Source organism: Bradyrhizobium sp. NP1 (assembly GCF_030378205.1).
Lineage (GTDB): Bacteria > Pseudomonadota > Alphaproteobacteria > Rhizobiales > Xanthobacteraceae > Bradyrhizobium.
The window spans coordinates 1280001-1336257 of the sequence record NZ_CP127385.1; the positions used below are offsets into that span (position 1 = coordinate 1280001).

The 56257-nt window shown below is 64.8% G+C and carries 52 protein-coding genes, 1 tRNA gene and 1 pseudogene (1 of these 54 running past the window's edge); 30 read left to right on the top strand and 24 right to left on the bottom strand.

Annotated elements, in window-relative coordinates; all coding sequences use genetic code 11:
• Nucleotides 1-193 precede the first annotated feature (193 nt).
• From QOU61_RS06070 to QOU61_RS06100, 7 genes are all read right to left on the bottom strand, one after another.
• Complete coding sequence (locus QOU61_RS06070; RefSeq protein ID WP_289657212.1) at nucleotides 194-544, bottom strand: hypothetical protein; 351 nt, start codon at nucleotides 542-544, stop codon at nucleotides 194-196.
• Nucleotides 545-714: 170 nt separating this feature from the next.
• Complete coding sequence (locus QOU61_RS06075) at nucleotides 715-2025, bottom strand: NAD(P)H-dependent oxidoreductase (RefSeq protein ID WP_289657213.1); 1311 nt, start codon at nucleotides 2023-2025, stop codon at nucleotides 715-717.
• Nucleotides 2026-2159: 134 nt separating this feature from the next.
• Nucleotides 2160-2960, bottom strand: a complete 801-nt coding sequence (locus QOU61_RS06080; protein WP_289657214.1) for a phytanoyl-CoA dioxygenase family protein — start codon at nucleotides 2958-2960, stop codon at nucleotides 2160-2162.
• Nucleotides 2961-2996: 36 nt separating this feature from the next.
• Nucleotides 2997-3671 (bottom strand): GntR family transcriptional regulator, encoded by a 675-nt coding sequence (locus tag QOU61_RS06085; RefSeq protein WP_289657215.1) that lies wholly within the window; start codon nucleotides 3669-3671, stop codon nucleotides 2997-2999.
• A 131-nt stretch (nucleotides 3672-3802) separates the two neighbouring features.
• A complete protein-coding gene (locus tag QOU61_RS06090; protein ID WP_289657216.1) occupies nucleotides 3803-4054 on the bottom strand; it encodes a hypothetical protein in 252 nt (83 codons plus the stop codon).
• Between the two features lie 176 nt (nucleotides 4055-4230).
• A complete protein-coding gene (locus QOU61_RS06095) occupies nucleotides 4231-4431 on the bottom strand; it encodes a hypothetical protein (protein WP_289657217.1) in 201 nt (66 codons plus the stop codon).
• A 308-nt stretch (nucleotides 4432-4739) separates the two neighbouring features.
• Nucleotides 4740-5546: a transglutaminase-like domain-containing protein gene (locus QOU61_RS06100; protein ID WP_289657218.1), complete on the bottom strand. Its 807-nt coding sequence runs from the start codon at nucleotides 5544-5546 to the stop codon at nucleotides 4740-4742.
• Nucleotides 5547-6053: 507 nt separating this feature from the next.
• Here QOU61_RS06100 and QOU61_RS06105 point away from each other — a divergent pair.
• Nucleotides 6054-6236, top strand: a complete 183-nt coding sequence (locus QOU61_RS06105; RefSeq protein WP_289661315.1) for a hypothetical protein — start codon at nucleotides 6054-6056, stop codon at nucleotides 6234-6236.
• 68 nt (nucleotides 6237-6304) lie between these two features.
• Nucleotides 6305-6556, top strand: a complete 252-nt coding sequence (locus QOU61_RS06110; RefSeq protein ID WP_289657219.1) for a hypothetical protein — start codon at nucleotides 6305-6307, stop codon at nucleotides 6554-6556.
• 23 nt (nucleotides 6557-6579) lie between these two features.
• On the opposite strand, the gene QOU61_RS06115 is transcribed toward QOU61_RS06110, so the two are convergent.
• The 3 genes from QOU61_RS06115 to QOU61_RS06125 all read right to left on the bottom strand — a co-directional run bounded on the left by QOU61_RS06115 (nucleotide 6580) and on the right by QOU61_RS06125 (nucleotide 9019).
• Complete coding sequence (locus QOU61_RS06115; protein WP_289657220.1) at nucleotides 6580-7827, bottom strand: M20/M25/M40 family metallo-hydrolase; 1248 nt, start codon at nucleotides 7825-7827, stop codon at nucleotides 6580-6582.
• A 74-nt stretch (nucleotides 7828-7901) separates the two neighbouring features.
• Nucleotides 7902-8138, bottom strand: a complete 237-nt coding sequence (locus tag QOU61_RS06120; protein ID WP_289657221.1) for a hypothetical protein — start codon at nucleotides 8136-8138, stop codon at nucleotides 7902-7904.
• 65 nt (nucleotides 8139-8203) lie between these two features.
• Entirely contained in the window at nucleotides 8204-9019 is an 816-nt protein-coding gene (locus QOU61_RS06125) for an alpha/beta fold hydrolase (protein WP_289661317.1), read from the bottom strand.
• 159 nt (nucleotides 9020-9178) lie between these two features.
• Between QOU61_RS06125 and QOU61_RS06130 the strand changes: the two genes are divergently transcribed.
• Complete coding sequence (locus tag QOU61_RS06130) at nucleotides 9179-9721, top strand: methylated-DNA--[protein]-cysteine S-methyltransferase (RefSeq protein WP_289657222.1); 543 nt, start codon at nucleotides 9179-9181, stop codon at nucleotides 9719-9721.
• A gap of 135 nt (nucleotides 9722-9856) precedes the next feature.
• Here QOU61_RS06130 and QOU61_RS06135 read toward each other — a convergent pair whose 3' ends face one another.
• The 4 genes from QOU61_RS06135 to QOU61_RS06150 all read right to left on the bottom strand — a co-directional run bounded on the left by QOU61_RS06135 (nucleotide 9857) and on the right by QOU61_RS06150 (nucleotide 13392).
• On the bottom strand, nucleotides 9857-10726 hold the full coding sequence (locus QOU61_RS06135; protein ID WP_289657223.1) for an MBL fold metallo-hydrolase: 870 nt from the start codon (nucleotides 10724-10726) through the stop codon (nucleotides 9857-9859).
• 20 nt (nucleotides 10727-10746) lie between these two features.
• On the bottom strand, nucleotides 10747-11361 hold the full coding sequence (locus QOU61_RS06140) for a glutathione S-transferase family protein (protein ID WP_289661320.1): 615 nt from the start codon (nucleotides 11359-11361) through the stop codon (nucleotides 10747-10749).
• Between the two features lie 126 nt (nucleotides 11362-11487).
• Nucleotides 11488-12330 carry a fumarylacetoacetate hydrolase family protein gene (locus QOU61_RS06145; protein ID WP_289657224.1) on the bottom strand — a complete coding sequence of 281 codons (843 nt, stop codon included), beginning with the start codon at nucleotides 12328-12330 and terminating at the stop codon, nucleotides 11488-11490.
• Between the two features lie 210 nt (nucleotides 12331-12540).
• A complete protein-coding gene (locus QOU61_RS06150; protein WP_289657225.1) occupies nucleotides 12541-13392 on the bottom strand; it encodes an MBL fold metallo-hydrolase in 852 nt (283 codons plus the stop codon).
• A gap of 115 nt (nucleotides 13393-13507) precedes the next feature.
• Here QOU61_RS06150 and QOU61_RS06155 point away from each other — a divergent pair, with 115 nt between their 5' ends.
• Nucleotides 13508-13975: a DUF3775 domain-containing protein gene (locus tag QOU61_RS06155; RefSeq protein ID WP_289657226.1), complete on the top strand. Its 468-nt coding sequence runs from the start codon at nucleotides 13508-13510 to the stop codon at nucleotides 13973-13975.
• Nucleotides 13976-14038: 63 nt separating this feature from the next.
• Here QOU61_RS06155 and QOU61_RS06160 read toward each other — a convergent pair whose 3' ends face one another.
• Together QOU61_RS06160 and QOU61_RS06165 are read right to left on the bottom strand one after the other, a co-directional pair.
• Entirely contained in the window at nucleotides 14039-14821 is a 783-nt protein-coding gene (locus QOU61_RS06160) for an SDR family oxidoreductase (protein ID WP_289657227.1), read from the bottom strand.
• Nucleotides 14822-15099: 278 nt separating this feature from the next.
• Entirely contained in the window at nucleotides 15100-15615 is a 516-nt protein-coding gene (locus QOU61_RS06165) for a CvpA family protein (RefSeq protein ID WP_289657228.1), read from the bottom strand.
• Between the two features lie 118 nt (nucleotides 15616-15733).
• Between QOU61_RS06165 and QOU61_RS06170 the strand changes: the two are divergent.
• Together QOU61_RS06170 and QOU61_RS06175 are read left to right on the top strand one after the other, a co-directional pair.
• Nucleotides 15734-15853, top strand: a pseudogene (locus QOU61_RS06170) (2-deoxy-D-gluconate 3-dehydrogenase); the annotation flags it as partial.
• Between the two features lie 195 nt (nucleotides 15854-16048).
• Nucleotides 16049-16450 (top strand): VOC family protein, encoded by a 402-nt coding sequence (locus tag QOU61_RS06175; RefSeq protein ID WP_289657229.1) that lies wholly within the window; start codon nucleotides 16049-16051, stop codon nucleotides 16448-16450.
• A gap of 89 nt (nucleotides 16451-16539) precedes the next feature.
• On the opposite strand, the gene QOU61_RS06180 is transcribed toward QOU61_RS06175, so the two are convergent.
• The gene (locus tag QOU61_RS06180) at nucleotides 16540-18141 is read right to left on the bottom strand and encodes a GMC family oxidoreductase (RefSeq protein ID WP_289657230.1); all 1602 of its coding nucleotides are present in this window, start codon (nucleotides 18139-18141) and stop codon (nucleotides 16540-16542) included.
• Nucleotides 18142-18458: 317 nt separating this feature from the next.
• Between QOU61_RS06180 and QOU61_RS06185 the strand changes: the two genes are divergently transcribed.
• Nucleotides 18459-18535, top strand: a tRNA-Met gene (locus QOU61_RS06185).
• Nucleotides 18536-18644: 109 nt separating this feature from the next.
• On the opposite strand, the gene QOU61_RS06190 is transcribed toward QOU61_RS06185, so the two are convergent.
• Nucleotides 18645-19799 carry an OpgC domain-containing protein gene (locus tag QOU61_RS06190; RefSeq protein ID WP_289657231.1) on the bottom strand — a complete coding sequence of 385 codons (1155 nt, stop codon included), beginning with the start codon at nucleotides 19797-19799 and terminating at the stop codon, nucleotides 18645-18647.
• A gap of 285 nt (nucleotides 19800-20084) precedes the next feature.
• Between QOU61_RS06190 and QOU61_RS06195 the strand changes: the two genes are divergently transcribed.
• The 3 genes from QOU61_RS06195 to QOU61_RS06205 all read left to right on the top strand — a co-directional run bounded on the left by QOU61_RS06195 (nucleotide 20085) and on the right by QOU61_RS06205 (nucleotide 25157).
• Nucleotides 20085-21338: an efflux RND transporter periplasmic adaptor subunit gene (locus tag QOU61_RS06195; protein WP_502876890.1), complete on the top strand. Its 1254-nt coding sequence runs from the start codon at nucleotides 20085-20087 to the stop codon at nucleotides 21336-21338.
• Nucleotides 21335-24481: an efflux RND transporter permease subunit gene (locus tag QOU61_RS06200; protein WP_289657232.1), complete on the top strand. Its 3147-nt coding sequence runs from the start codon at nucleotides 21335-21337 to the stop codon at nucleotides 24479-24481. Before QOU61_RS06195 ends, QOU61_RS06200 begins: the two co-directional genes overlap by 4 nt.
• A 388-nt stretch (nucleotides 24482-24869) precedes the next feature.
• A complete protein-coding gene (locus tag QOU61_RS06205) occupies nucleotides 24870-25157 on the top strand; it encodes a hypothetical protein (RefSeq protein ID WP_289657233.1) in 288 nt (95 codons plus the stop codon).
• A gap of 498 nt (nucleotides 25158-25655) precedes the next feature.
• Here QOU61_RS06205 and QOU61_RS06210 read toward each other — a convergent pair whose 3' ends face one another.
• Nucleotides 25656-26072, bottom strand: a complete 417-nt coding sequence (locus QOU61_RS06210; protein ID WP_289657234.1) for a DUF2147 domain-containing protein — start codon at nucleotides 26070-26072, stop codon at nucleotides 25656-25658.
• Between the two features lie 538 nt (nucleotides 26073-26610).
• On the opposite strand from QOU61_RS06210, the gene QOU61_RS06215 reads away from it, so the two are divergent.
• From QOU61_RS06215 to QOU61_RS06225, 3 genes are all read left to right on the top strand, one after another.
• Entirely contained in the window at nucleotides 26611-27015 is a 405-nt protein-coding gene (locus tag QOU61_RS06215; protein ID WP_289657235.1) for a hypothetical protein, read from the top strand.
• A 25-nt stretch (nucleotides 27016-27040) separates the two neighbouring features.
• Complete coding sequence (locus QOU61_RS06220; protein WP_289657236.1) at nucleotides 27041-27292, top strand: hypothetical protein; 252 nt, start codon at nucleotides 27041-27043, stop codon at nucleotides 27290-27292.
• Nucleotides 27293-27353: 61 nt separating this feature from the next.
• Complete coding sequence (locus QOU61_RS06225) at nucleotides 27354-28469, top strand: OpgC domain-containing protein (protein WP_289657237.1); 1116 nt, start codon at nucleotides 27354-27356, stop codon at nucleotides 28467-28469.
• Between the two features lie 17 nt (nucleotides 28470-28486).
• On the opposite strand, the gene QOU61_RS06230 is transcribed toward QOU61_RS06225, so the two are convergent.
• Nucleotides 28487-29404: a LysR substrate-binding domain-containing protein gene (locus tag QOU61_RS06230; RefSeq protein ID WP_289657238.1), complete on the bottom strand. Its 918-nt coding sequence runs from the start codon at nucleotides 29402-29404 to the stop codon at nucleotides 28487-28489.
• A gap of 79 nt (nucleotides 29405-29483) precedes the next feature.
• Between QOU61_RS06230 and psrA the strand changes: the two genes are divergently transcribed.
• The 5 genes from psrA (at nucleotide 29484) to QOU61_RS06255 (ending at nucleotide 38297) form a co-directional block, all read left to right on the top strand.
• Entirely contained in the window at nucleotides 29484-30614 is a 1131-nt protein-coding gene (gene psrA / locus QOU61_RS06235) for an iron-containing alcohol dehydrogenase PsrA (protein WP_289657239.1), read from the top strand.
• A gap of 13 nt (nucleotides 30615-30627) precedes the next feature.
• Nucleotides 30628-31872, top strand: a complete 1245-nt coding sequence (gene phnA / locus QOU61_RS06240) for a phosphonoacetate hydrolase (RefSeq protein WP_289657240.1) — start codon at nucleotides 30628-30630, stop codon at nucleotides 31870-31872.
• Between the two features lie 25 nt (nucleotides 31873-31897).
• Nucleotides 31898-33346: a phosphonoacetaldehyde dehydrogenase gene (gene phnY / locus QOU61_RS06245; RefSeq protein ID WP_289657241.1), complete on the top strand. Its 1449-nt coding sequence runs from the start codon at nucleotides 31898-31900 to the stop codon at nucleotides 33344-33346.
• Between the two features lie 109 nt (nucleotides 33347-33455).
• A complete protein-coding gene (locus QOU61_RS06250) occupies nucleotides 33456-34772 on the top strand; it encodes an MFS transporter (protein ID WP_289657242.1) in 1317 nt (438 codons plus the stop codon).
• Between the two features lie 171 nt (nucleotides 34773-34943).
• Nucleotides 34944-38297, top strand: coding sequence for an AAA family ATPase (locus QOU61_RS06255; protein WP_289657243.1), 3354 nt, complete (start codon nucleotides 34944-34946; stop codon nucleotides 38295-38297).
• Nucleotides 38298-38560: 263 nt separating this feature from the next.
• On the opposite strand, the gene QOU61_RS06260 is transcribed toward QOU61_RS06255, so the two are convergent.
• Nucleotides 38561-40345, bottom strand: coding sequence for a patatin-like phospholipase family protein (locus tag QOU61_RS06260; RefSeq protein ID WP_289657244.1), 1785 nt, complete (start codon nucleotides 40343-40345; stop codon nucleotides 38561-38563).
• Nucleotides 40346-40720: 375 nt separating this feature from the next.
• Between QOU61_RS06260 and QOU61_RS06265 the strand changes: the two genes are divergently transcribed.
• From QOU61_RS06265 to QOU61_RS06280, 4 genes are all read left to right on the top strand, one after another.
• On the top strand, nucleotides 40721-41608 hold the full coding sequence (locus QOU61_RS06265; protein ID WP_289657246.1) for a LysR family transcriptional regulator: 888 nt from the start codon (nucleotides 40721-40723) through the stop codon (nucleotides 41606-41608).
• 132 nt (nucleotides 41609-41740) lie between these two features.
• Nucleotides 41741-42007, top strand: a complete 267-nt coding sequence (locus QOU61_RS06270; RefSeq protein ID WP_289657247.1) for a metal-sensing transcriptional repressor — start codon at nucleotides 41741-41743, stop codon at nucleotides 42005-42007.
• Nucleotides 42008-42112: 105 nt separating this feature from the next.
• Nucleotides 42113-42562, top strand: a complete 450-nt coding sequence (locus QOU61_RS06275) for a MarR family winged helix-turn-helix transcriptional regulator (protein WP_289657248.1) — start codon at nucleotides 42113-42115, stop codon at nucleotides 42560-42562.
• Nucleotides 42559-43332 carry an enoyl-CoA hydratase-related protein gene (locus tag QOU61_RS06280; protein WP_289657249.1) on the top strand — a complete coding sequence of 258 codons (774 nt, stop codon included), beginning with the start codon at nucleotides 42559-42561 and terminating at the stop codon, nucleotides 43330-43332. The genes QOU61_RS06275 and QOU61_RS06280 overlap by 4 nt, the downstream gene beginning before the upstream one ends.
• A gap of 22 nt (nucleotides 43333-43354) precedes the next feature.
• Here the strand turns inward: QOU61_RS06280 and QOU61_RS06285 are convergent, their stop codons facing one another.
• A complete protein-coding gene (locus QOU61_RS06285; RefSeq protein WP_289657250.1) occupies nucleotides 43355-44257 on the bottom strand; it encodes a LysR family transcriptional regulator in 903 nt (300 codons plus the stop codon).
• Between the two features lie 120 nt (nucleotides 44258-44377).
• On the opposite strand from QOU61_RS06285, the gene QOU61_RS06290 reads away from it, so the two are divergent.
• Entirely contained in the window at nucleotides 44378-45124 is a 747-nt protein-coding gene (locus tag QOU61_RS06290; protein WP_289657251.1) for an SDR family NAD(P)-dependent oxidoreductase, read from the top strand.
• Nucleotides 45125-45244: 120 nt separating this feature from the next.
• Here QOU61_RS06290 and QOU61_RS06295 read toward each other — a convergent pair whose 3' ends face one another.
• The gene (locus tag QOU61_RS06295) at nucleotides 45245-45436 is read right to left on the bottom strand and encodes a hypothetical protein (RefSeq protein ID WP_289657252.1); all 192 of its coding nucleotides are present in this window, start codon (nucleotides 45434-45436) and stop codon (nucleotides 45245-45247) included.
• Between the two features lie 405 nt (nucleotides 45437-45841).
• Between QOU61_RS06295 and QOU61_RS06300 the strand changes: the two genes are divergently transcribed.
• The 4 genes from QOU61_RS06300 (at nucleotide 45842) to htpG (ending at nucleotide 52301) form a co-directional block, all read left to right on the top strand.
• The gene (locus QOU61_RS06300; RefSeq protein ID WP_289657253.1) at nucleotides 45842-46660 is read left to right on the top strand and encodes an MBL fold metallo-hydrolase; all 819 of its coding nucleotides are present in this window, start codon (nucleotides 45842-45844) and stop codon (nucleotides 46658-46660) included.
• Nucleotides 46661-46759: 99 nt separating this feature from the next.
• Nucleotides 46760-49030, top strand: coding sequence for a fused MFS/spermidine synthase (locus QOU61_RS06305; RefSeq protein ID WP_289657254.1), 2271 nt, complete (start codon nucleotides 46760-46762; stop codon nucleotides 49028-49030).
• A gap of 60 nt (nucleotides 49031-49090) precedes the next feature.
• The gene (locus QOU61_RS06310; RefSeq protein WP_289657255.1) at nucleotides 49091-50296 is read left to right on the top strand and encodes an MFS transporter; all 1206 of its coding nucleotides are present in this window, start codon (nucleotides 49091-49093) and stop codon (nucleotides 50294-50296) included.
• Between the two features lie 136 nt (nucleotides 50297-50432).
• A complete protein-coding gene (htpG, locus tag QOU61_RS06315) occupies nucleotides 50433-52301 on the top strand; it encodes a molecular chaperone HtpG (RefSeq protein WP_289657256.1) in 1869 nt (622 codons plus the stop codon).
• A gap of 2 nt (nucleotides 52302-52303) precedes the next feature.
• Here htpG and QOU61_RS06320 read toward each other — a convergent pair whose 3' ends face one another.
• Nucleotides 52304-53287, bottom strand: coding sequence for a Bug family tripartite tricarboxylate transporter substrate binding protein (locus tag QOU61_RS06320; RefSeq protein WP_289657257.1), 984 nt, complete (start codon nucleotides 53285-53287; stop codon nucleotides 52304-52306).
• Between the two features lie 198 nt (nucleotides 53288-53485).
• Here QOU61_RS06320 and QOU61_RS06325 point away from each other — a divergent pair, with 198 nt between their 5' ends.
• The 3 genes from QOU61_RS06325 to QOU61_RS06335 all read left to right on the top strand — a co-directional run.
• Nucleotides 53486-55297 carry a long-chain-acyl-CoA synthetase gene (locus QOU61_RS06325; protein WP_289657258.1) on the top strand — a complete coding sequence of 604 codons (1812 nt, stop codon included), beginning with the start codon at nucleotides 53486-53488 and terminating at the stop codon, nucleotides 55295-55297.
• A gap of 155 nt (nucleotides 55298-55452) precedes the next feature.
• The gene (locus tag QOU61_RS06330) at nucleotides 55453-55698 is read left to right on the top strand and encodes an acyl carrier protein (protein ID WP_289657259.1); all 246 of its coding nucleotides are present in this window, start codon (nucleotides 55453-55455) and stop codon (nucleotides 55696-55698) included.
• A protein-coding gene (locus tag QOU61_RS06335) for a class I adenylate-forming enzyme family protein (RefSeq protein ID WP_289657260.1) crosses the window boundary here: on the top strand, nucleotides 55685-56257 show its beginning. It continues 813 nt past the right edge of the window; the window shows 573 of its 1386 coding nt (coding positions 1-573); it begins with the start codon at nucleotides 55685-55687; its stop codon lies off the right edge, out of view. The genes QOU61_RS06330 and QOU61_RS06335 overlap by 14 nt, the downstream gene beginning before the upstream one ends.

Here is a 56257-nt window from a genome sequence, read left to right on the forward strand (position 1 = left end):
GCAGAATGATCAGGTCACCAATGGCCGGAAGAGATCTTCCGTCTCGGACCTGCGCAGAGGATGACCAATCGGTCCATCGGAATCAAGGACGTTGCCTTTACGCAGTTGCGAGATCGCAATGGCTGTTAGCTGCTCGTTGCGGCGAACTGTCATATTGCCGCTGCACGAAGGCCGCTTGAAGCAGCTAGCTCCACTAGCGGCAGGCTGGGTAGCCGAAGCGCGAAATCATCTCGCGGCCCGAAATCGCATGGAACGCAAACGTATCCATGAAATGGTGGTCGAGAACATACTGGCGAAGTCGCGAATTATAGGCGCCAATCATGTGCTGCGTTGAGGCGGGGTTCATGCGGTTCGCGCGCATGTCGCCGCCGGCGTGAAACAGCAGCGTCGCGCTCGGCGTGACGCAGACGTTACGAATCGACAGAAATATCGTGCAGGCGGACTGGCAGTGGCTGTCGATGCGGAAGCGCTCGCCCGAAGCATTGTATTGCTGAACGACGGCGTCGAAGCGGCCCATCTCCCCGGGCCGCGCGCCCATGCCCATGCCCAGCATCGAGACGGAGCCATCGGCACGGGCAGGTCCGACGGCGCCAAGGGCGATGAAAAACGCAAGCGCGCTCAATACGCGCCTCGGGCTTTGCGATCTGTACATGGTGACCCCCCAGTGTAGTCAATTCTATTCGCGTGACGCGGCCTGCGGTCTCGAAAAATGCGTCATCGCATTGACCCGAACGACGTTTCCATCGCCTTGCGGGTCTTGATCGTCTCGTTGTCGGCGTCGAACGCGACGTCGCTCCAGCGCACCACCGCGCCGTGGGCGATGTCGTTCTTCAGCTTCACGCGATGCGCGAGCCCAATCGGCAGCGCGCCCGCTTGCAGGCTTGCTTGCGCCGGCATCAATTTGCCCCACACCGTGTAGCCGCCTTCGCCATCGAGTGTTTCGCCGGCGCGCAAGGCGCGCTTGGCGACAGCTGCGACATCGCCGCGAAAGCCGCGTGGCTGTCCGGTCGGCTCCTTGCGCAAGGCGGCGGACAGCACCGAGATATTCAATTCCAGCCCGATCAAATGATAGGGCTTGTACATCGCCGCATAACGGCCGCTGGCATCGGTCTTCAGGCCGTACTGCCTGAAGCAGTCTGCGGCGTAGTCGTTCGGCGCTTCTAGCACCACATAGACGCCCCAGCGCAGGTCGCGAAACACCGGCCGGCCATCGCGCTCCAGCGACGACACCACCTCGACGACGCCTGATTTTTCCAGCACGCCGCCTTTCTCCCGCGGCCGCATGATATGCGGCAGGTCGTCGACGCCGCAGGGCGGAAACAGCAAGCCGCCGCTCGGCACATCGAGGCCGGTGGCGTTGGCAATCGCCGCCATCTCGATCGCGGATTTGGTGCCGTCGAGGAAGGAGTTGAACATCTGCGGGTTCATGCCGGCCGATTGCGCTTCGCTCGCGGTCAGGCCGTAATGCTGCCATACGCCGTCGGGCGTCACGTCGTGATACAGCGGCAGATATTTGGTGCCCTTGCCGGCGGAGACCACGCGGAATCCCGTGGCGCGTGCCCAGTCCACCATCTCCGCCGTCAGCGCCGGCTGGTCGCCATAGGCGAGCGAATAGACCACGCCCGCTTTCCGCGCTTCCTCCGCCAGCAGCGGACCGGCCAGCACGTCGGCCTCGACATTCACCATCACGATATGTTTTCCGGCCGCGATCGCCGCGCGGGCGTGGCGGATGCCGACCGCGGGATTGCCGGTTGCTTCCACCACCACCTCGATATTGCCCGAGGTCGCCTTGGCGCCGTCGGCGGTGAAGGTCGTCGCGGCAATGCGCGCCTCGTCCCAGCCGACCGTCTTGCAGGCGTCTTTTGCGCGCTGCGGATCGAGGTCGACGATCACAGGCACTTCCAGGCCCGGCACATGCGGCACCTGCGAGAGGAACATCGAGCCGAATTTTCCCGCGCCGATCAGCGCGACGCGCAGCGGCTTGCCGGCGTCGTGGCGGGTTTTGAGGAGGTGGAAGAGGTTCATGAAGACTCTCCAAGCGAGGACGTCATTCCGGGGCGATGCGTCAGCATCGAACCCGGAGTCGCGAGATTCTCAGGTGCGCAATTGCGCACCATAGTTCGACGCTGCGCATCGCCCCGGAATGACTGTCAAGGATCTTACTCCGCCGCCTGGCGCTGGGCTCGCGCGAGCCGCACGAGCGCGTCGTCCTCGACCGTCTGGATCGGCGTGAAATCGCGATGGGCGATATAGTCCGGCCGCGTGGGGGTGCGAATGTAGTTCGAGACCGCATTGAGCGTCAGATACACGATCTTGCGCGGGTAGGGCGTGATGTTGCCGCTTGATCCGTGCACCAGGTTGCCGTGGAACATCAGCATGCCGCCAGCCTTGCCGGTCGGCGCGACGATGCCGCCCTGCTTCACCAGCCGCGTCACGGTTTCCTCGTCCAGCGTCCATAGCGGGTAGGACGTGGTCTCGAGGTCGTGCGAGGCTTTCAGATCACCGGCGGTCTGGCTCTTTGGCACCAGCATCAGCGGCCCGTTGATCGGCATCACCTCGTCGAGGAAGATCGCGATGTTCATCGCGCGCGGCTCGGGCATGCCGTCGTCGCGCTTCCAGGTGCCGTAATCCTGGTGCCACTGCCAGACGTCGCCGGTGAAGGCGGCCTTGGCGTTGATCTTGAACTGGTGCATGTAGAGCTTCTCGCCGAAGATCTGCTCGATCGGCTCGATCATGCGCGGATGCGCGCCGAGCAGGCCGAAAGCTTCGTTGTAGAGATGGGCGGCAAAGGCGGTGCGCGGTGCGCCGCTCTTCTCGCGCCAGACCTCGGGGCGGTTGGCGTCGTAGATGCGCTCGGCCTCGCGGGCGAGGAAATCCACTTCCTCCTGGCTGAACAATTCGGGCAGGAACAGCCAGCCCTCGCGGTGAAAGCTTTCGATCTGCTGCGGCGTGAGTTTCATGGCTTTCCTCCGTTGCTTGTTGTCGTGACGGCGCGTTCACGCCGCTCTGTCGATCGCCTTTAGTCGTTCCTCCGTCTTGCGGCCTGCGGTCTGCGCATGCGCGAGCGCGGCGCGCTCGGCGGCCTCGGCATGGCCGGCGAGGATATGCGAAGCGATCGTCTCGTGCTCGGCCCAGGCGCTCTCGCGATAGTCGAGCTCGGCCAGCACGGTCGCCATCGAGCGGCGCATATGCGGCCACTGCGGCGCGATGATCTCCTCGATTGCGGGATTGCCTGACAGCGCGTGGATCGCGCCGTGAAAATCGACGTCGAGCGCAATCAGTTTTGCCAGCGGCGTCTTCCTGTCGATCGCGCGCCCCGCGCGCAGCGCCGCTTCGAGCTTTGCACGTCCGGCGCCGTCCGCCTTGGCGCGCCCGGCCGCGAGTCTCGCGGCGAGCGCGTCGATCGCGCCGCGTACCTCGTAGAGCTGGCGGATGCGCTGCGGATCGAGCGCGGTGACCTCGAATCCGCGGCGGCCGCTCTCGGCGACCAGGCCTTGCCGGTGGAGCAGGTGCAGCGCGTGCGACACCGGCTGCCGCGACACGCCGAGCTTGTCGGCCAGCTCATGCTGGCGGATGCGGCCACCCGGCGGCAGGCTGCGGTCGATGATCGCCTCAAGGATGCGCGCGTAGACCTGGTCGATCAGGTTCGGGGACGGGTCGAGCGGGATCATGCAGGAGCACTCGGAATACGGAATTCCGTATTCTGACCCCTGCGCCGGGCGCGGTCAAGACGGCGGTGGGCTGATTGCTGCGGCGCAAACCAAGGCGCGGCACTGCCCAAGCGAGCGCCGGCGCGCCCATCTCAACAGCCGCGACAGATATTCTTCAGCTTGGCAGTGGTCCGCGCGTCTTCCTTGACGAACGGGTCTTCATACGCGGTTCGCGACGCGTTGTTGTTTTCGACGGCGGCGGGCTTGTCCACTTTCCGAGGAAACGCCGCATCGTAGCAAGCGAGGCGCCCGCTCGTGCTATCGACCTTGCTGCAGTCTGGTCCAGCGGCAAGAGTGCTTTGCGTGCATGCGCAGAGCGCCAGCACTGCGAGAACGATTTTCATCAAATTTCCTTTTGGGCGACATTCTTCGCCGCATGTTCGCGATCGAAACAGCCCGTACTGATCGAACGCAGAATTTCGTATTGACGTTGAGCGCGCGCACCTTCATGCCGCCGATTGCGTCAGCTGGTTTGGCTTGCCCAATCCTGGGAAGAAAGGAGGCCGCGTCCCGCTTTTGCTCAACTGCTTGGCACGGTGACCTGCTCTCCACTTATGGCGTGGTCCAACGCGTCGATCAGCGTCTGAAGCTCGATGAATTTGTGGCGTGCCCGTTCCGCCTTGTCGCGGTCAAAAGGAGCGGCCAGCACCTTCACATGTGTGTCTCTGTCCTCGATCATGCGCTGACGGGCTTTCTTGAGACCTTCAAGTCGTTCGCTCATTCAGACTCCTTCCGTTCCAAAAAGGGCGATCAAGGGCGGGTACGAAGCGGATCCCGTCTCGGCTCGAGCGAGGACGGGCTACCGCGGAATAATGACCGCGGCAGCGATCAGCAGCGAGACCGGGGGACACGCCAATTACGAAGATCGAATTTTGGGGCATCAGCCATGTGACCGCCTTTTTTTGGTTGAGGCGGGAGCGCAACGCTCTCAGTCACCGATAACAGCCGGGGAAGCGCGGTGATGCCAGTGATGTAACAGAATGCCTGGCAAATAGCGAGGCTAATCGCCTTCGTTCACGGCAGCGTCGTCTACACCAGCTCATCTGTCCAGACTTTAAAGCTGATAAGCGTATTCGGTCCAAAAGTCTGGGTGATTGGAACGTCTGCGGCATCGCGGCCCTGGGCGATCAGCACACGGCCAATCCGCGGAATGTTGTTGCGCGCATCGAACGTGTACCAACGGCCGCCGATATAGGCTTCAAACCAGCCGGCAAAATCCCCCGCGGCGTAGGGAGGCGGCATACCGATATCACCGAGATAGCCGGTGCAATATCTCGCCGGAATGTTCATGCAGCGGCAGAACGTGATGGCGAGGTGCGCATAGTCGCGGCAGACGCCGCGGCCCTCATTGAACACTTCCCATGCCGTCATGGTCGCGCGCGCGTGCTCGTAACCGAATCTGATGTGGTTATGAACGAAATCGCAAATCGCCTGGATCCGAGCCCAGCCGGGTGCCGTGTTCTCGAACAGCTTCCACGCAACATCGGAAAGTCGGTCTGTCTCGCAGTAGCGGCTGCCAAGCAGGTAGACGATCGTCTCCGCCGGTAGATCCTCCACGGCGTGTTGCGAGGCGGAAGGAACGATCACATCGGGAAGACCGCTATCGCGCACCGTCCCATCGGCTGCCAGCCGCATGCGCCCGGCAGGTGCGACGATCCGGCTGCACCAGTTGCCGAAGCCATCGCGATACGGCGTGATCGGCACGGCAGGGTCCGTGGTCAGGTGATCGGGCACGATGATGTCGGAAGCCCGCGTAAAATGCGTGCCCAGCACCGTTATCAACGGCGTCGGTTGCGGAAAGTCATAGATCATCTCAAAGCCGACGCGGATCTTCATGCGAGGCTCCTTCTCCCCATCGTCAGCGCCGTTTGAGAATGGGACGCCGTCGTCGGTCACCGAATCGTCGGCTTGGGACGTATGGGCAATTGTCGGCCAGGGATTGCGACCAATCCGGCCTGCGGGTCTCTGGAGCTTTTCGGGCGCTTGGCAGAAATGGCGACGAAAGCAGCCGAATGCAAGGTAATGCGCGGGGTTATTCGACTTGGCGCCCCGACCTCATGAGAAAGCGATAGCTATTGCATCCAAAAGAGCGCACGGTGAACGTATGAGCCACAGCGGCGGCGCAAAGCAGCACGCCAGGTGAGTGACGAGCCGCTCGATCTGGACAAGCACCGACGGATGGCCGCAGGAAAGCAACCGACATCTGGCGCATGTCGAGAACTTTACCTGGCTCTCCAATGAGAGCTGAGCGCGTCGTTGCTCGACGAGCAACGGAAGACGACGCCCGGCATTCAATTAAAAAATCAAACCGAAAAAAACAAACCTCAGATGAAAGTGAATTTCATGCAAAATCTTTCGCCGCGCCACGTCAAAACGGAAGAGTCGCTCCGGCTCGGTGTTGTGTCGGGCTGGTACAGCACAAAAGTGAGCGGAACGTTTGTTTCGGGGCCACACGAAACGGAAGCCGAGTGCATTCGCAAGATCGCGGAGATCGATCCACCGGCAAAGGGCAAGAAGGCGCGGTAGCTTTCGCGGCTACGAATTCGACCGAAGGTTGGTTCTTATGCGTGACCGATTTTCGAAATGGTGCATAGATGGTTCATGATCCCGCGGACGCGTTGAGCTCCGAGGAGTTCGATTCGTTGCTTGAAGTTGGCAAGGGTGACGACCAGCGCGATATTCCTCAAATCCATGGGGAGCGCCTGGTTGCCCTGGGATATGCCTTGAGACGACTTGGAACTCTTGGGCTGACGGAGGCCGGCAGACGCCGACTGGCCGAAGGGAACGGCCAGGCTGACATTTCCCTTGCAGCGCATCGGCGGGGAAAGCAGGAATTGCTTCCTTAGTAGAATCGGACCACTAGGCGCTACTATTTCTTGCCCAGCTCGGTCAGTATCCGCGTCACCAGATAGAGCCGCGGTACGATCGAGCCGGTGTCGATGTATTCGTCGCGGGCGTGATAGCCGAAGCCGGCGAGCCCGAAGCTTTCCACGACCACCGCCTTGCCGCTGCGCGCGGCATAGCCGGCGTCCGTCGCCCCGCCGGTCATCTCGGCGAGATCGAGCTTGCGGTCGATCTCGCTGTAGATTGCCTGGCCCTGGCGCGCCAGCGCGCGGCCGCGATCGCTGGCCACGAAGGGCGGCCGGCCCGGCTCGATCTTGACCGTCGTCTCGGTGTCGGGAACGAGCTTGTTCCTGATCTTGTCGTCGAGCGCGGCCTGCAGCTTTTGCACGCCGTCGGGAATGGTGAGGCGGATGTCGGCGCCGGCTTCCGCATGCTCGGGGATCTGGTTGCGCACCGTGCCGGCCTTGGCCGTGGTCCAGTTCAATTGCGTGCCGGGAATCGACTTTGCGACGTCCTGGGTCTGCAGCAATTGATGGGCGAGCTCGATCAGCGCGTTGCGGCCGAGCTGGGGTGCGGCGCCGGCGTGCGAGGCACGGCCTTTCACCGTCATGGTGCCGGTCGCGGTGCCGCTGGCGCCGAGCAGGAGGCCGTCGTTCGGCGCCGCGGGGCGCGCCACTGTCGGCTCGAAGGAGAGCACCACGTCGTGCTGGTCGGCGAGCTCCGAAATGATCTCGCCGGAGCCGATCGAGCCGACCTCCTCGTCGGGGTTGAAGGAGACGGTCAGCCGCGCATAGTCGCGCCAGCCGCTCTCATTCAGGATTTTCAGCGCATGCAGGATGACGGCGATGCCGCCCTTGTCGTCGGCAATTCCGGGCCCATAGACGCGCTCGCCGTCGACGCGATAGGGCTGGCTCGCCAGAATGCCGTGCTCATAGACGGTATCCATGTGCGCGATCAGCATCAGCTTCTTCGTGCCGGTGCCCTCGAAGGTGCCGATCACCATGTCCGCGCCCGCGCCGCGCGTGGTCTTGCGCCGCTCGGTCCTGGCACCGAGTGCCTTCAGCCGCGCTTCGGTGAGGTCGGCCATTTTCGCAAGGCCCTCGACATCGGCGCTCCCGGACTCGATCAGCACCATTTCGTGCAGCGTATCGATCAGCGCGGGCCTGGCCGCTTCAGCCGCCGCGCGAAGCTTCTCGTCGGCCGCAGCTTGCGCCGTCGATGCGGCGGCAAGGGTAGCTAGGCCAATCGCCATGAGTTGCTGGAGCGCTTTCATCGGTTTCCTCCCGGCTTTTCCTTGTCCGGCAGGCTAGCAACCGGTCATGCCCGCGCCAAGGCCGCTCGATGCGATCAAAGCACCTCCACATCGAGCGTGTCGAGTTGTGCGGCGTCGGCGACCGCGTCGACACCGACGATCCTGTCGCCGGCAAAGCTGAAGCGCAGCGCGATGCGCAATTGGCCGCCCATGATGACGGCAAGCCCGAGCGCGCCGTCGATGAGCGCAGTTCTCGCCGCGGTGGCGCGACCCTTGAAGGTCTCGGCGACGGCGTTGGCGCCGTGGATTTCAGCGAGCGAGCCGAGCCGCACCGCGGCTAGGTCGGCGCGTGGAAGGCGGCGTGAGTGCCGCTTGCCCAAGGGGAGAGGATAAGAAGTCAGCTCGCCAGAAAATCCAGCACAATCTCGCAATAGCGCTGCGGCGCCTGCTCGAACATTGGATGCGTGGTGCCCGGGATCATCTCGGCTCGCGCATGCGGGATGTGGGCCGCCAGCGCATGCAGCACTTTCGGAATCGTGCCCTTGGTGTTGGCGCCGCCGATCAGGAGCGTAGGCACCTTGATCGACTCCGCATCCGCCCTGGAGAAGGGCGGGCGCTGGTCGCGGGTCTGGCCGATCAGGGTGGTGGCGTTGTCGCGCAACAGTTGCTTGGTCGTGGCCGGAAACCGCTTCCAGGCGCCGTGGCCTTCGAGGCCGTCCATGAAAAGCTCGAGCCCGCCATCGACGTCGCCGGCCGCGATCTTCTCCGCCGCAGCGGCGATCATCGCGGCAAGCGGCGAGGGGCCCGCCTTGTATTCCGGATCGAGCGAAGCATCGAGCTCGCCGCCGGGCTCCGCCAGCACCAGGCGGCGCAGCAGGTCGCCGCGGCGCTGCGCCACGCGGAAGGAAATGTGCCCGCCGCGCGAATGACCCATCAGATCGACCGGCTCGTCGGCAAGCTGTTCGATGAAGGCGGTCACGTCCTGGACATGCTGGGCGATCGAATAGGTATCGCCGACGCCGTCCCAGTGCTCCGGGAAGAAGTGCCGCAGGCTGACCGCGACCACGCGGCGCCTCTGCGTCAGCGGCCCAAGAATGGCCGACCAGATGCGGAAATCGCAGAGCGAGCCGTGCACGCAGACCAGCGGCGGGCCATGGCCGCTGCCGATATCGAGATAGGCCATGTCGTATCCGTTGACGCGCAGGGTCTGCATCGAAAGCTCGTTCTCGTGGTTGGGTTGCCGCATGCCAAATTATCATGGGACGCAAGCAAGTTCCCCCGGAATCCGGGTGGATCGCAATAATCTCCAAGCCTAGATTCCGGGCCGAGGATGAAAATTGGATCGAGTTCGAGCAAACGACAGGAGCGAGCCATGACCGGCCAGCGCTTTACCATTTTCGAGACCGCGATCGGCCCCTGCGGCGTGCTGTGGGGCGAGCGCGGCATCAGCGGCGTGCAACTGACGATGGGCAGCGAAGAGAAGACCCGCAAGCGCATCCAGCAGCGCCATGCCGACGCAAGGGAAGCCGAGCCGACTGCGGAAGTCGGACGCGCGATCGAGGCGATGAAGGAGCTGCTCTCGGGCAAGCCCAACGACCTCAATGATATCGAGCTCGACCTCGAGGGCGTGCCGGAATTCAACCGCGGGGTCTATGCCATCGCGCGCAGCATCCCGCCGGGCCAGACCACGACCTATGGCGAAATCGCGAAAAAGCTCGGCGGCGTGGAGCTGTCGCGCGACGTCGGCCAGGCGTTGGGGCATAACCCGTGCCCGATTGTCGTGCCGTGCCACCGCGTGCTCGCGGCCGGCAACAAGCCGGGCGGCTTCTCTGCCAATGGCGGGGTCGCGACGAAATTGAAGATGCTCGCGATCGAGGGCGCGATCGTCAACCACACCCCGAGCTTGTTCGATTGATCATCCCCCTCTCCCCGCTTTGCGGGGAGAGGGTCGGGGTGAGGCGCTGTCGTCGCGAGCACGGAATCTACGGTGAGTCCCCCTCACCCGGATTGCTTCGCAATCCGACCTTTCCCCAAAAGCGGGGCGAGGTGCCTACATCGCCTCGCACTTGAACCCGTCGCCCCAGCGGCGGATTCTGCCCGTCGAAGGCGAGGGGAAATGCGCCGTGCAGCACAGTGTGTCGGTGTCGCAATAGCGCTCGAGGAAACCGCGCCGGGTCGCTGCGGCTTGCTTCGGATCGGTGTCGAACTTTGCCGACAGCTCGGGATAGCGCGCCTGCAGCGGCGAATGCATCAAGTCGCCGGAAAATACCGCGGCATCCTTCGCCTTGCCGAAGGTGAAGGCGACATGGCCCGGCGTGTGGCCGGGTGTGGGCAGGATGCGCGCGTGGTCGCCGATCGCAAAATCGTCGGTCACGATCTCGGCCCTGTCGGCCTCGACGATCGGCAGCACGCTGTCGACGAAGGGTGGCACCGGCGCGTTGGCATTCTGCTCGGTCCAATGGTCGAATTCGCGCTTGCCGAACACGTAGCGCGCGTTGGGGAAGGTGGGCACCCAGCGGCCGTTCTCCAGCCGCGTGTTCCAGCCGACATGATCGACGTGCAAATGCGTGCACATCACATAGTCGATGTCGCCAACCGAAACGCCGGCAGATGCGAGTCCGCGCAGGAACGTGTCGTCGGTTTTCATGTGCCATTTCGGCCGTGCCGGCCGCGGCTTGTCGTTGCCGATGCAGCTGTCGATCAGGATGGTGTGGTGCGGCGTCTTCACCACATAGGCCTGGAAGCAGAGGATCAGCGTGTCCTCGTCATCGAGCGCTTTCGCGCCCTTCATCCAGGTCCGGTTTTCCGCAAGCCGCTCGCCGGTCAGGGCCGGCAGCATGTCCAGTGCCGGCAGGAACGTGGTTTCCTGCTCGACGATGCGGTGGATGGTGAAGTCGCCGACGGCAAGTCTGGGGCTCATGGGCGGCTTCCTCCTTCGTCTCAGGCTGGCGGCGCCGAAATCTTCACCGACGGCCGCTCCAGCATCTTCCGGTAAAACGCATCAAGTCCCGGACAGGCCTTGCGCCAGCCGCAATCGGGAAAACGGAAATCGGCATAGCCGAGCACGCATGTAAGCGCGATCTGCGCGATGTCGAGCGGGCGCGCGGCCATCGCATCGACCTCGCCCTCGAACCGCGCCATGCCTTTCCAGGCCCGGTTCCAGTGATCGTCGGACCACGCCTTCCACCGCAGTTCCTTCGGCCGCACCATGGTCTCGTAGCGGCAGAGCAGCATGGAATCGAGCATGCCCTGCAGCAGCGAGTGGTCGCTCTTGATCTTCCACCTCAGCGGACCGGAGGCGGGGATCAGCCTGCCGCCGCCGGCGAGCTCGTCGAGATATTCGACGATGACATAGGAATCGGCGACAATCTCGCCGTTGTCGAGGATCAGCACCGGCAGCTTCTTCAGCGGATGGATCTTCGAATATTCCTCGTTCGGCGTGCCCGGCGCGACCGTCACCGGCATGAACTCGATCCTGTCGATCAGGCCGAGCTCGATCGCGGCGATGCGCACCTTGCGGGCGAACGGCGAGGCGGGGGAGAAGGTGAGCTTCATCTGAATGCTTCCCACAAGGTCGTCATGCCCGGCCTTGTGCCGGGCATCCACGTCCTTCGCACGAGTGGCATGAAAGACGTGGATGGCCGGGGCAAGCCCGGCCATGACGGGCTACCGTGATGACGCTTACGCCGCGACGATCTGCTGGCGCTGCTCGCCGAGCCCTTCAATGCCGAGCGTGACGACGTCGCCGACACTGAGGAATTGCGGCGGCTTCATGCCGGTGCCGACGCCGGGCGGCGTGCCTGTCGTGACGATGTCGCCGGGCAACAGCGTCATGAACTGCGAGACATAGGAGATGCACTTCGCCATCGAGAAGATCATGGTCGAGGTCGACCCGGTCTGGCGGCGCTGGCCGTTGACGTCGAGCCACATCGACAGCTTCTGCACGTCGGGAATCTCGTCCCTGGTGACCAGCCAGGGGCCGACCGGACCGAAAGTGTCGTGCGACTTGCCCTTGGTCCACTGCCCGAGCCGCTCGATCTGGAAGTTGCGCTCCGAGACGTCGTTGCAGATGCAGTAGCCGGCGACATGATTGAGTGCGTCAGCTTCCGAGACGTATTTGGCGCGCGTGCCGATGATGGCCGCAATCTCGACCTCCCAGTCGAGCTTGGTGGAGCCGCGTGGCTTCTCGACCGGATCGTTTGGACCCGAGAGGGAGGTATTGGCCTTCAGGAAGAAGATCGGCTCGGTCGGGATCGGCGATCCGGTCTCCTTGGCGTGATCGACATAGTTCAGGCCGATCGCGACGAATTTCGAGATTCCGGTGACCGGGGCGCCGAAGCGCGGCTTGCCGGAGACCGCGGGCAGCGAGGCGGGATCGATCGCGGCGAGCTTCTTCAGCGACGCCGGCGAATAGGCTTCCCCGTCGAGATCGCGGATATGGGCGGACAGGTCGCGCAGCTGGCCGGATTTATCGACCAGGCCGGGCTTTTCCGCACCCTTTTCGCCGTAACGAACGAGCTTCATTCTCGACACTCCCTAGACTGGTTTGGCCCCGGACGGGTTCGCCCTGGATCGGTTGTTGCGGCACTTTTCATGGAACAGGGCGCGGGGAAATTCAACTGGCGATAGCGCAAGGGTGGGGTGGGCAAAGGCGTGACAGCGCGGTTTCCGCCGTCCATCCGTTCGCCCACCCGACACACTGCGCTCCTCACCACGGGGATGCGATCGGCAACGTTAAATGGTCCGGGCGATGAACTTGAAGGCATCCCCGTCGCGCCTGATATGGCCGGCGTCGAAATGGCCACCGATCACGAGCGCAGGGGTATCGGCAAAGCGCGAGAACAGTGTGCGCCGGGTCAGGGTTGCCTGGCCGGGATCGGAATCGGCGCTCGAGGACCAGTCGAGATGCGCCATCTGGCAGGGGTGGTGGGCGACGTCGCCGGCGAGCAGCCCCTCCTCGCCGGCCGAGCGGATATGCAGGCTGACATGGCCCGGGCTGTGGCCGGGCGTCGGGATCAGGGTGATCTCCTCGGTCAGGCGGTGGTCGCTGGCGACGAACTCTGCCAGCCCCGCATCGACGACCGGCTTCACGGAATCGTCGAAAACGGCGGCCTTGTCCGGTTCGACGCTGTGGTCGCGCCAGTGCTCATACTCGGTGCGCCCGAACACGTAGCGCGCGTTCGGAAAGGTCGGCACCCACCTGCCACCGGCAAGGCGCGTGTTCCATCCGACATGATCAACGTGCAGATGCGTGCACAGCACGGTGTCGATGCTGTCAGGCGGAAAGCCGGTCTGCGTCAGCATCTCCAGAAAAGGCGTGTCCCGGTTGTTCCAGGTCGGTACCTTGCGACCCTGCTTGTCGTTGCCGAGCCCGGTGTCGACCAGGATGCGCTGGGTGGGCGTCTCCACGGCCAGCGAATGCACCGACATTTTCAGCCGGCCTTCCTCGTTGGCGAAGTGCGGCATCAGCCAGGGCAGCTTCAGGATTTCCTCGCGGCCGGCCTTCGGCAGGATGAAGCGGGTGGCGCCGACCGTCTCCAATTCCACCACCTTCGTGACCGTGACCCTCCCTATTTTCCACCGCATCGGTGCGTCCTTTTGCTTCACATTCAAGCAAAAGGATGCGGCTTCGCGCGCCCTCGCGCAATGGATCAACTGGTGGCATGCTGCGTTATCGCTCGGCCTCCAGGAGGGAGTTGCGATGCCGGAACTTGCGATTTCGCCGGAAAAGGTTGCTTTTCTGATTGAGACGGCCCGCGAATTCGACGTCAAGGAAGCGGACTCCGACGCGGATTCCGGCTCGAACGCGGCCGACGACGACATGATCGACGTGCTTCAGGACGACGGCGGCGACGCGGTCGGGCAGGAGCTGACAAGCTTCATCAGCGCGCTCAACGAGGACGAGCAGGTCGACCTGGTCGCGCTGATGTGGCTCGGACGCGGCGACGGCACGATCGAGGAGTGGGAGGAGCTGCGCGCCCGCGCCATCGAGGCGCGCGGCGAATATTCCCATCCGCGGCGCGAGACCGCGCACTACCTGCTGGGCGAACCGATGCTCAGCGATTTCCTCGCCGACGGCCTGGACGCCTTCGGCCTGGACTGGACCGACGAGCGGATCACGCCGGACTCGTCGAGCCGCAGCGAGCGCGACGAGGACGAACAGCAATAGCGGGCTTTCGAGCGCCTGCAGTCCGCCGCGCCCCGTTCAGCCGCGACAGCGAGCGGGAGGCCGCTACAGCGTGCCCGGATAGGCGCCGCCGTCGAGCAGGATGTTCTGGCCGGTGATGAAGCCCGCCTTGGCCCCGCACAGGAAGGCGCAGGCGTATCCGAACTCGTCGGGATCGCCGAAGCGCCCGGCCGGATTTTGCTTTGCGCGTTCGGCGAGCAGCTGGTCCGGCGTGATGCCCCGCTTGTCGGCCTCGGCCTTGGCCGTGCCGCGCAGACGGTCGGTCAGGAACGGCCCGGGTAACAGCCCGTTGATGGTCACGTTGTTGATCACGGTCTTGCGCGAAAGGCCCGCCACGAAGCCGGTGAGGCCGGCCCGCGCGCCGTTGGAAAGCCCGAGGATCTCGATCGGCGCCTTCACCGCGGCCGAGGTGATGTTGACGATGCGGCCGAACTTGCGCGCCATCATGCCGTCGACGGTTGCCTTGATCAGCTCGATCGGGGTGAGCATGTTGGCGTCGATCGCCTTGATCCAGTCGTCGCGGGTCCAGTTGCGGAAGTCGCCGGGCGGCGGGCCGCCCGCATTGTTGACGAGGATGTCGGGATCGGGGCAGGCCTTCAGCACCGCCTCGCGGCCCGCTGATGTCGTGATGTCGCCGGCCACCTCGGTGACGGTGACGCCGGGATGGGCTTTCCTGATCTCGTCCGCAGTCTTTTTCAGCGCTTCGGCGCCGCGCGCCGTCAGCGTGACATGCACGCCCTCGTTGGCCAGCGCGATCGCGCAGGCGCGTCCCAAGCCTTTAGACGATGCGCAGACGATGGCGCGACGGCCCTTGATCCCGAGATCCACTGTTTCACTCCCGTCGTTTTCTTGAAGAGGCGGCCCGCAGTCTAGCCAACATCGGCGGCGCTGATAAGGGACCCGCGCCTAGTGGGTCCAATTCTAACATTCGCTACCCACTTTGGGAGGCATTATTGCGAATGTTAGAATTAAGGACCACCGGCAAATATTTGTTCTAGTGGAGCTTTGGATTTGACGTTCGCATGAGGCAATCGCGGCAAATTGGTAGCGAACGTCAAATCCGCTCCACTAGCCAAAATGCATGGCAGGAGCGGGCCGTCAGGCGGTCAGATCTGCTGCTCTCGCTTCAGGCGATCGATGGTGGCGGCGACATCAGGCGGCAGCGACCTGAGCCCCTTCTGCCCGGCGGCGGAAAAAAGCGGCCGCAGTTGCGAGCCGTTCAGGAAAGCCGGCTGGTGATCGCGCGGCACAAGCTGGTCGAAAACCAGAACGACCGTGGTGGCGACCAGGCCGGCGCGCACCGCGCCGAGCGCGGCGCCGGCCAGCCGATCGCCGATGCCGGCGTCTGCGCCGATCGCGTCATCGAGCGCGGTGCGCATCATCTTGCCGATCGCGACGCCGAGCACGAGATACACGCCGAAGAAAAAGCCCCAGTTCTGCATCATGGGCGAAGCGCTGCCGCCGCCAAGCTGCGGCGCGATCTTCGTCATCACCCACACCGCGATCGGTGCGGCGATCAGATAGGCGAGGATGGTGAGCGCGCTGCGCAACAGGCCGGTGTTGAAGCCTGCGACGATGGCGATGGCGAAGCCGGCATAGACGACGAGATCGAAGCTATTCATGGCGGCCTCGCCGGCTCTCCGGCGCTCTTTCGTATGCTCAACGAATTCGGTTTGCGATCGCTAAAATCGTAGGTATCAACGAGCGCGGCTCAGCCTCTTGATCGTTGGATCTTTCGCTGTGTCCGACCTATTCGATGTACGTAAAGAAACCATTCTCGTAACCGGTGCAAGTCAGGGCTTGGGGCGGCAATTCGCGCGCGTGCTGGCCGCGCATGGCGCGATCCTTCTGCTGGCATCGGGCGCCTCGCGCTAGACGACCGGCGGTTGGTCACGGTGGACCGCGGGTTTCTGCTGAATTGAGGTCGGGCTGTCGTCCCGGCCAAGCGCCGGCAATTCACCCGTATCTCCGGCCGTCGATCGTGCCGGCGGCGCCGTAACGTTGCCGGGACTGCTTGCGTAAAGCTCGATGGAGACCGCGGCAAAGGAGATCGCCATGCTCGATCACGTTTCGCTCGGCGTCAGCGACATCGTTCGCAGTCGCCGTTTCTACGACGCCGTGCTGCGTCCGATCGGGCTGGTGCGGACCGTCGATTTTCGCGGCGGCAAGGGTTCCGATTATGGTTCGTCACCCGGACAGACCGGGGTTGCGTTCACCATCACGGAGGAGGGGCCTGTGGTGCCCTCGCGCGGCAGCCATCTGTGCTTCCGCGCGCCAGATCGCGCGGCAGTCGCGGATTTTCATGCGGCGGCGATCAGGGCCGGCGGGCGCGATGACGGCGCGCCCGGGCTCAGGGATTACCACGCAGCCTATTATGCCGCCTTCGTGCGCGATCCCGACGGCCATCGCATCGAGGCGGTCTGTCACGCGCCGGAAGCGCCGGAGACGGCAGCTTGAGCGCCAAGGCGATAGCCGCAGTCGCGTCACGACGGCTTTTGGTTATGGGTCCCGGGTTCGCCGGGACGACGGCGAACAGGATTGCCGGCTCAATTCACGCGCATCTCCGCCTTGATCATGTCGGCGGCCTTCTCGCCGATCATGATGGTCGGGGCGTTGGTGTTGCCGCCGATCAGGGTCGGCATGATCGAGGCGTCGACCACGCGCAAGCCGTCGAGCCCATGCACCTTCAGTTTCGGATCGACCACGGCATCGCCATCGGTGCCCATCCTGCAGGTGCCGACCGGGTGGTAGACGGTGTCGACGCGCTGGCGCAGCAGGCTACGGATATCATCGTCGGTCTTCGCGTCTGATGTGAACAAGTCCTTCTGCTGCAGCGCCTTCAGCGCCGGCGACTCCAACAGCCGCCGTGTCATCTTGAAGCCTGCGACCATGGTCTCGACGTCGCTCTCGTCGCCGAAGAAGTTCGGGTCGATCGCGGGCGGCGCCATCGGATCGGCGCTGGCGAGCCACACGCTGCCGCGGCTCTTCGGCCGCAGCACGCAGACATGGCAGGAGAAGCCGGTGCCCCAGCGCGGCTTGCGGCCATGGTCTTCGACCATGGCCATGCAGAAGTGGAGCTGGATGTCGGGCAATTCGAGGTCGGGCCGGGTTTTCAGGAAGCCGCCGCATTCGGCGACGTTCGAGGTCAGGGGTCCGCGCCGCTCCCGGCGGTATTGCCCGATGCCTTTGAGGATGCGGCCGATCCCGCTCCACGACAGTCCTGAAAAATACGGCGCGTCAGACGCAAAGCCGAACACGAAGTCGGGGTGGTCCTGCAGGTTCTGGCCGACGCCCGGCAGATGGTGCGTGCTGGCAATGCCGTGCTTGCCGAGTGCTGCGGCATCGCCGACGCCGGATAGCATCAAGAGTTGCGGCGACTGGAAGGCGCCGGCTGCGAGAATCACTTCGCGGCGCGCGCGAAGCTGCTTCTTTTCCTTGCCTTGCAGATACTCGACGCCGACCGCGCGCTTGCCCTCGAACAGGATGCGGGTCGCCTGCGCCTGCGTCTCGACGCGCAGATTTTGCCGCTTTCCCATGAAGGGATGGATATAGCCGCGCGCCGCGCTCCAGCGCTCACCATTGTCCTGCGTCACCTGGTAGACGCCGAGCCCTTCCTGCTCGGCGCCGTTGAAGTCGTCGCGGATGCGGAACTGCGCCTCGCGCGCGCCCTGCAAAAACATCTCCTTGACCGGGTTGTCGGAGCGCAGCCCCGAGACATGCAGCGGGCCGCCCTTGCCATGATACTCGCCGTCGAGCTCGTAGTTGTGCTCCGAGCGCTTGAAGTAGGGCAGGACGTCGGCGTAAGCCCAGCCGGCATTGCCGAGCGCGGCCCAGTGGTCGTAATCGGCGCGGTGGCCGCGGATATAGACCATCGCGTTGATCGCTGAGGAGCCGCCGAGGCCCTTGCCGCGCGGCTGATAGCCGATGCGGCCGCCGAGGCCCTTCTGCGGCACGGTGTCGAACGCCCAGTTGTTGAGCTTGCCCGAGAGCATCAGGATGATGGCGCCGGGCGTGGTTACGACCCAATTGTCGCATCTGCCGCCGGCATCGAGCAGCGCAACCGACGTGCCCGCATTCTCCGAAAGCCGGCTTGCCACCGCGCAGCCGCCGCTTCCCGCGCCCACCACCACGAAATCGACCGTATCCATCCCGGATCCCCCCTTTTCTTGACCGCCGGGGGCCGCGAAGGCCCCGGTGTTATTGGCGGCAAGGCTCTGCTTTTCCGGAACTTCTGGCAAGGGCGTTGGTTTTACGGTGCTTTTTGGCCGGACCGGACTGTCACAAATCCGGAAAAAAATTGCCGAACCGGCCTTTCCAAAGCGGGTGCGCATTGGTACATAGCGCCCGCACCCCCAGCGCTTTACGCCCTGGGGTAGCCTTCTCAGGAAGCCTCGGACATGGCATTGGCGGCCCGGCCGCCCACGGCATGCCGTTTCGGTTTCCCTGAAGGCGCGCAAAGACTTATCGCGGGGTGGAGCAGCCCGGTAGCTCGTCAGGCTCATAACCTGAAGGTCATAGGTTCAAATCCTATCCCCGCAACCAAACAGCCTCTGATCTCAAGGGGTCGTTGAGAAAGCCGCTCTCCGGGAGCGGCTTTCTTTTTTGGCGGTGTCGCCCACCATGGCGCGACCCGTGCCGCAGCCTGCGCGATCTACGCCGCCGGCGCCGCGCTGGCCGGCGGTTTCGCGGGCGCCTTGTCGACCCGCTTCGACCAGGACCGGTAGTAGGCGAGCACGGTCATCAGTGCGATGCCGGCCGTGCTGACCACGATCTGCATCCAGATGCTGCCGGAGACTTCGACCAGGATCAGGTGCGCGATCACGGCGAGGAAGATGCCGGAGCAGAAAACCTCGAGCGATTGCTGGCCACACTTGATCATGGGACGGAAGACCGGCCATTCGAGGCCGGCCCAGTCGCGCGGCAGAAAGCGCGTGACGAAGAAGGCGAGCACCACGAAATGCAGGACGCGATAGGGCGCCAGGTTGGTTTTGTCGTTCGGGTTGAAGGTGTCGTAGAGCCAGGCCGGAATCAATTGCGCGAGCTCTGGGAAACGGCCGGCCAGCGTCATGACCAGCGCGAACAACAGATAGGCTGCCCCAAGGATCAGAAACGTCCGTGACTGGATGAAATGCATCGATTCGGCGGCGCCACCGAGCGCGAACCAGCCGCCGAAGACGAACATGAACTGCCAGCAGAAAGGATTGAAGTACCACGAGCCGACCGGATAGGCCGGCAGGTTCCAGCCGAAATGACGCGCGGCGAGATAAAGCAGGAATGACGCCGCCAGCGTCAGGTTCGGCCGCCGCAACATCGTCCAGAGCACGGCAGGATACACCAGCATCAGCAGGACGTAGAGCGGCAGCACGTCCATGTTGACGGGCTTGAACGCCAGGATGAGGCCTTGATAGAGCGTCTCGGCCGGGTTGTGCATGAAGCCCGCGACGTTGAATTCGTTCTCCAGGTTTGGATTGTGATAGCGCTGGGCGAGGTAACCGATCTCGGCGATATAGATCACGAACAGCAGAACATGCGCGACATAGATCTGCCAGGCGCGCCTGACCAGCCGGGTGCCGCCGATGATGAAGCCGCGCTCGAGCATGATCCGGGCATAGACGAAGGAGGCCGTGTAGCCCGAGATGAAGATGAAGAGGTCGGCTGCGTCGCTGAAGCCGAAGTTCTTCTGCGTGATCCAGTTGACGGCGTTGTTGGGGATGTGATCGAGATAGATCGCCCAGTTGGCGAACCCGCGCAGCAGATCAAGCCGATAGTCGCGCCCGCGTGGCGGCAGGACAGCCCTGATTTCCATCGGTTCGCTCCCCCGTTCAGGCGTCTTGCGAATTCCGGTGTCCCAAATGCGCCCTGCGTACTCTAGCGGGTCTCTTCGATCAGCATAGTACAGGGTTGTGGGCATTTTCAGTGGCGCGGGCCGCCGCATTGGGAATCTGCACTGTCGCGAAAGTAAAGTCGTCGTGACCCCGGCGCGGGGATCAGGCCCGGTCGACGGCGCGCGGTCAGCTCTGCTATGGTGCAGGGCGGGCTTCGCCGTCACGGCGGCGAAGCGCGAATTCGAACAGCCGAAGGCCTGACCGGCATGCACCTTCGTAGAGTAGCGATCAGCGCGACGGTAGGCGCCATCGTGTTGGCATCAGGCGGGCTCGGCATGTTTGCAGGCGCCGATGCCCAGGTCGGCCCCGCAGGGCCTCCGGCGGTCGGCGTGATGGAGGCGGCGAAGCGCCCCATCACCGAGTCGAACGAGTTCCTCGGTCGCATCGAGGCCCCCAACCGTGTCAGCGTCGTCGCGCGCGTCACCGCCTTCCTGGAAAAGCGCAATTTCGTCGAAGGCGCGGAAGTCAAGACCGGCGACCTGCTTTACCAGCTCGAGCGCGGCCCCTTCGAGGCCGACCTCAAGTCGAAACAGGCGCAGGTCGCGCAGCTCCAGGCGACGCTCGTCAACGCCAAGCTGACGACCGATCGCGCCAGGACGCTGCTCAGCGGCCCGGCCGGGCAGCAATCCACCTATGACGCCGCGATCGCCAACCAGCAGAGCCTGGAGGCGCAGGTGCAGGCCGCGCAGGCGCAGGTCGATCTGTCGAAGATCAACCTCGACTACACCGAAATCCGCTCGCCGATCGACGGCAGGATCGGCCGCACGGCCGTGACCGAAGGCAATGTGGTGAGCCCGAGTTCCGGCGTGCTGACCACGATCGTCAGCCAGGACCCGATGTATGTGACCTTTCCGGTTTCGCTTCGCGAGGGGCTGGCCTTGCGCGACCGCTATGCGGTGATCGGCGGCTTCAAGGCGGTCGTGATCCGGCTTCGCCTGCCGGACGGCCGTCTCTACGACGAGGTCGGGGAACTCAACTTCGTCAACAACACGATCGCGCAGAACACCGACACCATCACGCTGCGTGGCACGATCCCCAACCCACCCCTGCCGCATTTGTCGACCGGACGGCTGACCGAGCGCGAACTCACCGATAACGAGTTCGTCACCGTGCTCCTGGAAGGCGTGCAGCCGGTCGAGGTGGTGGCGATCCCGCGCTCGGCCGTGCTCTCGGATCAGCAAGGCGAATATGTCTTTGTCCTCGGCGCCGACAACAAGGCCGAGCAGCGGCGGATCAAGCTGGGGCAATCGACCTCCACGATCGCGTCAGTGACGGAAGGCCTTTCGGCCGGCGACAAGGTGATCGTCGAGGGCCTGCAGCGGGTGCGGCCGGGCGAGGCCGTGACGCCGGGGCCCGCGAGCACGCTGATCCAGTCGAGCATGAAGGTCAGCGCGGACGATGGCGGCAGCCAGAAGGCCGGCAGCGGCATCGGGCCGAAGCCGGCGGGCGCGAACCCATGATCTCGTCGGTCTTCGTCGATCGCCCGCGGCTTGCGATCGTGATCGCGTTCGTCATCACGATCGCGGGCGCGCTGGCGCTGCTGCAGATCCCGGTGGCGCAATTCCCCGATATCGTGCCGCCACAGGTCACGGTCACCGCCAACTTTCCCGGCGCCTCCGCGGAAGTGGTGGAATCCAGCGTCGCCCAGCCGCTCGAGGCCCAGGTCGTCGGCGTCGACAAGATGCTCTACATGAAGTCGACCAGCGGCAATGACGGCAGCTACACGCTGACCGTCTCGTTCGCGCTCGGCACCAATCCCGACATCAACACCGTCAACGTCAACAACCGCGTGCAGAGCGCGCTGGCGCAACTACCGACCGAGGTGCAGGCGCAGGGCCTCGTCGTGCAGAAGCGTTCGTCGGCGGTGCTTCAGTTCATCGTGCTGTACAGCAAGAACGGCGCGCAGGACCCGCTGTTCATCACCAACTACGCCATCATCAACGTGCTGGACGCGATTTCCCGCACGCCCGGCGTCGGCCAGGCGACGCTGTTCGCCAAGCTGAACTATTCGATGCGCATCTGGTTCGATACGCAGCGCCTCACCAGCCTTAACCTGGCGCCCTCGGACGTGATCGCGGCGATCCGCGCCCAGAGCGTGCAGGCGCCGGTCGGCCGCATCGGCGCCCGCCCGATCAGCGATGACCAGCAGTTCCAGTTCAACGTGCAGACGCAAGGCAGGCTGACCACCTCGGCTCAGTTCGGCAATATCGTGCTGCGTGCCAATCCGGACGGCTCGATTCTGCGCATCAAGGACGTCGCGCGCGTCGAGATCGGCGCGCAGAACATGGACAGCGAGTCGCGGATCGACGGCCAGGCCGGCGTGCCCATGGGCATCTATCTCGCGCCCGGCGCCAACGCGGTGACGACGGCGAAGGCCGTGCAGGCGACGCTCGCCAAATTGTCGGAGCGGTTTCCGCCAGGGCTGACCTACCTCGTGCAGTACGACTCCACGACCTTTGTCACCGATACCATCAGGGAGGTGCTGAAGACGCTGGGCGAGGCCTTCGTGCTTGTCGTCATCGTCGTGTTCCTGTTCCTCGGCAACCTGCGCGCCACCGTGATTCCGGCGGTCGCCGTTCCCGTCAGCCTGATCGGCGCCTTCGCGGTCCTGCTCGCGCTCGGCTATTCCGCCAACACGGTGTCGCTGCTCGCAATGGTGCTCGCGATCGGCATCGTGGTCGACGATGCCATCGTCGTGGTCGAGAATGTCGAGCGCGTGATGGAGGAGGAGCCGGAGCTTTCGCCCGCCGACGCCACCAAGAAGGCGATGGCGCAGATCACCGCGCCGATCATCGCGATCTCGCTGGTGCTGTTGTCGGTGTTCGTGCCGATCGCGTTCATCCCCGGCATCTCCGGCACGCTGTTCCGCCAGTTCGCGGTGACCATCAGCGCGGCGATGGTGATTTCGGCGCTGAACGCGCTGACGCTCTCGCCGGCGCTGTGTGCGGTGTTCCTGCGCCACACCGGACCGCGGCGCGGCGTCATGGCGCGTTTGCTCGGCGGTATCGACTGGGTTCGCGACCGTTACGCCGGCCTCGTGCGCCGCCTGCTGCGGGTTGCGCTGCTGGCGCTGGTCGCAGTCCTGGTGCTTGCCGGCGGCATCTTTGGCGTGTCGCGCATCACGCCGACCGGCTTTTTGCCCGAAGAGGATCAGGGCGCGTTCTTCATCGCGGTGCAGTTGCCCGACGGCGCCTCGGTGGCGCGCACCAGCGAGGTGACCAAGCAGGTCGAGGCGCTCTTGAAGCAGATCCCCGCGATCGACCACGTGCTCTCGATCATCGGCTTCTCGCTGCTCGACGGCGGTAACGAACCGAATTCGGCGTTCATGGTCGCGCGCATGAAGCCGTTCGCGGATCGCCAGGCGGCGGCGGACTCGGTGCAGGCGACGATCCGGCGCACCTTCGGCGCGGGAGCGCAGATCCGCCAGGCCAGCATCCTGCCGTTCAACCTGCCGCCGATCATCGGACTGTCGACATCGGGCGGCTTCGAATATCAGCTTGAGGCGCTGGAGGGCCAGGATCCGGCCGCCATCGGCAGCGTGGTGAGCGGCCTGATCAGTGTCGCCAACCGCGACCCGCGGCTGACCCGCGTGTTCACGACCTACACCGCGACCAACCCGTCGATCTATCTCGATATCGACCGCGCCAAGGCGCAGGCGCTCGGGCTGAACATGGCCGACGTCTTCACGGCGCTGCAGGCCACGCTCGGCGGCTTCTACGTCAACAACTTCAACCTGTTCGGCCGCACCTGGCAGGTCAATGTCCAGGGCGAGGCGGCCAATCGCGGCGACATTCCCGATATCTGGCAGATCTATGTGCGCAACGCGACCGGCGAGATGGTGCCGATGCGCTCCATCGCCAGCATCAGGATCGTGACCGGGCCGCAGGTGATCACGCGCTACAACAACTATCGCTCGGTCACCATCAATGGCGGACCGGCGGCCGGCGTCTCCTCCGGCACGGCGATCGCCGCGATGGCCGCGCTGTCGCAGTCGACGCTGCCGGCGGGCTATTCCTTCGAGTGGACCGGCACCGCCTATCAGGAGCAGGCGGCCTCCGGGCAGACCGGAATCATCCTCGGCCTTGCCGTGCTGTTCGCCTATCTGTTCCTGGTGGCGCTGTATGAAAGCTGGACGATCCCGATTCCCGTGCTGCTGGCGGTCGTGGTCGGCGTGCTCGGCTCCTATCTCGCCATCAAGGTCGCCGGCCTCAATCTCGACCTCTACGGCCAGATCGGGCTCGTGGTGCTGATCGCGCTGGCCGCCAAGAACGGCATCCTGATCGTCGAGTTCGCCAAGGAGCAGCGCGAGGCCGGTCTTCCCGTCGAGGACGCCGCGGTGCTGGGATCGCAGATGCGCTTCCGCGCGGTGATGATGACGTCGATCGCCTTTATCCTCGGCCTGGTGCCGCTGGTGGTCGCAACCGGCGCCGCCGAGATCAGCCGCCGCGCGGTCGGCACCGCGGTGTTCGGCGGCATGCTCGCGGCAAGCTCGATCGGCATCTTTTTGGTGCCGATGCTCTACGTGACCTTCCAGCACTGGCGCGAGGCCGCCAAGCAGCGCTTCGGCAAGCCGCACGCTGTATCGCATCCCCCGGCGGAGTGATCAGCGCATAAGGGATCATTGGCGGCACGGCGCCGCTTGCCGCGCCCACAGGCCGCGGAACCCGCGTCACATGAACGTGACTCGCGCGCTGCCGCAGGCGTCGCGCTGACTTGATCTGGATCAAGCCGCAAGCGGCGGGCGCGCGCGGAAGGTGGCCGCCTCGTTGATGTTCCCGCAACGGAGAAAGCCCATGAAACACGTCAGAACATCTGCCATTGCAGCTTCCGCCTTCGCATGCGCTGCGCTGTTCTCTTTCAGTTGGTCCGAGCAAAGCGGCGTCTCGATGTCGGTCGAGAGCGCGCAAGCCCGGGTCGGCCGGCCGCTGACCCCCATGAGTGGGGCAGGCGTGGCGCGTCGGCAGGCGCGGCGTGGGGCGTATGGTGTCGGGGTGGCAGGTGCTGCTGCGGTCGGCACGGCTGCCGCAATCGGCACGGCAGCCGCGGTCGCCAGTGGACCTTACTACGGCACACAGGGCTACTATGCCGGCGGCCCCTATTATCAGGGCACCGGGTACTACGGTGGCCGCCCGTATTATCAGGGAGCCGGATATTACACCGGTGGTCCTTTTGCGGCCTATGGCTGGAGCGGGCAGGATTATGCGACCCGCAATGGTTTCACCTGCACGCCCGGCACCATGACCAAGCTTGATGACGGCCACATGTATCGCTGTCAGTGACGGCTGAACGGAGAGAGGCGGCTCCCTGAGCCGCCTCCTCTCGAAATACGCCTCCCGCAGAAGGGGCTCGCCACGGCTCGCGGCGCAAGAGCGCCTGAGCGGGCGCCGGCTTACGGCGGCCTGCGTTTACGGCCGGGTCGAGTCCGCCAGCTTTTCCGGCTCCCGGTGCTCGGCCTGCATGGCGGGCGCAGTGCCTGAATCCGGTCGACGGCTTATTCCGGGCAAGGCGACATCAGGTTGAACGACATAGGACAGTACAGGGCACAGCTCAGCGCGATCACGCCAGGCGGTATCGGCCAGTTCACGACACCCGGCGTTGACAAGGGTCCAGGTCACGCCGTCTGTGGATCTGACGATGGTGCTACAGTTCGGACAACGCGTCTGCATACGGGTGCACAGCTTCCGCTCGAATTCTTCAGGCCTTGTTGCTTCCAGAACGAAACTGATTTGGCTGCCGGCAATCATTGGATGCCGGTCAGGCGAAACTTTGAAAGCATCTCAGCGGCCGTTCGCCCGCGACCACGTTTCGCTGCCGCAAAGCGGACCTACGCAGCCGCGGACCTTGAGGGCATTCTCGTCCGGCAAGCTGATCGTTGCGTCGTACGTCTTGCCGTCGTCGGCGTTATAGATCCGTCCCGCCCAGTCCTTGTCGCCGCGCGATTTCATGTTCGAAAGAATGGAAAGGCCCAGAATCCTTCGCGTGGTCAGCGCGGGATTGGGGTTCTTGTCGTCCACCTGAGGCTTGCTGGTCGCGCGATCGATGGGCTCCTTCAGCCAGACGATGCGACCGCAAATGCCCGGCCCGCAGCGGCTGATCTGAATCTTGGCGTCGCCGGCCTGGGTGAGCCAGACACCGGCGACGTCGGCGGCGGCGATGTCGGATGGAAGCGAAAGGCCCAGCACCGACGCCAGCAAGACAAGGCTCTTGCCGCGGGCGAGGGGCAGCATCGTCGGTAGTGTAAGCACACTCATACTCAATCTTTGGCGGGTGGAAAGGTTAGGATTTGTGCGACGCGGGGCGGCCTCTCCGCACGGTTGGCATCCAGGTTGCGACCGCGCAAAACCCGCAGAAGTTCCGGTAGATAGTACCTCCACCACACTTTCCGCAGGCTGGTCAGCCACTCGATATCGCGGCCGGTGATGAACATGCAGGGGATCTCGCCGAATGCGGGCGCTGGAAGGCCCGGCAGACCGAAGGAGAAGCGCAGCTTGCGACTCGCCTTAATCCGCCCCACGTCAGTGGCAGCAAAACCGGCCGGCCAAAATATAAAAGTTATATATGCCTGTGGATTGTTCTAGGCTGGCTGGCCCCTGGCAACCTTGCGGCAGGGGCATCGGTCGCCGGCGTGTGCTTGTCGCAGGCACCTGCCGGCCGGTCGCTTGAGCCAGATCAAGCGCGATCACTTGCGGCCATGGAAGGTTTTTCAGCATGACATGAGGAAGGAGTAGAGCAATGAGCATCGTGAAAACGGCAGTTGCATGCACCCTGTCAGGAGCGCTGATCGCGAGCCTGAGCGGCCCGGTCTCCGCGGCACCGCTGCCGACCCATGTGTCGACCATGAAGTCGATGGTGGCGGACGGGCCGACGCAGGTCTATTGGCGCGGCGGCTGGGGCTGGGGACGTGGCGGCTGGGGTTGGGGCGGCGCTGCGCTGGCAGGCGCCCTCATCGGCGGCGCGATCGCGAGCAGCGCCTATGGGCCTTACGGCTACTATGGCGATCCATATTATGCATATTCCTATCCCGCCTACGGCTATTATCGCCCGCGCGCGGTCTACTACGGCGGCTACGGGCCCTATGGCGGCGGCTACTACAGGCCCTATCCGGGCTATGGCTATTACGGCGGCGGCTACTGGTGAGCTTCGCGCGCGGCCGGGGACCGTAATGCGGTCCCTGGCCAGCGAGCCGCGCGGGGCGCGCGGCTTCACCTCCTTCGTCGTCAACAGCGGCTCGATCAGCATTCGGCCGCTGTCACAGGCCTCGCTCGAACGAAAATTCCTCAACTTCGCGGGGCCCGTCGTTGGACCGACAAAGGCAAAGCGCATCCTCGCCACGGTCGGCCGGCTCGACGAGGTGACGGACGTCTCCGAACTGACGCAACTCTTGCGCGGCACGGGCAAGCAACGTCGAGCCTAGCGCATTCCCGCGTCAATCGAGAGTGACAGGCGGCCAGAATTTCATGCCGGAAACAGATCGAGTGGCGTCACCCGTGCAGGATTTCGGCCGAGACATCCGCTTCGATTTCTATCGCGGCGTCGCGCTCTGGTTCATCTTCGTCGATCATCTCCCCAACAATATCGTGAGCTGGCTGACGCTTCGGCATTACGGCTTCTCCGATGCCGCTGAAATCTTCATGTTCGTCTCCGGCGTCACCTGCGCGCTGGCCTATCGCGAACTGCAGACGCGCGACGGCTGGGCGGCGGTGATCAGCCACACCCTGCGCCGCGGCTGGGAGATCTATGCCGCATTCCTGCTCCTGACCATCGCCTGCGTGATCATGGTCCATGTTGCGGGCGAGGGCCGGTTCGCCGACGACAGCAACACCCGCGTCCTTCTCGATCAGCCGGGGACGGCGCTCGCACGTGCGGCGATCCTGCAATACCGGCCGGCCAATACCGACGTCCTGCCCACCTTCGTCATCTTCCATGCGTTGTTTGCGCCGCTGCTCTTCCTGCTGATGCGCGCGCCCAATCTGACGCTACTCGCATCGGCGCTGCTCTATGTCCTGGTGCAGATCTTCGGTTGGAACCTGCCGCAATGGCCGCGCAATGATTGGTACTTCAATCCGCTGGCCTGGCAGTTTCTCGTGGTGCTCGGCGCCTGGTTCGAGATGGGCGGCCGCCAGATGCTGAGGCCGTTGCTGAAATCGCGGGCCACCACGGTGGTTGCCTTGCTCTATCTCCTGTTCAGCCTTGTCGTCGTCCTGGGCTGGACTTTCAAGCCGATGGCACTGCTCATTCCCGATCCGCTCGCGAGGCTCATCTACCCCATCGACAAGCCCGACCTCGACCCGCTGCGATTGCTGCATTTCCTCTGCCTTGCCGTGCTTGCGGTGCGCTGGGTGGCGCCGGACTGGCGCGCGTTCAAAAACGGCATTTTGCGTGGCGCGATCCGCTGCGGCGAGAATTCCCTGGATGTCTACTGCCTCGGTGTCCTGCTCGCATTGGGCGGCGAGATGCTGCTTGTCCGCGTCTCCAACGCTTACGTCGCGCAGGTTGCGATCAGCGTTGCCGGTATCGCGATCATGGTCGGCTTTGCAACGATCCTGACCTGGGTCCGGATCAGAACGCGCGAACAGCCAAAGCTGTTTTGAATCTTGCGGCTGCACCGTCAGCGTCGCGGCCGCCGCTCCGCTCGTGCCGGCGCGGCATTCGGTTCGGCTTTCATCCGGCTCACCGTGTCGATGAACGCCTTGATGATCGGTGAATGCGCGCGGTCGCGGTGATAGGCGATGCTGTATTGCGTCTTGATGACCCGATCGCTGATCTCGAGCGCGCGCAGGTTCGGGTGCGGCACGAATTCGAAATCGGCGACCACGCTGATGCCGAGCCCGCGCTCGACCGCCTTCCAGACGCCTTCGCGGCTTTCGATCTCGAACACCGGATTGATCTGAAATCCCTCTTCCAGCATCGCCGCCTCGAAGGCGCGCCGGGTGGTCGAGCCGCGCTCGCGCAGCACGAAGGGCTGGTCGGCAAGCTCGCGCAGCCGGACAGATTTGCGGTTGAACCAGGGATGGTCGCCGTTGACGAAGGCGATCACGCGGTGCTTGCGGTAGGGCACCATCGTCACGCGCGGGTCTTCCGGCACCTCGGCGAGGATCGCGACCTCGGCGTCGAAATCGATGATGTGGCGTAGCGTGCGCTCCGAATTGCCGAGCAGCGTCGAGATCTGCACGCCGGGATGCTCGCGCTTGAAGGCGGCGAGGATCTCGGTGGCGTGGAACGGTCCCACGGTGGCCAGCCGCAGATGCCCTCTGGTCGATTGTCCGTGCGCCGAGAGCAGGTCGTGCGCCTCGTCGCAGAACTTCATGATGCCGCGGGTGATCTCGCGCAAGCCGCGGCCCGCTTCCGTCAGCTCGACGCGCCGCGCGTGCCGGATCAGGAGCTCGACGCCGTAAGTCTCCTCCAGCTCCTTGACCTGGATGGTCAGGGTCGGCTGGCCGACATGGAGCACGCGTGAGGCGGCGGTGAAGCCGCCATGCTCGGCGACGGCGTGGAAGGCGCGGAGCTGGCTGAAAACGATTGACATAATCAATAGTAGCTTCAGAAAATATGAATTTGTCAATAGAAGCCGACGCCCTATCGTCGCGGGCAAATGGAGGAGCGCGATGGCGTGGCGATATGGAAACCCGGTCCAGATCGAATTCGGGGTCGACAGTTTTGCGAAACTGCCTGAACTGATCGGCAAGCGACGCTATGCGATCGTCACCTATGGCGAGCCGTTCTTTGACGGGCTTGCACAGCGCCTGAGCGAAACCGCCGGCGTGCCGGTACTGACCATCCGCGACGTCGCGCCCAACCCGGACTATCGCCTGCTCGCCGAGCAGACCCGCCGCTTCGCCGAGCTCAAGCAGCAGCCCGAATTGATCGTCGCGCTCGGCGGCGGCTCGGTGATCGACTCCGCAAAGGTGTTCGCGGCCGCAGGCGGCGACTTCGGCAGGATCAAGACGTATCTGGAGACGTTGAAAGGCGCGGAAAATCTCGCGGCCACTCCGCTCATCGCCGTGCCGACCACGGCGGGAACGGGGAGCGAGGTGACCTGCTGGGGCACGGTGTGGGACGAGGAAAACGGCAAGAAATATTCGCTCGCCCGCCCGAACCTCTATCCGACGCATGCGGTGATCGATCCGCGCCTGATGCTCGGCAAGCCGCAGCTTCTCACCGTCAGCACCGGCCTTGATGCGCTGTCGCATGCGCTGGAAAGCCTGTGGAACGTCAACAACAACCCGGTTTCGGCCAATCATGCGGTCGCGGCTGCGCGCACCGCGCTCGACGTGCTGCCGAAGCTGGTGTGCGATCTCGGCAATATCGAATTGCGCAGCCGGATGGCGCAGGCCGCGCTGTTTGCCGGGCTTGCCTTCTCCAACACCAAGACCGCGATCGCGCATTCGCTTTCCTATCCGATCACGCTGCGCCATGGCGTGCAGCACGGAATAGCCTGCTCGTTCTCGTTGCCGATGGTGTTGCGCAGCGTGCAAGGCGCCGGCGGACTTTGCGAGGACAGTTTGAAGCAGATCTTCGGGCCCGATCTGTCGCGCGGCGCCGACGCGCTCGAGGATTTCCTGGCGCTGCTCGGCATCCCCACCAACCCGGCCGCCTACAAGATCGAGCGCAAGGAGTGGCGGCTTCTGATCGCGGATTCGCTTCAAGGCGAACGCGGGAAGAATTTCCTCGGCTCGAAGGAGCGCCTGCTCGAAGCCGCGGAAATGCCGCGCATGCCGGCGACGAAGACGGCGTGAAGGGAGAGCGGTCATGAGCGCCAACGGAAACACCATCACCGTCAACGGTCGCGACTATAGGGCGCCGCAGCGACCGACCGTGGTGATCTGCCTCGACGGCTCCGAGCCCGGCTATATCGAGCAGGCGATCGAGGCCGGCGTCGCGCCGACCTTCGCGCGCTTCATGAGGGATGGCGCGCACGTTCATGCCAATAGCGTGATCCCGAGCTTCACCAACCCGAACAACCTTTCGATCATCACCGGCCGTCCGCCGTCGGTGCACGGCATAGCGGGCAATTATTTCTTCGACACCGCAAACGGCGTCGAGGTGATGATGAACGATCCGAAGTTCCTGCGTGCGCCGACGATTCTTGCCGGCGTGCATGACGCCGGCTTCAAGGTCGCGGCCGTCACCGCCAAGGACAAGCTGCGCGGGCTGCTCTCGTACGGGCTCGACTATTCGACCGGTCGCGCGATTGCGTTTTCCTCGGAGAAGGCGAACCAGGCGAACAGGGCCGAAAACGGTATCGACAATTTGCTCGATTTCGTCGGCCTGCCGCTGCCGGAAGTCTATTCCGCAGACCTCTCCGAATTCGTGTTCGCCGCCGGCGTCAAGCTGGTGCAGCATCACCGGCCTGACCTGATGTACCTGTCGACGACGGACTACATCCAGCACAAGGTCGGGCTCGGCACCAGGATCGCCAACGACTTCTACGCCATGATCGACCGTTATCTGGCGGAGCTTGATGCGCTGGGCTGCACCATCGTCGCCACCGCCGACCATGGCATGAACGACAAGCATCTGCCGGACGGCCGGCCCGACGTCGTCTATTTGCAGGACGTGCTCGACGCGTGGACCGGCAAGGGCAAGACGCGGGTGATCCTGCCGATCACCGATCCTTACGTAGCCCATCACGGCTCGCTCGGCTCGTTCGCGACGATCTACACGCCTGATGGCGGCGCCGTGGCGCCGTTGATCGCGAAGCTGCGCGGCATCACGGGCATCGATGTCGCGCTGACGCAGGATGAAGCCTGCCACAGATTCGAGCTGCCGGCCGACCGCATCGGCGACATCGTCGTGATCTCGTCAAAGCACAAGGTGCTCGGCACGAGCGCTGACCGCCACGACCTGTCCGGCCTGACCGAGCCATTGCGCTCGCATGGCGGGTTGACCGAGGAGCGGGTGCCGATGATCGCCAATCGCCGGATCGCGCTGCCATCGGGGCACAGCTTGCGCAACTTCGACGTCTTCGACGTCGCGCTCAACCGCATCCAATAGTCCGGGGCATCGGAGGATTCGCGCGATGAACATTCAAGCCCAGGCCGTTCGCCACGAGCAGATGCGCATTGCGGGTGCGCTGGTCGATACCGACGAACGCGTGGAGGTATTCAATCCGTTTACCAACAAGGTGATCGGCACCGTGCCGGCCGCACGCCCGGAACATGTGCGCAGTGCGTTTGAGAAGGCGAAAGCGTTCAAGCCAAAACTCTCCCGCTACGAGCGGCAGAAGATCCTGCTGCGCACCGCCGAGATCCTGGCCGGCCGCAAGGAGGAGTTTGCCCGGCTGATCACCGCGGAGTCCGGCCTGTGCTGGAAGGACTCGCTTTATGAAGCCGGCCGCGCCTACGACGTCTATTCGTTCGCGGGCCAGCTCGCGATCATGGACGACAGCGAGGTCTTCTCCTGCGACATCAGCCCGCAGGGCAAGGCGCGCAAGATATTCACCACGCGCACGCCGCTGCTCGGCGCGATCTCGGCAATCACGCCGTTCAACCATCCGCTCAACATGGTGAGCCACAAGATCGCGCCCGCGATCGCCACCAACAACCGCATCGTGCTGAAGCCGACCGAGCTGACCCCGCTCACGGCGCTGGCGCTCGCCGACGTGCTCTACGAAGCGGGGCTGCCGGTGGAAATGCTCTCGGTCGTGACCGGCAATCCCAATTCCATGGGTGACGCGATGATCACCGATCCGGATGCGGATCTGATCACCTTCACCGGCTCGGTGCGGGTCGGCAAGCACATCGCGGCGAAAGCCGGCTACAAGCGCCTCGTGCTGGAGCTTGGCGGCAATGATCCGCTGATCGTGATGGAAGATGCCGATCTGGAGAAGGCAGCCGAGCTCGCGGTCACCGGGGCCACGAAGAATTCCGGCCAGCGCTGCACCGCGGTCAAGCGCATCCTCTGCGTCGAGGCGGTCGCCGACGATTTCGCCGCGCTCGTGCTCAAGAAGGCCCGTATCTTGAAGTGCGGTGATCCGATGGACCCGGGCGTCGACGTCGGCACCGTCATCCATGAGAAGGCCGCGATGGAGTTCGAGCGCCGGGTGAACGACGCGGTCGCCAACGGCGCGCAGCTTCTGCACGGCGACGGCCGCAAGGGCGCGCTCTATCCGCCGACGGTGGTCGATCGCGTCCCCTACACTTGTGAGCTCGTGATGCAGGAGACGTTCGGTCCTGTGATCCCGATCATCCGGGTGCCCAACGACATCGAAAGCGTCATCCGGATCTCCAATTCGACCGCGTTCGGCCTGTCGTCCGGCGTCTGCACCAACCGGCTCGATTACATCACGCGCTTCGTCAACGAGCTCGACGTCGGAACGGTCAATGTCTGGGAAGTGCCGGGCTATCGCATCGAGATGTCGCCGTTCGGCGGGATCAAGGATTCCGGCCTTGGTTACAAGGAGGGCGTTCTCGAGGCGATGAAGAGCTTCACCAATGTGAAGACCTATTCGCTGCCGTGGCCGGCCTGACGCGCCCGCCGGGTATTCGTACAGCTTCTAACCGCACCAGCCGATCTCAACGAAAGCGTGCGGAAGCGACAACGGGACTGGAAACGCAAAAAGGGTGGGAGGCTTTCAGATGTCGATAACGTTCAGCCCGACAAGCGCGGGCTCGGTGGGCATGCAAAATCCGGAGCTGGCGACGTCGTTTCGCCGCGCGCAGTGGCGCATGCTGCTGGCGGCGATGTTCTGCTATCTGTTCTTCTACACGGGACGGCAGACTTTCGGCTTTGCCATTCCGGGCATCCAGGCCGAGTTCGGCGTCAGCAAGGCGGCGCTCGGCTGGGCGAGCGCGGCGCTGTTATGGTGCTACGCGATCGGCCAGGCGATCAACGGCAATCTCGGCGACAAGTTCGGCGGCCGCCGCGTGATGAGCGCGGGCGCGATCCTGTCCTTCATCATGAACTGGGCGACCAGCCTCTCCACCGGCATCGTCAGCCTCTCGGTGTTCTGGGGCATCAACGGCTATTTCCAGTCGATGGGCTGGGCGCCGGGCAGCCGCCTGCTCTCGAACTGGTGGGGCAGGCATGAGCGCGGCACGGTCTACGGGCTCTACACCTTTGCAGCAGGCCTTGCCTCGGTGCTCTCGTTCCTGACCTCGCTGATCGTGGTCGGCTATTTCCAGCTCGACTGGCGCTGGATCTTCCGTCTGCCGGTCGTGCTGCTCCTGCTCGGCGGCATCGCGTTCTACCTGGTCGCGCGCGAACGGCCCGAGGACATGGGCTTTGTCTCACCACACGACGATGCCGATGACGCGGACAAGGCGGCCGATGCCGCGAGCGATGGCGAAAGCTCGTTTGCCCGCTACAAGGCCGTGCTCGCGAACTGGCGTCTTCTGGTCGCCGGCCTCGCCATCGGCTTCCAGAACGCCGCACGCTACGGACTGCTGGTCTGGGTGCCCGTGCATTTCCTTGGCGCAAACTGGGCCAAGGCGGACGCGGCCGCCGCGATCGATCCGCGCTGGATCAGCATCGCGCTCCCCGTCGGCATGGCGTTCGGCGCCTTCAGCAACGGCTGGGTGTCGGACAGGTTCTTCAACTCGCGCCGCTACACCGCCATCGTGCTCTACATGGTGCTGGCGGCGATCACCTCGCTCTACATGTACACGATCCCGACCAGCAGCGTTTATCTCGGGATGGTGGTTCTCTTCCTGTGCGGCTTCTTCGTCTATGGCCCGCAATCCTCGTTCTGGGCGTTGTGTCCCGATCTGGTCGGGCACAAGCGGGCGGGGACCGCGACCGGCGTGATGAACTTCTGCGCCTATCTGTTCGCGGGACTTGGCGAGCCGCTGATCGGCCACTTCATGGACACTCAACATGACACGTCGCTGGTGTTCGTGGTGGTCGCGGTCTGCGCGGCGCTGAGTGCTGCGGTCGCCTCCTTCATTCGCAGGTAACGCCGAACATCGTCGTCTCGCCGTCGAAAGCGAGGGCATGGATGACGACTGGAAAGCCCGCCTCGTGCGGGCTTTCTTCATGCGCTCCCCGGGAGACGCCCCGCGACCAGACGCCCCCTTCGCATGTCCTGCAAACGTGATATGGTCACGGCAGAAGCCACAGGTTCTGCCATGACAACCGCTGCGGAATGGCTGGCATCGATCGGTTTGAGCGAGTACGCGGAGCGTTTCGCCGAGAACGCCATCGACCTCTCGGTCCTGAGCGATCTTACCGAGCAGGACCTGAAGGACCTTGGCGTCTTGCTGGGACACCGGCGCAAGATGCTGCGCGCGATCGCCGAGCTTCGCGGAGACATCCGTCCAGCGGCCCAGATGGCGGGTAAGCCGGCTCCGCGGGAGGGCGCCGAGCGCCGTCAACTCACGGTCATGTTCTGCGATCTGGTCGGCTCGTCGGCGCTTTCCGTGCGGCTCGATCCCGAGGACTTGCGCGCGGTCATCAACGCTTACCACGCCTGCATCGCCGACGTCATCACCAAGACCGAGGGCGTCATCGCTCGCTACATGGGCGACGGCGTTCTCGCCTATTTCGGCTTTCCGCGGGCCCACGAGGATGACGCCGAGCAGGCGATCCGCGCGGGGCTCTCGCTGGTGGAGGTCGTCGCCAACCTGAAGACGGATATCGGCACGGCGCTCCAGGTTCGCGTCGGCATCGCAACCGGGATGGTGGTGGTCGGCGACGTGACCGGCGATGGCGCTGCCAAGGAGCAGGAGGTGATCGGCGAGACGCCGAACCTGGCCGCGCGCCTGCAGACGCTCGCCATGCCCGGCACGGTTCTGATCTGCGAGGCCACGCGCCGGCTGACCGAAGGCCATTTCGAGTACCGCAATGTCGGCCCGGCCATGCTCAAGGGATGGGCGGAACCGTTGCCGGCCTGGGAGGTGCTGGGGACGAGCGGGGTGGAGAGCCGCTTCAAGGCGCTGCACAAGGCCCGATTGACGCCCCCGATCGGGCGCGACGAGGAGATCGACCTGCTGCTGCGCCGCTGGCAGAAGGCGACCCGCGGCGAGGGCAGCGCCGTGGTGTTGACGGGCGAGCCGGGCATCGGAAAGTCGCACATCATGCTCGCGCTCGAAGAGCGGCTCAAGGAAACCGAGCCCCACGTCACGGTTCGCCTTTTCTGCTCGGCGCACCACACGAACAGTGCGCTCTACCCGTTCATCCGGCAGCTCGAACGGGTTGCGCGGTTCGAGCGAACCGACCTGCTGGACGTGAAGTTCGCCAAGCTCGAGTCGATGCTGGTGCAATCCGGCGCTGCCGCGGACCAGATCGTGCCCCCTCTGGCGAGCCTTTTGTCGCTCCCTACCGGCAGCCGCTACCAATTGCCGGAGCTGAGCCCGCAAAAGCGCAAGGAGCTGACGCTGACGGCGCTTTTGCAGCAGCTCAATGTGCTTGCTGCGCGACAGCCGGTCTTCATCGCCTTCGAGGACGCTCACTGGGCGGATCCGACGTCGCTCGAGCTGCTCACGATGACCCTGGAAAGGGTGCCACAGCTTCGCGCGCTGGTGCTGATCACCGCGCGCCCGGAATTCATGCCGCCCTGGCCGGGCCATGCGCATGTCACGACGGTCTCGCTCACGCGCCTGAACCGGCGCAACGGCGCAGCGCTGGTGGAGCGCGTGACGGCCGGCAAGACGCTCCCCGCGGAGGTCATGGACCAGATCCTCGCCCGTACCGACGGTGTGCCGCTTTTCGTCGAGGAACTGACAAAGACGGTGCTCGAAACCGGCTTGTTGCAGGAGCACAACGGTCAGTACATCCTCAACCGGCCGCTGCCGCCGATGGCGATACCGACGACGCTGCATGCATCGCTGGTGGCGCGGCTGGATCGGCTGGCTCCGGTCAGGGAGGTGGCCCAGATCGGCGCGGTGGTGGGGCGCGAGTTCTCCTACGAGCTGTTGAGCATCGTCGCCGGACTGCCCGGTGAGAGGCTTCAGGAGGCGCTTGCCCAGCTGGTCCGGTCCGAGCTGATATTTTGCCGGGGCGAGATCCCCCGGGCGGTCTACACGTTCAAGCATGTGCTGGTGCGGGACGCTGCCTATTCGGGCCTTCTGAAGAGCCGGCGCGCAGGGCTGCATGCCATGATTGCGGAGGCCTTCGAGCACCGCTTTCCGGAGATCGTGGAGGCGCAACCCGAAACGGTCGCGCATCATCTTTCCGAGGCGGGGCTGTTCGAGAGGGCGGCAGGATACTGGCTGCAGGCCGGCAGGAAGGCCACCATGCGCTCGGCCAACCTCGAAGCCATCGCCGACCTCGAGCGTGGCATCGAGGCCATAGCCCACCTGCCAGCCGGCGCCCGCAAGGACAGGATGGAGCTCGATTTTCAGTTCGCGCTGGGACCCTGCCTGATCGCCACCCAGGGGCCGGCTTCCAACAAGGCGGTGGCGACCTTCGCGCGTGCGCGCGAGCTGTGCGAGCGCCTCGGAGACCCGCCCGAGCAGCTGCAGATCATGTTCTGGCTGACCACCGCGAGCGTCGTCCGGGGCGAGTTGCCGGTCGCCCAGGAAACCATCGCAGCCCTGCTTCATCTTGCCGAAACGCGCGGCGACCGGCCGGCGTTGATCAATGCGACCCGCGGGCAGGCCATGATCCGCCTGTTCATGGGGCGGCTCATCGATGCCCGCGAAGCCATTGAGCGCGCGGTCGCAGAGTTCGAGGCGAGCTCCGAGGAAGACCGGCTGGCTGCGCGTGCGGCCGGTCAGGATGCCGGCGTCGCCGACCTTGCGCTGATGTCATGGGTTCTCTGGCTGCTCGGCCATTTCGATGCGGCAATCGCGCGGATGGATGCCGCCATCCAGCGGGCCGACGCCATCGGTCATCCGCATTCGCAGGCCTATGCCTGCTACTATGCCTCCGTTCTTCACGCGCTGCGCGGCGAGATACCGCGCGCGCAGGGCTATGCGGAACGCTGCCGCGCCCTGTCGGAGGAGCACGGCTTCCGGCAGTGGCATGGATTGGCGCAGGCGGTCCGTGGCATATGCGCGACGTTGCTCGACTCGTCGTCCCGCGCCGTCGCGGAGATCCGGACCGCCATGGACGAGTATCGTGGCGCGGGCTACCAGCTCGGGATCACGGCGCTCGACGTACTGCTGTGCCCGGCGCTGCTTCTTTGCGGGGAGTACGAAGCGGCGCTCGCCTTGATCGAGCAGGGGTTTGTTACCACCAGCCGCAACAGCGAACGGATCTTCGAGGCCGAGCTGTATCGGTTGAAGGCGCGCACGCTGACCCTGCGCGGTTTGCCGGAGGATGCCGGCCAGTTGCTCAACAAGGCCCTGGTTGTGGCACGAAGCCAGCAGGCCAAGGCTCTCGAGCTTCGGGCGGCAACGGACCTTGCCGCGCTGTGGCTGGACCAGGGCAGGCGCCAGGATGCGCTGAACCTGCTTGCGCCCATCCACGGCTGGTTCTCCGAGGGCCTCGAGACGCAGGACGTCAGGCAGGCAAAGGCCCTGCTCGACCGGCTGCGCTGAATGACTGGTGGTCCGATTCCAACATTCGCATCCCATCCGGGAGGCACGTTTGCGAATGTCAGAATCGCGGCAAATGGGTAGCGAACGTCAAATCCGCTTGCCTAGTGGTCCGATTCTAACATTCGCTCCCCGCTTTGGGAGGCACTTTTGCGAATGTTAGAATCAAAGGACCACTAGCAAATTATTTGTTCTAGTGGAGCTTTGGATTTGACGTTCGCATAAAAGATCGCGGCAGATGGGTAGCGAACGTCAAATCCGCTCCACTAGAGCTGGCTCAGATCAGGGGCCGGGTTAAGCTCGCCATAGAACTCCCTTACCTTCGGATTGCGTGCCGCAAACACCGCATAGGGAAGCGCGCCGTCCGGAAGTTCGCCGTTGTCGTTCGGCTGGACCTGATTGCCCTTGGCATCGACCCACCAGCTCATCTTTTGCGACAACAGCTCCTGATTGAGTCGGGGCTTGGCCTTGTGAATTGCCTCCCGCAGCAGCTCCCTGTCTATGCCTTCGTGCGCCAGAATCGCTTCCAGCTTCGCCCGTGCTTTTCGTTCCTTTGCCGGATTTTCGTTGATGAACCGCGCTCTTCCGGTCTCCGCGCGAATCTCTTCCGCCTTCTTCGGGCCGGCTTTTTCATACGCCGCGATCGCTTCCCGCGCCGCGGCCTTGCCCAAGGCACGCCCGTGGTCGAGGTTGCTGTGATTCCATTTGAAATTGATCTGCGCCGGCACATGAATCTCGACGACGGTGCCTGTCCATTTGCGAGGCTCGTCGCACTTCACGTGGTATTTGAACAGCTTGACGTCGTCTTCGCCGACGCTCGCTGCGAACAGCTGGCAGAGATTTGCCAGCGAGTCGTGCAGGTTCTTGGGCTTGCGGATCTGCTTGGTATCCACGATCCGGCTGATCCAGATCTCGTCGAGATCGGCATGTTCCTCAAGCAGGCTCTGGAAGTTGACGGTATCAACCAGCGCGCCTTCGCAATATGTCTTGCCGTTCATCTCCACGGTTTCCTCGATGAACGGCAGGGCCGAACAGGCGCACAGGGTGGATGCGTTGATGCCGCCGACATAGTCCTCGTCCTTCATCGAGCGGTTGCAGAACAGGGCGAGCTTCTGCTCGTCCAGATTCCAGGCGTTGTGAAAGATGGTCGGCCTCTTCTTGTCCTTGAGCGCCTCGAAATCGATGCTCTTCATGAACTGGCTGTCCGGATAGTTGATCCTGGAAAGGCCGGTGAGATGGGAGAGATACATCATCGAGGTCAGATAGCGGACGACGGGATTGGGCGCCATCACCTGGTTCAGGATCCATTTGTTGATGTCTCCCTCGTCCAGTTTCTGGAATTTCTTCTTGTCCTCCTTGTCGGGAAGCTGATCGAACAGAATCGAAAGCGAGTCCTGGAAACTGTCGAAGATCTTGTAGGGGTCCCATATGAAATCGTTGTAGTTGTTGGGGTCCCTGACGAACCTGCTCATTGCCTTCCGCACACTGCCCCAATCCGGTCCGAACACGGTATTGATCGGGAAGCGTTCGTAGCTCTCATCGTCGCGGAATACGCCATTCCGGAAGAACTGCGCGGTCTGTTCGGCTCTTTCCCTTGCGGTCTTGAATTTTTCCGGATCGATCTGATTGTGAACGATGCCGACCCAGGCGCCGATGCAGGACAAGGCCCAAACGTCAAACTCTATCTCGGGATGTTCGGCAAGAGCCTCGAGGACCCCGATGTGCAGACCGGCTGCCGGTCCGCCACCACCAAGCGTGATTGCTCTCTTCAGCTTTCCGTTGGCTGGCATTTTGATGCTCCTCAAAACAATATCGAATACACGCTCCAAGTTTGGATTTCTGAAACGGCGGCAGACCGGCGTGGTGGTTCGGACGTTCTCTTCGGTTGTGACGCAAGTTCGCCAAGCGAACTTCCGAACCAAAACCACACGGGAATCACAAATTTGCTGGGCGTCCTTTCGGACCAGAAGGTCGCAAAACCCGCCGCGTAATGATGCGAACTTCGTGTCCCGAACACTAGTTTCTTTCGCAACAATTGGGAAGCGACCCATGAGCGCACAGGTTGTGTGCCAAATTGAATATGGCAGCGGGGCTGACGCAAGTGCCCGGCCTGGTCGGCATATCACGAGCAAGGCGCTTCGTGTTTCAGCACGGATGCCCGTTCGAAGCTGCGACAGATGCAGACGTCGGATCGCTTGCCAGGACCGACGCCGGAATCGCGCGCTGATGCCGCGCTGTTTCCTCGCGTGCTGCTTGCTTGCCGCATGCGAGGACGTGGTGCGGCCAGCACGCAGGCATTCATTGCGTCCTCTCGCGATGTCCGGGGGCTCCTTGACAATCCGCGAAGGAATGCGCAAGCCCGCCCGCAATCGGCCGTAAGGCAGGGCCTTTACCTGCTGCTGCGCGCCCGCCTATGATCGCGTGAAATGGACTGGGACAATATCCGCTTCTTCCTGAGCGTCGCTCGTGCCGAACAGTTTTCCGCGGCTGCCGCACGGATGGGGGTCGACACGGCGACCGTCGGCCGCCGGATCACGGCGCTCGAGAAGTCGCTGAACGCGCGGCTGTTCGACCGGCAGCGGACCGGTTGCGTGCTGACGCCGGCGGGCGAGCGCTTCCTGCAGACGGCGGAAGAGCTCGAATCGCAGATCCTGCAGGTGCATGGCGATCTCTCCCGCTCCGGCGTCGAGGTCGGCGGCGCGGTGCGGATCGCCGCGCCCGACGGCTTCGGCACGCTGTTTCTTTGCCCGCGGCTCGGTGCGCTGAAGGCCCGCCATCCCGGATTGACGATCCAGCTCGTGCCGATCACGCGCAGCTTCTCGCTGTCCCGGCGCGAGGCCGACCTTGCCGTCACCATCGAGCGGCCGGCGGAGGGGCGGCTGGTGGCGCGCAAGCTCGTCGATTATTCGCTGCATTTCTATGCCTCGCGGCACTATCTCGAGCGGCATGGAGTGCCGGCCACGACCGACGAGCTGTCGCGGCATTGCCTGATCACCTATGTGCCCGATCTGATCTTCGCCGATCAGCTCACCTTCATGCCCGAGCTCTACGGGCCGTCCTTCAGCCGGCTGGAATGCTCGACCGCGGTCGGCCAGCTCGAGGCGGTCCGCAGCGGCGCCGGGATCGGCATCCTGCACGACTACGCCGCCCACCGCGATCCGCAGTTGCAGCTCGTGCTGCCGGACGTTCGATTTGACAGGACCTACTGGATCGTCACGCATGCCGATCTGAAGGATGTCGCCCGTGTCCGCGCGGCGATCGATCACATCCTGCAGGAGGTGCGGGCCAGCAAGGATGTGTTCAGGCGGGAATAGGCCGCGCGCGAGCGCAGCGCCGGCCGGTCTGATGAGCCGTCATGCGCGCCGCGAGCAGGTTCGGCGTCGGGCGGGCGGCGCTATCCACCCGGGGGGATCGCTGGTATCCTGCCGGCGGGATAGGAGGACAGCTTGCCGCACGAGAACCACCCCGCCATCATCAGGCGTTTGAAGCGCGCCGACGGCCACCTTCAGACCATCATCGAGATGCTCGAACAGGGCCGCCCCTGCGTGCAGATCGCCCAGCAGCTCCAGGCGGTCGAAAGCGCCATCGACAATGCGAAGAAGGCCCTGATCCACGACCACATTGCGCAATGCATCGAGCCGCCATTGAAGGCGGCGGGCAGCGCCGGCCGGGCTCCGCTGAAGGAATTCAAGCTGATCGCGAAATATCTCTGAGCGCCGCTCGCCCGCGCGGATGGGCGGCGCTGTTCGTCGATCCCGGCCAGGCCTGTCGCCACTTTTGCGCGTGACAGGGGCATCATTATCGGCTAAATACTTCGCATGCGAACTAACTCGAGGCCGGCGGCCGACCACCGGCTGATCTTCCTGCTCAACGTGGCGCAGCGCCGGCTGCAGCGCTTTCTTGCCACGCGGGCGCCCTCGAGCGTGACGGCGGCGCAGGCGGGCCTGTTGTTCGTGCTGGGTCGAAACGACGGTGCGCTGATGGGCGAAGCTGGCGCTGCGCTCGATCTCGGCATGCCCGGGATCAGCGGGCTTGCTGAGCGCATGGTGGAGGCGGAGCTGATCGAAAGGCGCGCCGATCCCGCCGACGGACGCGCCGCGCGGCTCTGGCTCACACCGTCGGGACGCCGCGCGCTGGCACGCGCCAAGGTCAACGCAGCCGAATTGAACGCAAGGCTGGCCGAGGGTTTCAGCGACGCCGAGATCGCGATCGTCGCGCGCTGGCTGACCAGTTTCCAGGAGAAATTCCCGAAAGGAGAAGACGCATGACCGAGCACGTCAAGATCGAACGCAAGGACAATATCCTTACCCTCATGCTGGCGCGGCCCGACAAGAAGAACGCGTTGACCAACGCCATGTACGGCGCGCTGGCCGACGCAATGGTCGCCGCCGAGACTGATCCCGCCGCCCGCGTCATCGTGATCCGCGGCGAGGGCGACATGTTCACCTCCGGCAACGACGTCGGCGATTTCGCTGCGATCGCGACCGGCGCCTTCAAGGGCGAGCGCCATGTCGCGCGGTTCCTCGATGCGCTGGCGCGCGCCAGCCGGCCGCTGGTCGCGGCGGTGCAGGGGCGCGCGGTCGGCGTCGGCACCACGATGCTGCTGCATAGCGACATTGTGCTGCTGGCGGACGATGCGCTGCTGTCGACGCCGTTCATCAACCTGGCGCTGGTGCCGGAAGCCGCCTCGACGATCCTGATGCCGATGCGGCTCGGCTATGCGCGAGCCTATGAGATGTTTGCCTTCGGAGAGCCGCTCGACGCGAAAACGGCGCACGGTCTCGGGCTCGCCAATCGCGTGGTGCCGCGGGACAGGCTGCATGCGGAAGCGGCCGCGGTCGCCGCGCGCCTTGCGAAACAGCCCGCAGGCTCGCTCTCCGCCATGAAGCGGCTGATGCGTGATCCGGCGGTGCTGACGGCGCAGATCGCGGCCGAAAGCGCCTGCTTTGCGGAGCGGTTGAAGACGGCCGAAGCGCGCGAGGCGTTCACCGCCTTTGCCGAGAAGCGGCCACCGGATTTCGCCAAGCTCGCCGGCTGAGACCGCACGCGAAAGGGACCGCTCACCGCGAGCGATTCGCCACGCGGCCGATCAGCGTATCGAGCTTCGACAGGAACAGCCCAAGCGTCGGCGAGGTGTTCGCCTTGTGATAGCCGACGACGAGGTCGATGGTGGGCGGCGTGCCCTTCACCGGGCGGCCGACCACCGACCAGGGCAGGAAGTTCAGCGCGTAGCGCGGCATCAGCGCAAAGCCGCGGGTGGAAGCGACCAGCGAGATCGCCATCGCGAGGTTGTCGGCCTGGTGCGCGTTCGTAATCGAAAGGCCCGACTTGCGGATATAGTCGTCGATGACGACGTGGAGCGCCGGAGCGGTGTCCGACACGTTGATGAAGGGTTCGCCTGCGATCGCCTGCAACTCGACATTCTCACCCGCGGCGAGGCGGTGGTCGCTCGGCAGCACGACGAGGAGCGGCTCCTTCGTCACGGTGCGGAACACGAGATCGGTGGCGTCAAGCTCGCGCCGCATGAAGGCAAGGTCGAGCCGGCCGCGCATGAGCGCCTCGGCCAGAGCGGGCGAATATTCGCTCGTCACGGTGACGTCGACCGTGGGCAACTGGTCGCGCAGCACATGCATGGCTTCAGGCAGCCAGTCCATTTCCTGGCCGGTCAGGAAGCCGAGCCCGAAAGCGGGTTTCTCCGGCCGCGCCGCGCGCCGGGCCGCTTCGCGCGCCGCCTCGACCTGCGACAGCGCCAGCCGCGCATGATCGAGAAAGGCCTTTCCCGCGAGCGTGAGTTCGACGCCATGCACGCTGCGCGTCAGCAGGGGCGCGCCGACCTCGTATTCGAGATCGCGGATCTGCCGGCTCAGCGAGGGCTGCGAGGTGTGCAGCCGCCGTTCGGCGGCAACCGTCAGGCTGCCCTCCTCGGCCACCGCCACGAAATATCTGAGATGGCGCAGTTCCATGGCCCATTCCATGCCCACTAGGCATGGAAGCAATCCTACAAAGTCTTTTTAGCCTATTCAAGGCTGACCTAGATCATACGCCATCAGCATGGCATGGGCCATGCTTCATGGAGGCTCATCATGACCAATCTCTCTGGCAAGACCGCTCTCGTCACCGGCGCGTCGCGCGGCATCGGCCGCGCCAGCGCGCTGGCGCTGGCACGGCTCGGCGCGCAGGTTCTGGTTCATTACGGCCGTGGCCGCGCGGAGGCCGAGGCGGTGGTGACGGAAATCCGCAACAGCGGCGGACGGGCGCAGGCGATCGCGGCCGATCTGGCTGCGCCGGAAGGACCGCATGCGCTCGCGAAGGAAGTCCGCGCCATCGTCGGCGAGCGTCTGGACATCCTGGTGTCCAACGCCGGCATATCGAGGCCCGGGATTATCGAGGAGACCACGCTCGCCGATTTCGACGACCTGTTCGCGGTCAACGTCCGCGCGCCGTTCTTCCTGGTCCAGCAATTGTTGCCGATCCTCAAGAGCGGCTCCAGCATCGTGCTGGTGTCCTCGCTCGCCGCCCACGCCTCGGTCGGCCATCTCTCGGCCTATGCGGCGACCAAGGGCGCGATCGATACGCTGGTCAGGCACCTTGCCGCAGCGCTCGGCGAGCGCGGCATCCGCGTCAACGCGGTGGCGCCGGGCGTGGTCGAGACCGACATGTCGAGTTTCGCCAGGACCGACGCTGGGCGCGACTTCGCACTCGGCATGCAGGCCCTGAAACGGATCGCGCAGCCCGACGATATCGGCGACGTCGTAGCCTTCCTCGGCTCCGACCAAGCGCGATGGATCAACGGCGACAGCGTCCGCGTCGACGGCGGTTCGAAACTATAGGTCGTGGAAAATGCTCTAACGTCAATCGTCAGGCGGCGTCGCGCCGACAAGGCGCGATGCCCGCGGTGTAATTGATTAAAGAAACCTGTCGACGGCGTGTCGAGGCGCTGCGCAAGCCAGCTACTTCCCCTCGAGCACTTTCTTCAAGACCAGGTCGGAAAGCTGGACTACCAGCGCCCGCAACCTGGCATTTTCCTCGAGCAGCGACACCATCTGGTTGTCGACATCTGCGTCGAACCCGGTGTCGTCCTCACACATCGGCAACGGAACGCCATCTTCATTCCGGATTGCCGGTCGATACGCGTGAACCATGACGGATACCCCCTGGCAGCAACAAACAAAAACAAACCCCAGCCAAGTCGATGAAGGAATCGTCGCCCGAATCAGGGTCGAAATTGGGACGGTTCGGAGGGCAAATTGAAGCGGCGGTACAGCGAAGTGGGGGCGCGCGGCCTCAAGCGACAACCGCCAATTAGTTTTTCACGCGCCTCGCGGCTGAGTTGCGCGATTTCACAAACAGGATCACAAAAGAGTGCGGCGCGGCGGTCGATCGCGAATCGATTCGTTAACGCGCGGTGCATGCGCGTCAGGGCGCGCGGCACATGTAATTTCTGCAATCTCTGCAGGCGCGCGTTGCGTCGAGCGCGCAGAAATTGCCGTATCGCTCAGCCTGTGCGCCGGGGCATGGTAAAAGCGGGCTTTGCAGTGGAGTTGCTCATGCCGTCATGGACCTGCGAACAATGTGGCGCCCAGTTTCCTGACAGCGCCGCACCGCCGCATACCTGTCCGATCTGTGAGGACGAGCGGCAGTTCGTGAACTGGAAGGGCCAGCGCTTTTTGACGCGCGAGGCGCTGGCGCAAACGCACAAGCTCGAATGCCGCGACGATCTCGGCGTTCCCGGTATCGCGCTCACCCCGAGTTTTGCGATCGGCCAGCGTGCGCTGCTGCTGCGCGAGGCGGATGGCTGCGTGATGTGGGACTGCGTGCCGCTCGCGACGCGGGAGGGCATCGACCATGTCCGCTCGCTCGGCGGCCTGAAGGCGATCGCGATCTCGCATCCGCACTACTATGGTGCGGTCGCCGACTGGAGCGCGGCGTTCGGCGACGCGCCGGTCTATCTGCACGGCGACGATCGCGCCTTCGTCACCCGCCCGCACCGCGCGATCGTGCCGTGGACGGGCGACAATTTTGCGATTTCCGACGATATCAGCCTGGTGCGCAGCGGCGGCCATTTCGCCGGCGCCACCATGCTGCACTGGCGCAGGGGCGCGAATGGGCGCGGTGCCCTGTTTGCCGGCGATATCGCCATGGTGGCGATGGATCGCCGCTCGGTGAGCTTCATGTACAGCTATCCGAACTATATCCCGCTCAACGCCGCGGCCGTGAGGCGGATCGCCTCCAGCGTGGCGCAGCTCGCCTTTGACCGCATTTACGGCGCCTGGTGGGGGCGCAACATCGAAAGCGGGGCGAAGGCCGCGTTCGACGCGTCCGTGGTGCGCTACCTGGCCGCCATTTCCGACGATTCCGCGCGATGAGCGGCGCGCATCGCTAGAAGGCAGGCTTTGTCGACGATTCCGTTAAGGGTCGCTTAGTTGCACGGGGATACCGTGCAGCGATCGTTAACGGATTGATCGATGTCGCTGCTCCAGGACGTTCCGCAACGGCTCTTGCCTGACATCAGGGAAACGGCGGCCGATGCGCGCCTGACGCCGTTGCTCTATGCTGCGACGCTGTTCGCGTCCGCGCTGCTGTTGTTCTCGATCCAGCCGATGTTCGCCAAGATGGTGCTGCCGAAGCTCGGCGGCGCGCCGGCGGTGTGGTCGGTCGCGATGGTGTTCTTCCAGACCATGCTGCTCGCCGGCTACGCCTATGCGCATTGGCTCTCGGCCCTGCTGCCGCCGCGCCGCGCGGCGGTGGTGCATGTCGCGCTGATCGCGGTCACCACGCTGGCGCTGCCGATCGCGATCGCGCCGGATTGGGGCGCGCCGCCCACTGAGGCCGCCGCGCTCTGGCTGTTCGGCCTGTTTGCCGTGTCGATCGGGCTGCCCTTCTTCACGCTGTCGGCCAGCGCGCCGCTGCTGCAGAGCTGGTTTGCGGCGAGCCGGCACCGCCAGGCCGGCAATCCCTATGTGCTGTATGCCGCCTCCAATCTCGGCTCGTTCGCGGCGCTGTTCGCCTATCCGGCGGTGATCGAGCCATTGCTCAGCCTGCACACGCAGACTGCGGCCTGGTCGATCGGCTTTGCGGCGCTCGCCCTGCTGATGGTCATGGTGGCGCTGCGGCTCGGCCGCGATGCGCCTGCGCCGGCACGCCACGCGGACGCGGCGCCGGTGCCCGCGCCAAGCCTCGCCGAGCGGGCGCGCTGGGTCGCGCTTTCGGCCGTGCCCTCCGGTCTCGTGATCGCGGTCACCTCGCATCTGACCACCGACGTCGCCGCCGCGCCATTCCTCTGGGTCATCCCGCTTGCGCTCTACCTCCTCACCTTCGTCGCCGTGTTCCGGGAGCGCCCGTGGATCCCCCATGGCGTCGTCGTCTGGCTGGTGCCGTTCGCGGTCACGCCGCTGGTGGTGAGTTCGATGTCGTCGGCCAAGGTGTTCTGGGCGGCGGCGATCCTGCTCAATCTGGCGGTGTTCGTGGTGCTGACGCTGCTCTGCCATGGCGAGCTCTATGCGCGGCGGCCGCAGCCGGCGCGGCTCACCGAATTCTTTCTCTGTACCTCGTTTGGCGGCGTCCTCGGCGGCGCATTCGCGGGCCTGCTGGCGCCGCATCTCTTCGCCGGCAATTACGAGTATCCGATCCTGATCGTGCTGGCGCTGCTGGCGCTGCCCGGGCTTGCCGCAGGCGAGCGCCGGAGCGTCGTTATCGAAGCCGCCTTCTGGCTGTCGCTCGGCGCCGCCCTGCTATTGATCTCGCGCTTCGCACATATCGAGCTGCCGGCGTCGTCCGAATTGCCGTTCCAGGCCGGGCTGATCCTGCTTGCCGGCATCATGCTGTTCCAGCGGGACCGACCGCTTCGCTTCGTCGGGCTCGCGATGCTGAGCTTCACCATCACCACCTGCTGGCGGCCGGGCCTTGCCCCGGTCGAAATCGCACGCAGCTTCTTCGGCGTGCACAAGGTGGTGGAGACGGCGGACGGCCGGGCGCGGCTGCTCTATCACGGCAACACGCTGCACGGCGCGGAGCGACTGCGCGCCAATGACGGCACGCCTGTCGCAGGCCTGCCGGAGGCGCTGACCTATTACTATCCCTTCGGCCCGTTCGCCGAGGCGATCACGGCGGCCCGCGCGGCGCATGGCGGCTTCGATCGGGTCGCCGTCATCGGTCTCGGCGCTGGCGCGCTCGCCTGCCACCGCCGCGGCGGCGAGGCCTGGACCTTCTTCGAGATCGATCCCGAGGTGGTGCGCATCGCGCGTAACCCCGCGCGGTTCGAGTTCCTGTCGCGCTGCGCGCCTGACGCCGCGACCGTGCTCGGTGACGCGCGGCTCACGCTGGCGGCCGCCACAAAACCCTTCGATCTGATCGCGCTGGACGCTTTCTCCTCCGACGCCATTCCGGTCCATCTGCTCACCCGCGAAGCCTTTGCCGGCTACCTGACAAAGCTCTCGCCGCACGGCGTGATCGTCGCCCACATCTCCAACCGCCATCTCGACCTGGCGCCTGTTCTGGCCAATGTCGCACAGTCGCTCGGGCTGGTCGCGTTCCTCAAGGAGGATAGCGCGGCCGGCGACTTCATGAAGGAGTTTCATACCGACGCGCGCATCGTGATGCTGGCGCGCACGCCCGCGGATGTGGGCCGCGTCGCCTCGAGCTGGACGCCTCTTGCGCAGGATTCCTCGAGCGCGCTCTGGACCGACGATTATTCCAACATTCTCGGCGCCATGCTGCGGCGGAAATTCGGCGGGTAGCCCTGTCGGGATTGGCGCCCGCCATTCGTCTTCCAGGCGTCGCAGCCAAGGGAGACCGGTATGAAATCCTCGTACCGTTGGGTGATCGTCGCGGTGGGTGCCCTCATGACCTGCGTCGGCATCGGCGCCATGTTCTCGCTTGCCGTGTTCCTGCAGCCGATGGCGGCCGATACCGGCTGGTCGCGCACCGGCATATCGAGCGCCATGACGCTCGATTTCCTGGTCATGGGGGTGGCAGGCTTCGGCTGGGGCGCGGCCAGCGACCGTTTCGGCGCTCGCATCGTCGTGCTGGCCGGTAGCGCGCTCCTTGGGCTCGGCCTCGTGCTGGCGAGCCGGGCGGCCTCGCTTTTGCAGTTCCAGCTCACCTATGGCGTCGTGGTCGGCCTTGCCGCCGGCGCCTTCGTCGCGCCGATGATCGCCGCCGTGATGGACTGGTTCGAGGACAGCCGCAGCCTCGCGGTGTCGCTGGTCTCGGCCGGCATCGGGGTGGCGCCGATGACCGTCTCGCCCTTCGTGCGCTGGCTGATCTCGGCCTATGACTGGCGATCCGCCATGATGGTGGTGGGCATCGCAGCCTGGGTGCTGCTCATCCCCGCCGCGCTCCTGGTGCGGCGCGCGCCTGCACCGGCGGGCGGGGGCGCCTTGTCGGCCGGTCCCGCCGCGCAACCATCACCGTCGGTCCGCGAGGCGCTGCGCTCGCCGCAATTCGTCGTGCTCGCGCTCACCTTCTTCCTCTGCTGCGGTGCCCATTCCGGGCCGATCTTCCACATGGTGAGCTATGCAATCGGCTGCGGGATCGCGCCGATGGCGGCCGTGTCGATCTATAGTCTCGAGGGGCTGTCCGGCCTCGGCGGACGTCTGTTGTTCGGCCTGCTCGCCGACCGCTTCGGCGCCAAGCCGGTCTTGATCGCGGGCCTGCTGGTGCAGTCGGTGGCGATCTCGGGCTATCTCGCCGTCGACAGGCTCAGCGGCTTCTACCTGCTGTCGCTGGTCTTCGGCCTCGCCTATGGCGGGGTGATGCCGCTCTATGCGGTGCTGGCGCGCGAGTCCTTCGGCCAGCGCGTGATCGGCACGGTGTTCGGGGCCCTGACCATGGCCTCCTCGCTTGGCATGGCGTTCGGTCCCTGGGCCGGCGGCCGCATCTTCGATGCCTTCAACAGCTACATGTGGCTCTACATCGGAGCGACCGGGGTCGCGCTCGGAGCGGTCGCGGTGGCCTTCACCTTCCAGGCGCGGCCAGGGACGGAAGGATTGCAGCCGGCGTGAGGCGGACCGCCAATTATCGCCATCTCCAAGTATTGCCGTCTCCAAGTATCGCCATCTGAAGGCTTGATCCACGAAATAGGGGAGTTATATCGACGTCTTCCCATTCATCTTCTTGTTCAGGACGCTTGAGCAAACGATGACGACTGTCGATACCGCTCCCCAATCCCAGCCGTTCCAGGCCGAGGTTTCCCAGCTGCTGCACCTGATGGTGCACTCGGTCTATTCCGAGACCGAGATTTTCCTGCGTGAACTGATCTCGAACGCCTCGGATGCCTGCGACAAGCTGCGCTACGAGGCGATCGCAAAACCCGAGCTGATCGCCGACGGCGAGCCGCCGAAGATCACGATCAGGCCGGACAAGAAGCAGGGCACGCTCACCATCGCCGACACCGGCATCGGCATGGACCGCCAGGAGCTGATCGACAATCTCGGCACCATCGCCCGCTCCGGCACCAGGGCCTTCATGGCGCGGCTCGCGGAAGCCAAGGACGGCTCCGGCCTGATCGGACAGTTCGGCGTCGGCTTCTACTCCGCCTTCATGGTGGCGGACAGGATCACCGTCATCAGCCGCCGCGCCGGTTCCGATCAAGCGTGGACCTGGTCGTCCTCGGGCGGTGAAGGTTTCGAGGTCGCTCCGGCAAGCGAGGAAGACGCCAAACGCGTCGGTCGCGGCACCGAGATCGTGCTCCACCTGAAGGAGGACGCCAAGAAATATCTCGAGGCCTACGAGATCGAGCGCATCGTCGCTGCCTATTCCGACAACATCCAGTTTCCGATCCTGCTGGTGCCGGAGGAGGGCGAGCCGCGCCAGATCAATTCGGCCAGCGCGCTGTGGCAGCGCCCGAAATCCGAGCTGACGCCGGAAGACTATGCGAAAGCCTACAAGTCGATCGCGCATGCCTTCGACGAGCCGGCGATGACGCTGCATTACCGCGCCGAGGGCCGCTATTCCTACGCGGTGCTGCTGTTCGCGCCCTCGGCAAAACCGTTCGACCTGTTCGAGCCGGCGCGCAAGGGCAAGGTCAAGCTCTATGTGCGACGGGTGTTCATCACCGACGACGCCGATCTCCTGCCGGCCTATCTGCGCTTCATGCGTGGCGTCATCGACAGCGAGGATCTGCCGCTCAACATCTCGCGCGAGATGCTGCAGAACAACCCGCAGCTCGTGCAGATCAGGAAGGCGGTGGCAAGCCGTGTGATCGGCGAGCTGGAGACGCTGGCTGACAAGGACGCGGAGAGCTTCAACAAGATCTGGGACGCCTTCGGTCCCGTGATCAAGGAAGGCATCTACGAGGACTTCGAGCGCCGCGACAAACTGCTCGCGCTGTCGCGCTTCTCGACGACCACAGGCGAGAAGCGCTCGCTCAAGCAATATGTCGCGGACTTCAAGCCCAACCAGACCGAGATCTATTTTCTGGTCGGCGATTCCATCGAGCGGCTGAAGTCGAACCCCCGGCTCGAGGCGGCGGCTGCGCGCGGCATCGAGGTGCTGCTGCTCACCGATCCCGTCGATGCGTTCTGGACCTCGGTGCCGCTGGAATTCGAGGGCAAGAAGCTGAAGTCGCTGAGCCAGGGCGATCTCGACCTCGACCTCGTTCCGCTGGTCGACGACAAGGCCGAAAAAAGCGAGCCCGCGGCCGACGAGACCGCAACGATCGCGGTGATCAAGGCAAGCCTGGGCGACCGCGTCTCCGACGTGCGCGCCTCGACGCGTCTCACCACCAGCGCGTCCTGCCTCGTCGCCGGCAGCCATGGTCCCGATCGCGAGCTGGAGCGGCTCTTGTCGCAGCAGAACCGCGGAGAGCGCAGTAGGCCGATTCTCGAGATCAACCTGCGCCATCCGCTGGTCGCGGCGATCGCCAGCGCCGGCGGCGAAGCCAGCGCGGCCGACGATCTGTCGTTGCTGCTGCTCGAGCAGGCGCAGATTCTCGATGGCGAGCTGCCGGACGATCCCGCGGGCTTCGCCGCACGGCTCAACCGGCTGGTGCTGAAGGGGATCGGCTAAGGCTATTCCTTGCGCTGGCCGGAGAGCTCCACGACCTTGCGCCAGCGCTCGGTTTCGCCCGCCAGCATCGTGCCGAACGCGGCGGCATCGCCATGCAGCGCCACCGCGCCGAGCTCGGCCACACGGCGGTCGATCGTGGCATCGGCGAGCGCGGCGTTGATCTCGCGGTTCAGGAGATCGACGATGTCGCGCGAGGTGTCATGCGGCGCGCCGACACCGTAGAACGAGCTCGTCTCATAGCCCGCCAGCACGTCTGCGATCGGCGGCACGTCGGGCAGGATCGCGGAGCGCTCGCGCGTGGTCACGCCGAGCGCGCGCAGCTTGCCGGCGCGTACCAGCTCGAACGACGACGTGACGTTGTCGAACATGCCCTGGATCTGGCCGCTCATCACGTCGGTCAGGCCCGGCGCCGAGCCGCGATAGGGCACATGGGTGAACTGCACGCCCGCCATCGCCTTGAACAACTCGCCGGACAGATGCAGCGAGGTGCCGATCCCTGACGAGGCGATCGAGAGCCTGTTCGGGTTGGCCCTGGCGTAGGCGATGAATTCCTTGAGGTTCTGTACCGGCAGGTCGTTGTTGACGACCAGCACCAGCGGGATGCGCGCCACGCCCGCGACCGGCGCGATGCCCTTGGCGAAGTCGAACGGAAGCTGCGGATCAAAGGAGGCGTTGATCGCGTTCGCGGTCGAGGTCAGGAGCAGCGTGTAGCCGTCCGGCGGCGAGGCGATCACCGCCTGCGTCCCGATATTGCTGCCCGCGCCGGGCTTGTTCTCCACCACGAAGGGCTGCTCCAGCCGCTCCGACAGGCGCTGGCAGAGCAGGCGGGAGAGCACGTCGGTGGCGCCGCCGGCCGCGTAAGGGACGACCCAGCGCACGGGATGCGTGGGGTAGGAAAGGCTGGCCCGCGCGAACGGGATGCGAGCGCCGACCAGCGCCGCGCCGGTCAGGGCTGCCGAGCGAAGCAGGGTGCGCCTGCTGATCATGGCGGATCTCCATCCAGGATGCGGCCGGTATCGCAGACAGGAGTCTCGTGCGCACGGCCTTCCCGCGATCGTGGTAAAGCGATCGTGGTCCGATTCCGACATCTATGCTTTGGGCGTGCTTAAGCACGGGAACAGGCCACGCGTCTTTAACCGTTCCGGTTAACGCCTGGTCAGGTGAAGCGGCCTATACAGGGCCGCATGCAGTCAGCCACCAAAGCCATCGACCGAGCCGCGAACGCGCCTTCGCGCGGAAAGCCGTCGGCGGCGAAGAGCTGGCTGAAGGCGATCGAATTCACCGCGCGCTTCGAGGCTGGTCCGTCGCGCCTGTTCTCCGACATCGTCGCGGAATGGGCGCAGCGCCAGCCGGATCGCCCGGCGCTGATTTCCGATGGCGAGACATTCGACTACCGGACGCTGGCGGCGCGGGTCAATCAATATGCCCGCTGGGCGCTCTCGCTCGGCATCAAGCGCGGCGGCACGGTTTGCCTGATCATGCCGAGCCGGCCCGACTATGTCGCCGCCTGGCTCGGCATCAGCCGGATTGGCGGCGTGGTGGCGCTGATCAACACCCGGCTGGTCGGCCCGTCGCTGGCGCATTGCATCAACGTCGCGAACGCCGATCATGTCATCGTCGATCGCGACCTCCTCGACACCTTGGAGATGGCGCGGCCGCACCTGGCCCGCGCGCCGAGCGTCTGGATCCATGGTGGTGAGCGCTCGATCGAGCCCGCGCTCGCCATGCTGGACGGCGGCGCATTGTCGGCGTCCGAGCGCGGCGATGTCACCATCAACGATCGCGCGCTCCTGATCTATACCTCGGGCACGACGGGCCTGCCGAAGGCGGCCAGCGTCAGTCACCGCCGCATCCTGAACTGGGGTGGCTGGTTTGCCGGCCTGACCGATGCGTCACCGGACGATCGCCTGTACGACTGCCTGCCGCTCTGCCACTCCGTCGGTGGCGTGGTCGCGCCCTGCAGCATGCTGTTCGCGGGTGCTTCCGTCGTGCTCGCGGATCGCTTTTCGGCCAGCCGCTTCTGGCAGGACATCGCGCGCTTCGACTGCACGCTGTTTCAGTATATCGGCGAGCTCTGCCGCTATCTCCTGAAGGCGCCGCCGTCCGAATACGACACGCGGCACAAGCTGCGGCTCGCCTGCGGCAACGGCCTGCGCGGCGACATCTGGGAAGCCTTCCAGGCGCGCTTTGCGATCCCGCGCATCCTCGAATTCTATGCTGCGACCGAAGGCAATTTCTCGCTCTACAATGTCGAGGGCAAGGTCGGCGCGATCGGCCGGATTCCGGCGCTGCTGGCGCATCGTTTCCCGGCCGCCATCATCAAGGTCGATCCCGTCCGCGGCGTTCCGCTGCGCGACGCGGACGGCCTGTGCATCGCTTGCGCCCGCGGCGAGGTCGGCGAGGCCATAGGGCGCATCGGCACGGCGGACGAAGGCGGCGGCCGCTTCGAAGGCTATACGGACGCGGCCGAGACCGACAAGAAGATCCTCCGCGACGTGCAGGCGAAGGGCGACGCCTGGTTTCGCACCGGGGATCTGATGCGGCTCGACGAGCAGGGCTTCTTCCATTTCGTCGACCGCGTCGGCGACACCTTCCGCTGGAAGGGCGAGAATGTCGCGACATCGGAAGTGACCGACGCGATCCGTGATTGTCCGGGTGTCGTCGACGCCACCGTCTATGGTGTGTCGGTGCCGGGCACCGACGGCCGCGCCGGCATGGCTGCCATCGTCATCGACGATCGCTTCGATCTCGGCGCGCTGCCCGGCCACCTGTCGCGGCGCCTGCCTGACTATGCGCATCCGTTGCTTGTGCGGATCAGCGATGAGCTCGATGCCACCGAAACCTTCAAGCAGAAGAAGCACCAGCTCGCGCGCGAGGGATTCGATCTGCGCGCGATCGGCGATGCCATGTTCTTCCGCGACCCGGAAACGGGCGCCTATCGTCCGATCGACGCGGCAGCCCACAAGCGCATCGTCGACGGCGCGATCCGGTTCTGAGCGACGCATTTGGATGCAATATTCATCATTGCTGCGCGATCGCGCCAAGACTGCGTTTACCACGGGCCGGGAAAGATCGTCGCGAGGGCGGCCGCCTTTCACCTTTGCGCGGTATGATCGGCGTCTGCAATTTGACGAGAAAGCGAGCTATTTTCATGTCAACAAGGTTAAAGATTTTCGCGGCGATGAAGCAGATTGCCGACGAGCAGCAGATCACGCTGCCGCCGCTTGCGGACGATCTCTCGCTGCATGAAACAGGCTTCGATTCGCTTGCCTTCGCGATCCTGGTGGCGCGGCTCGAGGACGATCTCGGCTTCGATCCGTTTACCATCTCCGATGATGCGGCGTTCCCCCTGACGGTCGGCGATTTCGTCCGGGCCTATGAAAATGTCCCCGCGTGAGGTCTTCGCGCTTCGCGACTATCTCAGGCCGCAGCTGAAGGGGCGCGCGCTCTCGGATGCGCGGCACATGGTGTCGCTCACCGACAGCCTGGCGCAGAGCTGCCTTTCGGGTCGCGCCCGCGAGCTCGCGGGCCGCGCGGTGCTGCTCGCCGTCTCTGACCAGTTGATCTCGGGCGTCGCCATGACCGAGATCGATGGCGTGGCGCGCCGCATGTTGCTGTGCCCGCCCGACCTCAATGCCGCCCATCTCGATGCCCTGATTGCCGACGCCGAGATCGACGCTGTGGTGACCGACCAGCCCGAGCGCTGGGCGGGCCAGTTGATCGGCCTGGTGCTGACGGCGAGCCTCCCCGTTCCGGTTTCGGGCACGCCAGGGGCGGAACGCGCCACCGAATGGCTGATGCTGACCTCGGGCACATCGGGCGTGCCGAAGATCGTCGGCCATACCCTGGAAGGGCTGTGCGGGGCGATCGCGGCCGAAGGTCCGGCACGCGGGACGCCGCCGGTGTGGGCGACCTTCTACGACATTCGCCGCTATGGCGGCCTGCAGATCTTCCTG

Bases quoted from the DNA above. Each gene is read 5' to 3' on its own strand.
- QOU61_RS06090 (WP_289657216.1), bottom strand. From the start codon at position 4,054: ATGAAAATCGTTCTCGCAGTGCTGGCGCTCTGCGCATGCACGCAAAGC.
- QOU61_RS06310 (WP_289657255.1), top strand. From the start codon at position 49,091: ATGAAATCCTCGTACCGTTGGGTGATCGTCGCGGTGGGTGCCCTCATG.
- QOU61_RS06200 (WP_289657232.1), top strand. From the start codon at position 21,335: ATGATCTCGTCGGTCTTCGTCGATCGCCCGCGGCTTGCGATCGTGATC.
- QOU61_RS06140 (WP_289661320.1), bottom strand. From the start codon at position 11,361: ATGAAGCTCACCTTCTCCCCCGCCTCGCCGTTCGCCCGCAAGGTGCGC.
- QOU61_RS06130 (WP_289657222.1), top strand. From the start codon at position 9,179: ATGACCGGCCAGCGCTTTACCATTTTCGAGACCGCGATCGGCCCCTGC.
- QOU61_RS06080 (WP_289657214.1), bottom strand. From the start codon at position 2,960: ATGAAACTCACGCCGCAGCAGATCGAAAGCTTTCACCGCGAGGGCTGG.
- QOU61_RS06110 (WP_289657219.1), top strand. From the start codon at position 6,305: ATGGTTCATGATCCCGCGGACGCGTTGAGCTCCGAGGAGTTCGATTCG.
- QOU61_RS06265 (WP_289657246.1), top strand. From the start codon at position 40,721: ATGGACTGGGACAATATCCGCTTCTTCCTGAGCGTCGCTCGTGCCGAA.
- htpG (WP_289657256.1), top strand. From the start codon at position 50,433: ATGACGACTGTCGATACCGCTCCCCAATCCCAGCCGTTCCAGGCCGAG.
- QOU61_RS06145 (WP_289657224.1), bottom strand. From the start codon at position 12,330: ATGAAGCTCGTTCGTTACGGCGAAAAGGGTGCGGAAAAGCCCGGCCTG.
- QOU61_RS06280 (WP_289657249.1), top strand. From the start codon at position 42,559: ATGACCGAGCACGTCAAGATCGAACGCAAGGACAATATCCTTACCCTC.
- QOU61_RS06085 (WP_289657215.1), bottom strand. From the start codon at position 3,671: ATGATCCCGCTCGACCCGTCCCCGAACCTGATCGACCAGGTCTACGCG.
- QOU61_RS06135 (WP_289657223.1), bottom strand. From the start codon at position 10,726: ATGAGCCCCAGACTTGCCGTCGGCGACTTCACCATCCACCGCATCGTC.
- QOU61_RS06275 (WP_289657248.1), top strand. From the start codon at position 42,113: ATGCGAACTAACTCGAGGCCGGCGGCCGACCACCGGCTGATCTTCCTG.
- QOU61_RS06190 (WP_289657231.1), bottom strand. From the start codon at position 19,799: ATGGAAATCAGGGCTGTCCTGCCGCCACGCGGGCGCGACTATCGGCTT.
- QOU61_RS06155 (WP_289657226.1), top strand. From the start codon at position 13,508: ATGCCGGAACTTGCGATTTCGCCGGAAAAGGTTGCTTTTCTGATTGAG.
- QOU61_RS06285 (WP_289657250.1), bottom strand. From the start codon at position 44,257: ATGGAACTGCGCCATCTCAGATATTTCGTGGCGGTGGCCGAGGAGGGC.
- QOU61_RS06175 (WP_289657229.1), top strand. From the start codon at position 16,049: ATGCTCGATCACGTTTCGCTCGGCGTCAGCGACATCGTTCGCAGTCGC.
- QOU61_RS06325 (WP_289657258.1), top strand. From the start codon at position 53,486: ATGCAGTCAGCCACCAAAGCCATCGACCGAGCCGCGAACGCGCCTTCG.
- QOU61_RS06305 (WP_289657254.1), top strand. From the start codon at position 46,760: ATGTCGCTGCTCCAGGACGTTCCGCAACGGCTCTTGCCTGACATCAGG.
- QOU61_RS06330 (WP_289657259.1), top strand. From the start codon at position 55,453: ATGTCAACAAGGTTAAAGATTTTCGCGGCGATGAAGCAGATTGCCGAC.
- QOU61_RS06100 (WP_289657218.1), bottom strand. From the start codon at position 5,546: ATGAAGATCCGCGTCGGCTTTGAGATGATCTATGACTTTCCGCAACCG.
- QOU61_RS06260 (WP_289657244.1), bottom strand. From the start codon at position 40,345: ATGGGTCGCTTCCCAATTGTTGCGAAAGAAACTAGTGTTCGGGACACG.
- QOU61_RS06295 (WP_289657252.1), bottom strand. From the start codon at position 45,436: ATGGTTCACGCGTATCGACCGGCAATCCGGAATGAAGATGGCGTTCCG.
- QOU61_RS06180 (WP_289657230.1), bottom strand. From the start codon at position 18,141: ATGGATACGGTCGATTTCGTGGTGGTGGGCGCGGGAAGCGGCGGCTGC.
- QOU61_RS06150 (WP_289657225.1), bottom strand. From the start codon at position 13,392: ATGCGGTGGAAAATAGGGAGGGTCACGGTCACGAAGGTGGTGGAATTG.
- QOU61_RS06250 (WP_289657242.1), top strand. From the start codon at position 33,456: ATGTCGATAACGTTCAGCCCGACAAGCGCGGGCTCGGTGGGCATGCAA.
- QOU61_RS06095 (WP_289657217.1), bottom strand. From the start codon at position 4,431: ATGAGCGAACGACTTGAAGGTCTCAAGAAAGCCCGTCAGCGCATGATC.
- QOU61_RS06300 (WP_289657253.1), top strand. From the start codon at position 45,842: ATGCCGTCATGGACCTGCGAACAATGTGGCGCCCAGTTTCCTGACAGC.
- QOU61_RS06220 (WP_289657236.1), top strand. From the start codon at position 27,041: ATGCGGTCCCTGGCCAGCGAGCCGCGCGGGGCGCGCGGCTTCACCTCC.
- QOU61_RS06195 (WP_502876890.1), top strand. From the start codon at position 20,085: ATGCACCTTCGTAGAGTAGCGATCAGCGCGACGGTAGGCGCCATCGTG.
- QOU61_RS06115 (WP_289657220.1), bottom strand. From the start codon at position 7,827: ATGAAAGCGCTCCAGCAACTCATGGCGATTGGCCTAGCTACCCTTGCC.
- phnY (WP_289657241.1), top strand. From the start codon at position 31,898: ATGAACATTCAAGCCCAGGCCGTTCGCCACGAGCAGATGCGCATTGCG.
- QOU61_RS06075 (WP_289657213.1), bottom strand. From the start codon at position 2,025: ATGAACCTCTTCCACCTCCTCAAAACCCGCCACGACGCCGGCAAGCCG.
- QOU61_RS06255 (WP_289657243.1), top strand. From the start codon at position 34,944: ATGACAACCGCTGCGGAATGGCTGGCATCGATCGGTTTGAGCGAGTAC.
- QOU61_RS06125 (WP_289661317.1), bottom strand. From the start codon at position 9,019: ATGCAGACCCTGCGCGTCAACGGATACGACATGGCCTATCTCGATATC.
- QOU61_RS06165 (WP_289657228.1), bottom strand. From the start codon at position 15,615: ATGAATAGCTTCGATCTCGTCGTCTATGCCGGCTTCGCCATCGCCATC.
- QOU61_RS06290 (WP_289657251.1), top strand. From the start codon at position 44,378: ATGACCAATCTCTCTGGCAAGACCGCTCTCGTCACCGGCGCGTCGCGC.
- QOU61_RS06215 (WP_289657235.1), top strand. From the start codon at position 26,611: ATGAGCATCGTGAAAACGGCAGTTGCATGCACCCTGTCAGGAGCGCTG.
- phnA (WP_289657240.1), top strand. From the start codon at position 30,628: ATGAGCGCCAACGGAAACACCATCACCGTCAACGGTCGCGACTATAGG.
- psrA (WP_289657239.1), top strand. From the start codon at position 29,484: ATGGCGTGGCGATATGGAAACCCGGTCCAGATCGAATTCGGGGTCGAC.
- QOU61_RS06105 (WP_289661315.1), top strand. From the start codon at position 6,054: ATGCAAAATCTTTCGCCGCGCCACGTCAAAACGGAAGAGTCGCTCCGG.
- QOU61_RS06070 (WP_289657212.1), bottom strand. From the start codon at position 544: ATGGGCATGGGCGCGCGGCCCGGGGAGATGGGCCGCTTCGACGCCGTC.
- QOU61_RS06320 (WP_289657257.1), bottom strand. From the start codon at position 53,287: ATGATCAGCAGGCGCACCCTGCTTCGCTCGGCAGCCCTGACCGGCGCG.
- QOU61_RS06230 (WP_289657238.1), bottom strand. From the start codon at position 29,404: ATGTCAATCGTTTTCAGCCAGCTCCGCGCCTTCCACGCCGTCGCCGAG.